This is a genomic window from Dokdonia sp. R86516, assembly GCF_044596715.1.
In the GTDB taxonomy this organism is placed as follows: domain Bacteria; phylum Bacteroidota; class Bacteroidia; order Flavobacteriales; family Flavobacteriaceae; genus Dokdonia.
The window spans coordinates 62,501-120,171 of record NZ_CP138998.1 but is presented as its reverse complement, the minus strand read 5'-3'; the positions used below and the strand labels follow the sequence as shown (position 1 = coordinate 120,171).

Here is a 57,671-nt window from a genome sequence, read left to right as displayed (position 1 = left end):
AGGAAGCAATTAAGGGATTTAAAATATTAAAAAAATGTTTTTTAACTCTCTAGACTTCGCCGTATTTCTTCCTATAGTTTTCATGCTTTATTGGTTTGTAACAAATAAAAACTTACGTCTACAGAACGCGCTAATTGTTGCTGCTAGTTATGTGTTTTATTGCTGGTGGGACTGGAGGTTTCTTGCACTTATCATTTTTAGTTCCCTAGTTGATTATTGTATTGGTAGATTTTTAACTCAGGAAGAGCGTACGCCATGGCGTAAGCTATATCTATGGCTAAGCATTCTAGTGAATCTTGGCTTTCTTGGATTCTTTAAGTATTATAATTTTTTTATTGATAATTTTATAGAAGCTTTTTCCTTCTTTGGAGCATCTATTCAACCTAATACGTTAAATATTATATTACCCGTAGGGATTAGTTTTTACACGTTCCAAACATTAAGTTATACTATAGATGTTTATAAACGGAAATTAGAACCTACTCAGGATATTGTTTCCTTTCTAGCTTTTGTAAGCTTCTTCCCTCAGCTTGTAGCGGGCCCTATAGAAAGAGCAACAGATTTATTGCCGCAGTTCTATAAGAAACGCGAGTTTCATTATTCAAAGGCAGTTGACGGCTGTCGGCAAATTTTATGGGGACTTTTTAAAAAGGTCGTTATTGCAGATCAATGTGCACAGTATGCAAATGACATCTTTAACAACTCTACAGGCTACTCAGGCAGTACGTTAGTCATGGGAGCGCTATTTTTTACTTTCCAGATTTATGGAGACTTCTCAGGGTATTCAGACATAGCTATTGGGACCTCTAGGCTGTTTGGATTTGATTTAAAACAAAACTTTGCCACGCCTTATTTCTCAAGAGATATTGCAGAGTTCTGGAGGCGATGGCACATCTCGCTATCTACCTGGTTTAGAGATTATTTATATATCCCTCTGGGAGGTAGTAGAGGAGGCACTTGGATGAAAGTACGCAATACGTTTATCATCTTTTTGGTTAGCGGTTTTTGGCATGGAGCAAACTGGACTTTCATTATTTGGGGATTACTTAATGCTATTTACTTTTTGCCATTATTACTTACAAAGCGCAACCGGAATCACTTAGGTGTGGTGGCAACTAATAGCTATCTACCTTCTTTAAAAGAAGGGCTGAGTATGTTAGGTACATTTGGAATCACTGTTTTTGCTTGGATTTTTTTTAGAGCGAACTCTTTGGGTCACGCCATGGTATATATAGAAGATATCTTTTCAACAGGCTTGTTTGCATTACCTGAGATAAGACCTTCGGATCTTATTGTAACGATTATTATATTTATGAGCGTTGAGTGGTTAGGCAGAAGAGATAAGTACGCTCTTGAGAATATATTAGTGAGACGTTATCGTGTTATAAAATGGTCTTTTTATCTACTATTATTTGCGTTGATTTTAGTGTACAGTAATGAATCAACTCAGGAGTTTATTTATTTCCAATTTTAATATGAAAAAGTTCATTAAACAAATACTGATTTTTGCATTAATCTTTTTCATAATTGATAAGGCCGCCTACTTCATTTTAGTGAAAACTAGTAAACTGCAATCAGATAAAAAACTAGAGAAGATTCTAGAGGGAGGAATGGATAAGGAACTTATTATTTTAGGTTCTAGTAGGGGAATAGGAAATCTTATTGGAGAACAACTAGAAAATGAAACAGGCCTTACTACATACAACCTATCTTATAGAGGGAGTGATATAAACTTTCAATCTTATATTTTCAAAAGCTACCTACTGCATAATAGTGCTCCTCAAAATTTATTTCTAGTAATCGATAATCCTGCTCTTTTGGATGCAGAGCCAGTCTTGTCTTTTAGATATGATCGTTTGTATCCACTTGCCCATTACAATGAAATAAATGACACGCTGATTAAGTTGAAAAAACACTCGATTGCTTCAAGATATATCTATTGTTTGAGATTACAGAGCTCTCAACTCAAGTTTAATAAAATTAAACCTGTGAATAATTGGCTTATAGATGACTATGGGTCTCAAATTCTTTATGGAAAATCTCTTTATATTACAAATATTTCATCAAAGCCTACTGATGACTATACTGTTGAAGAGGATGTTGAAAAAATTAACTCACTTAATCAAATTCAAGAGTTATGTCAAGAAAAAAATATTAAAATTCACTATATTTTTCCGCCTAACTTAAGCTCGTTTAACAAGGGGTTTTTAAAAAGATTTCTACAGCTTGTTCCTGATGATTTTAGTCTATTTATTTATGACGATAATAAATCAATATATAAAGATGAAAAGTATTTTTATGACGAATCTCATCTAAATTATAAAGGTGCTAAACTATTTACAAAAGATGTAAGTGACTTTATAAACAATAAGAAAGAGCTGTTTTAATGACCGCCAAGAATAAGTTTTATCGATTTGACGGTATATGGATGGCTTTAGTTTTAATTTCTAATAATTATATTGAAAAGAAGGTAGTCTTAATTAAGTAATTGAAAATAATCTTTCGTAAATATTTCACATAATTATGGTAACCTTTTCAACGCAAAAAAAACTAATAAGTGGATATATCTGACTCAGCGATTACAATTACGTCTCAAGTTTAAGAGATCTATAAAAAAATCTATGAGTCAATTGTATGGAGGTAATACATATTGGTCTCTCACTAGAGAAGCTGTCCAATATGTGATAACTCACACTCAAGAAAACCCTAAATTTTTAAAGCGATTTAATTTTACATTTTGTGCAGAAGAGATGTATTTCCAAACAGTGCTTATGAACTCAAGTTTTAAGGAATCTATTAACCATGATGACCTGCGGTACATGGATTGGACTACGGATAGAGGTGGAAACCCAGCTTTTCTAGATGAAACAGACTTTGAGAGTATCATAAATAGTAAGAAATTATTTGCTCGTAAATTGAGTCAAGATAGAAATACACTCTTGGAGATACTTAGTAAGTATAGACAGGAATAAAACCAATTGAGAAGTACAGTTTACTACAAGTGTTTTAACCTAAAAATGCATACTTTTATCGGATAAATAGTTAAGGCGGTGTTAAAGCTTTAAGTACAACCCAACCACAATGAAAAGCATCGGTTTTATACCCCTGCGTAAAGGCTCAAAAGGCATTCCAGGTAAAAATAAAAAGAAACTCCTAGGTCGCCCACTATTCTGCTGGGTCTTAGGTGAAGCTATAGCTTCACGTCTTGATACTATCTATATTTATACGGATGATGAGGATATCATCGCTTTTGTAGAAAAAGAATATCACTGGACAGATAAAGTAAAAGCCGTACAACGTAGCGACGAGAGCGCTACTGATACCGCATCAACAGAAATGGGGATGCAGGAGTTTGTAGCTGGTTTAAGAGAAGATTTTGATATACTGTGTTTACTCCAAGCAACATCACCTTTTACAACTTCTCATGATATAAATGCGTGCCTAGATGCAGTAGCGTCAGATACGAATAATGATTCGGCTCTTACGGTGGTAAATACACACCGATTCACTTGGAATGCAGATGGAACACCTCAAAATTATGATGTGTTCAACCGACCGCGTAGACAAGATTTTCATGGGTTACTTATTGAGAATGGAGCTTGCTATGTGACAACGCGTGACGCTTTTCGCGAAAGCGGAAACAGAATCAGTGGTAAAATAGCTACGGTACACATGCCAGAGGATAGTCTTACAGAGATAGACACGCTGACCGACTGGAAAATCGTGGAGGAATTGCTAGCCGCTCGTTTAAAAACTAAGAAGCAAAGTAACCGAATTACACATCTTATACTTGATGTAGATGGCGTGTTTACAGATGGCTGTATCTATTATGGTGCAGAGGGCGAACTGATGAAAAAGTTTGATATGCGCGATGGAATGGGACTTGAGATTTTGAGACAATATAATGTTGAGGTAATGGTGATGACATCTGAGGATTCTCAAATAGTTGCCAGCCGAATGAAGAAATTAAAAATAAACGATGTGTACCTAGGAGTGAAAGACAAGTATAGCTTGCTTTCTAGAATTGTGTCAGATAGAGGTCTTTCCTTTTCAAACATTGCTTATATAGGTGATGATGTGAATGATATGGCAAATATTTGTGCTGCAGGTTGGTCACTTACCCCTGTAAATGCTACAATGCCTATCAAGAATCACGCAGATATTATACTACAAAACAATAGCGCAGAAGGAGCAATACGCGAAGCCTGTGACTTTATTATAAAATACAATAACCGATATGAGTAATTACAAAGCGCCTTATACTATTGCTGAAATAGGCGGAAACCATAAAGGCGATATGGAAATCGCAAAGGAGATGATTAAAGTAGCGGCTATCTTCTGTAACGTAGATGCTGTAAAATTCCAGAAGCGACATAATATTGAACTTCTTACTAAAGAACAATACGAAGCACCACATCCGAACCCTGTAAACTCTTACGGTGATACGTATGGGGCACATAGAGAATTCTTAGAATTTGATGTAAATCAGCACGCAGAGCTTAAGGCTTTTTGTGAAGAGTTAGGCATTACCTATGCAACTTCGGTTTGGGATACAACGAGTGCAAAGGAAATAGCAGGGCTTCACCCAGAGTTTATAAAAATACCAAGTGCTTGTAATAATCATTACGACATGCTAGGGTGGTTATGTGAGAATTATAAAGGGGAGATACATTGCTCTACTGGGATGACTACTAGAGATGAGATCGAGGAACTAGTACAGTTTTTTGAAAAGCATAACAGAGGTAAAGATCTAGTGCTTTATAACTGTACCTCTGGATATCCAGTACCATTTCCAGATGTTTGTTTGCTGGATATTAAAACGCTCATAGAGAAGTATGGCGATCGTGTAAAGCACATCGGCTTTTCTGGTCACCATCTAGGTATTGCAGTAGACGTTGCTGCTTATACACTTGGTGCAAACATTGTAGAACGACACTATACGCTAGATCGTACTTGGAAAGGTACAGATCACAGTGCATCACTGGAACCAGCGGGAATGAGAAAGCTTTCTAGAGATTTAAAGGCGGTATATCAAGCATTGAACTATAAAGCGACAGACATTTTGCCTATCGAGCAAGTACAGCGAGATAAATTAAAGTATAGGAAGGCTTAGAAGATATTAAAGGAAAGCACTCGTTTATTATTCGATTGCTTACCAAAAGCAGAAGTCGTCATTTCGACAGAGCATAGCGACGAGAAATCTCATCAGAGTAAGCAGAGAAGAGTGAGCATTGTATCTGAGCTTTTTACTTGAGCTAGATAATGTGATTTCTCCTTTCGTCGAAATGACAAAAGGCTAGAGCAAAATGAAATCTCATTGGGTGAGTATAGCAGATCTCGTCATTTCGACAGAGCGCAGCGACGAGAAATCTCATCAGAGTAAACAATGTATTTTGAGCTCTTTACGTGAGCTTGGTAATGTGATTTCCCCTTTGGTTGAAATGACAGAAGAGCACAACCAAAAAAAACCTTATTACAGTAAGTAGCTGTATGTGAAATATGATTAAAAAAAATAAAGTTTTCATTCTTTTCCCAGACGGCGTAGGCCTACGCAACTTTGCTTTTACTAAGTTTAAAGAAGTAGGAGAAGCGCAAGGATTTGATATCACTTATTGGAATAACACGATATTTTCGTTAGAAAAGGAATTGGGTTATAAAGAAGTGAAGATTGAGAACACAAAGATTCACCCTAAAACGCCTACACTTAGTCACGCAAGAAAAAGGGTAGAACTTGCGCTTTCGCGAAAGCGTGAAAAAGATAATGTCTATCCTACCTATCGTTTTCCATTGCAGTGGAATAGTATAAAGAAAGCCTTAAAAAGTGCTTTTGTAAAGTATCACGAAACGTTTAGTGCCACACCAAAGGGATGGCAACGAATAATGAACCAAATGCAAGCTACCGAAAGGTCTACCGTTCGTTACAACGAGCTTAAAGCACAACTAGAAGAACACCGTCCAGATATTGTTTTTTGCACCACACAGCGGGCTACACAGGCCATTGCACCTATACTGGCTGCAAAAGACTTAGGAATAAAAACGGCGTGCTGGATATACAGTTGGGACAACCTGCCTAAGGGAATGACCACGGTAGAAACAGATTACTATTTTGTATGGTCTGAGTTGATGAAGGAGCAGCTCTTACAGTATTACCCAAAAACGAGAGAAGAGCAGATATTTGTAACAGGTACACCACAATTTGAACCACATTACGATAGTAGTATTTTGCTTTCGCGAAAGCAATTTTGTCTAGAGCATAACCTTAGTGAAGAGACACGATACATTTGTTTTTCTGGGGATGATCAAACCACGTCACCACTGGATCAATATTATCTAGAAGACACGGCAATTGCTGTACGTAAATTGAGAGAAGAAGGTGAAGATGTAGCCATTGTATATAGAAAAGTGCCTATTGACTTTTCGGGTAGATATGATGAGGTTTTGGCCAACTATAGTGATGTCATAACACCTATAGATCCTTTGTGGAAACCTATGGGGAGTCAATGGAATCAGGTAATGCCTACCAAAGAAGATTTTGCTTTATTAGTAAATACTTGTCACCACTGTGAGCTTGTGGTAAATATATGCTCGAGTATGGTGTTTGACTTTGTGGCGCACGATAAGCCTACTATTTACCCCAATTATGAGCAGCCACAACTTAAAAAAGGAATACGTGATATAGGACAGAACTATAAATATGTTCACTTCCGCTCGATGCCAGATTATGATACAAGTGTAACCTGGGCAATGAATAAAGAAGAGATTTATGATGGAATTAAAGGCTTACTTAATGGTAGTCTTAATCCTGTGCCTGTTACTAAGAAGTGGTTTGGGATTGTAAACAACCCAGAACAGCCAGAGAAGGCAAGTGAACGTATTTGGGAAGGGATAAATGAAATTCTTGATTAATGCATATAGCCTATTTAACACCAGAGTACCCTCATCCTAAATTAGGCAATTCTGGGGGGATGGGAACAAGTATAAAGAACCTTGCGTCAGCTATAGTTTCCGAAGGACATCAAGTGAGTCTGTTTATCTACGGTCAAAAAATAGATGAGGTTTTTACCGAAGGCGGAGTGATATTTCATGTTATAAAACAGAAGAGTTATGGGTATGGAGGCTTTTTTCTATACCGAAAACATATCAGTCGTTATTTAAACCGATATTCAAATACCATAGATATTATAGAAGCTCCTGATTGGACAGGAATCACTGCGTTTATGAAGCTTAAGAAACCGTTAGTGATACGTTTTCACGGAAGTGACACCTATTTCTGTCATATTGAAGGACGCTTACAAAAGAAGAAGAATGCTTATTTTGAAAAACAAGCAGTCAAAAAGGCAATTGGTTTTATAGCTCCAACTACTTTTGCGGGTGAAAAAAGTATGGAACTCTTCAACTTGCCTAAGGATAAATTGAAAATCATTCATTACGGTCTAGAATTAGAGAAATTTAATAATGCGGATCCAGGTACATATGAAAAGTATCGCATTCTTAATATAGGAACCTTGATAAGGAAAAAGGGCGTTTTCCAGCTTATAGAAGTCTTTAATAAATTGGTAGAGATAGAACCTAAGAGTACTTTGGTTTTTATAGGTGCAGATAGTGGTGATGTCCATACAGGATCGACATCTACTTGGGAATTAATGAAGGATAAAATGACAGTAAAAGCTGCTGCTCGAATTTCTTATTTGGGTAAAATACCTTATGAGGAAGTACAAGGGCAAATCAAGAAAGCACATGTTTGTGTATTTCCATCGCTTGCAGAAACTCTGGGAATGGTAACCATAGAATCTATGGCATTAAATAAAGCAGTAGTTAATACTGATATAGGTTGGGCACAAGATTTAATTGATCATGGTGTTAATGGTTTTATGCATCATCCAGATGATTTTAATGCCTATGTTCACACCATTAAAAATTTATTTGATGATCAAGAATTGGTAGATAAAATAGGAGAAGCAGGTAGAGTAAAAACAGAAGAGCAGTTCGATATTAATAAAACAGTCCATCAAAATATAGGGTATTATAAAAATATTTGTTCCTTATGATTTCCCTTGTACACCATAAAGGTATTGCGATTACTGGCAATTATGACGGACTGTCAATAATTGAGGCTATTTATAAATGCGCTCATGAAAACCCTGATAATTACTTGTTGGTTTATGAGAAAACAGTAGATGTTGATGCATTTAAAGCTGTACTACCTGAAATAAATCATCGGGCATATTTTTTCTCCAATTACAATAATTCACATCCAGACATAGGATATGTAGAGGATAGTCCTTTTTTAAATATTAATAAAAAGGTCACGTATCCCACTTGGTTAAAAGGAACAGCTATAGTTTGTATGCATGCCAACCTTATCAATGAAAGTGTTCTTAGTCATTCTAATCAAAAGAATTATTTATACTGGTTAAATTCGTTAGGTAAATTATCGCAAACTCGAGGTGTCTTGAACTATCAAATACCTACAACCATTCAAAATGAAGAATTAGAAACTTACGAACTTTATAAGTTTGTAAAACAACATTATAGAACTAGATGGGTATTCATTTTACTTCTCTGTCATTTATGGTATGAGCAACGCTTTCCTGTAATTTCATTAATGAGAATAATTTTCATTAAAAAATCTTTGTTGAAAATTGATATACATGAATTGCAAACCTTTAAAAAAGTACAAACTGAGTCAAATTTTGAATATGACGTTGTTATTCCTACTATGGGAAGAGCTGGTTATTTAAAGGATGTTTTACTAGATTTAAATCGTCAAAAAATTCTACCTAATAAAGTTATAGTTATTGAGCAAAATGCAGGCGGTCATGCAACAAGCAATCTAGGTTTTGTCAAGGATGAACAATGGAATTTTGAAATAGTCCATGAGTTCACTCATATCACTGGAGCCTGTAGAGCTCGTAATCGAGCAATAGCTTTGAGTAGTGCAAACTGGATCTTGTTATTTGACGATGACGTGCGTATTAAAAATGATTTTTCTACCAGAATCTTAGATTTTATAAATGATAGCAAAGCAAAATGTGTGACTTTTTCTTGTTTGCAAAAAGGAGAAATAGAAAAGCAAAGTAATTACTTGCAATGGCCAGCATTTGGATCTGGATGTTCTTTCGTACATAGAGAAGTAGCGGAGAGTTGTGAGTTTGATATGGCACTTGAGCATGGTTACGGTGAAGATGTAGATTATGGGATGCAAATACGTAATGCCGGATATGACGTAATATTTGCGCCTCAAATTCAATTATTGCATTTAAAGGCTCCTGTAGGAGGATTTAGAAAACCATATGTTTTTCCATGGCAAGAAGATGCTGTCTTACCTAAGCCATCCCCACAAATCATGTATCATCGTACTAAGAATTATACTCCAAAACAGTTGATAGGATACAAAGTCACTTTGTTTATCAAGTTTTATAAAGACTACTCAATCAAAAATCCTATTGCTTATTATAAATACTTTAAAAAGGCGTGGAGTAAAAGTCTCTACTGGTCACAAAAATTAGCTCAAGATGCAACAGTATAAACTAAGCCTTATCATTTGCACCTACATGCGACCAGATCCCTTATCAAGGTTATTGGAGTCTGTGATGTTGCAAACTAAACTACCAGATGAGGTATTGATCATTGATGGTTCTGTAAATGATGATACAGGATCACGCTTTCGCGAAAGCGGAAATAACATCATACACTATCATAAAGTACCCCAAGAACATCGGGGGCTTACGAAGCAACGTAATTATGGAATAGCAAGAGTCAATGCCGAGATAGATATAGTTGCATTTCTTGATGATGACACGATTCTTAATCCAGATTACTTTGAGCAATTATTAACTACATACACTCATTTTCCTGCGGCAATAGGTGTAGGTGGTTATATTATAAACGAAGTTTCTTGGGAGAAGACAGTACAGGGAAAAATTGAGGATTTAAACCATTATTATTACGGTAGTTATAGGAGAAAGGAGAGCAGTCGCTACAAACTAAGAAGAAAATTAGGGCTGGCACAAACTACACAACCAGCTATTTATCCTGAATTTGGTCATGGTAGATCTATAAGTTTTTTGCCACCTTCTGGTAAGATTTATAAAGTAGAACAGTTAATGGGAGGTGTTTCTAGTTTTCCTCTTGCTGTTTTAAAAGAACATAAGTTTTCTGAATATTTTGAAGGTTATGGTCTCTATGAGGATGCAGATTTTACATTACGATTATCTAATATAGGAGATTTGTATGTGAATACAGCAGCACAATTAGAACACCATCACGATGCAGCAGGAAGACCTAATAAATACACTTACGGTAAGATGGTCGTGCGCAATGGCTGGTATGTATGGCGAGTAAAACATCCCAAACCATCATTTAGGAACAAACTCAAATGGTATCAAATCACCGTATTGCTTACTGGTATTAGATTTCTGAATATCTTTACTACGAGTGAACGTAAAGAAGCATTCACAGAAGCAATGGGAAGAACCGTAGGTATATTTAGTTTGCCTTTTAATAAACCTAATTAATGAAGTTTTCAAAAGACATCAAAAGATATACGGACTATAGCGGGAAGTCGGCCTTATTAATGTTGTTGACTCAGCAAGGGCTATGGGCATTGTTACAGTATCGTTTTTTTAATTGGATTTATACATCTAAGCTGCCTAAAGTATTAAAATGGCCACTATTGGCTATAGGAGTTCTCAAATTAAAAGCTATAGAAATCTTAACAGGTATAACCATTCCATATAGCGCAACCATAGGAGAAGGATTTTACATAGGTCATCATTCTGGTATCATTATCAACGCAAAGGCTATCATAGGTAAGAATTGCAACATCTCTCAAGGAGTAACCATAGGTGTAAGTGGTCGCGGAGATCATCGTGGTATTCCAGTAATAGGTAATCAAGTTTATATAGGAGCAAATGCCACAATAGCAGGTAAGTTAAAGGTAGGAGATAAAGCGGTGATAGGAGCAAATAGTCTTGTGGTTAAAGACGTTGTTGCGGGAACTACGGTAGTAGGTGTGCCGGCTATAAAAGTAAGTGATAACGATTCTGCAGACTATATTTTATGAAATTACTCATCATATCTGATGCACCTATTTTAACTAATTCAGGGGAGAAAGAAGCGTACGCACCTTATGTGAAGGAAATGGATATATGGATGCAACATGCTAGTGATGTTTCTTTTGTATGTCCGACTAAATATAACCGTAATCTTTTAACTCAAGGTTTTCAAATACAAGATTTTGAAGTTCAATCATTACCAAGACTGGAGTTTCATTCAGTATTATCAGCATTAATCTCGTTTCTAACCATTCCATATCAAGCCATAGTGTTATGGAATGCTATGAGCAAGGCAGATCATATTCATCTAAGATGTCCAGGTAATCTTGCTCTACTTGCATGTTTGATTCAAATTACGCTTCCGCGAAAGCGTAAAACGGCTAAGTATGCTGGGAATTGGGATCCTGAATCTAAGCAACCCCTAGCTTATAATATGCAGAAGTGGATACTTTCTAATACCGTATTGACTAAGAATATGCAAGTGCTGGTTTATGGCGAATGGAAGAGCCAAACTAAAAATATTAAACCCTTTTTTACGGCAAGTTATTACAACAATGACAAGGAGCCCATCATAGTTCGAGATTTTAAGCAACCTCTGAAAGCCATGTATGTGGGCACTATGGGAGCAAATAAAAGACCTTTTGAAACTGTACAGCTTATAAAATTTTTACGTAGCTCTGGATTAGATATTATCCTTGAGATGTACGGTGATGGACCAGTGGTAGAAGACATCAAGTGGTATCGAAAAGAAAATGGGATTTTAGACCAAATCTTCATACGAGGAAACCAACCTGGGCATATAGTAAAAGAAGCCTACAAGAATGCAGATCTTCTCATATTATTATCTAAAAGTGAAGGATGGCCTAAGGTTGTCGCAGAGGCAATGTTTTGGGGTGTAGTGCCTATAGTCTCGAGTGTATCATGTGTGCCTTGGATGATTGGAAACGATAAGCGAGGGATACTCATACATGATCCAGAACATATCGATGATGAGTATTTAAGAAAACAGTTAACTAACAAAGAAGCTCTAGTACATATGAGTAAAGAGGCCGTAGAGTGGTCTAGGCAATACACAATGGATACCTTTGCTCAAGAAATCAAAAAGCTATTACAATGAAAGTCCTCCAACTTATAGATTCTTTAGATGCAGGAGGAGCAGAGCGCATGGCTGTAAACATCGCAAACGCAAATGCAATGGCTGGAGTGGAATCATATTTGTGTAGTACCGTAAGAGGTGGGGCTCTAGAGAAGATGATTAATAAAAATGTCCAATATTTTATTTTAAATAAAAAAAGCAGGTTAGATTACAGAGCTTTAAATTTATTTTTCAAATATCTAAAAGACACTAATATAGATATAATACACGCACATTCCACTTCTATTCAGTTAGCAGTTTTATCGAAAATAAAATATCCTAAAATAAAAATTTTGTGGCACAATCATTTTGGATTAAGCACAGAGATCAGAGGTGTTGCACTCTCCAAAATAAAGATTTTTTCAAGATTTATAGACGTTAGTATTGCTGTAAATCAAAAGCTATTAATATGGGCTCAGGATAATTTATATACAAAGAAAAATTTTTTTATAAATAATTTTTCTTTGCTCTCTACCTCTACTAGTGTTAGTCACTTAACTACGCTTAAAGGTGGTAATGGTAAGAGGATACTTTTATTAGCAAACCTTAGACCTGTCAAAAATCATATTAACTTAATGAAAGTTTTCAAAGAAAGCTTGCTGAAATATCCAGGTTGGACATTACATTTTGTAGGAAAAGATTTTAATGATGATTATTCAAAACTTATTGACGATTTTATAAAAACGGAAAAATTAGAAGGTATTGTTTTTTGTTATGGTTCAAGATCAGATATCTCAAACATTCTTAGTCAATCTACAATTGGAGTATTGGTATCAAATTCTGAAGGCTTACCATTATCACTATTAGAATATGGTAATGCCGCGCTTCCAGTCATAACCACTAATGTAGGACAATGCGCTAAGATTGTAGGTTGCAATGGTTTTATTATAGATGATGTAAATGCAGAAATGTTTCAGGCATTAGAGCGAGTATTTTCAATGAAACCTGAGAATTTAAAAATTATTGGTGAGAATTTTAAAAGAAGTCTTGAGGTTAATTATAGTGAGAAGGCTTTTATGAATAAAATCTTACCAATTTATAAAGGATTGATATCTTAGACACGTGAATATATCAAAACAACCTTCATACTTATTCTTTATGGTGATTCATATCATCATAGGAGTATTGGTATATCTAGTTAGGTCACTCGCCCTCGTGTATTTTGTAGGTACTATTCTTTATTTTTTAGTTCAAATATTTAGCACAGGAAATAAAAATAGTGAAGCACTCATGGCAGCGGGATACATGACTGGTGCTGAGGTTTTCTTTAGGATGAGCTATGCTGTTCCTGTATATGAGTTAGGTAAATATTCTGTAATAGCTTTTATGCTTATTGGACTTTTCTTGAGTGGTACTAGTCGGAAATCTGGTGTTTATTGGGTTTATATTTTCTTATTGCTTCCAAGTATATTGATCGCCTCTATAACGCTCAACCTTGGTACAGACGTGAAAAATGCTATCTTTTTTAACTTAAGTGGTCCAATATGTCTAGGACTTACTGCGCTCTATTGTATAGATAGAAAACTTACCTATAATCAACTCTCTAACTTGACTAGATGGATTTTATTGCCTATTGTAGGAATGTCCATTTACATCACCTTAGGGACTCCAGATTTGAGAGAAGCTTTAAGAAGTACTGGAGCGAACTTTGCAGCATCTGGTGGTTTTGGACCTAATCAAGTGGCTACAGTATTAGGTCTAGGGATGTTTTTAGCTATTGTTCAACTTGTAATTCATAGTAAAGACAAACTGGTTTTATTTATTCATTTAGCGCTTACGGGCTTTTTACTTTATAAAGGGATTATTACATTTTCAAGAGGAGGAGTAATTACAGGTATTGGTTGCAGCGTAGCCTTCTTAGTTATTTATTTTGCAGGCTCAAAAGGTGTCGCTCGTAGAAGAATGATGACCTACTTAATTTTATTAGGAGGGGTGCTTGTCGCGGTTAGTGCTTATAGCTCTTTCCAAACCAATGGACTTATTAATAAACGCTATACCAATAGAGATGCCGCCGGCCGGATTAAAAGTGATATTACTACGGGTAGGGCAGAGATTTTTGAGACGGAGTTAAATGCCTTTTACAATAATCCTGTCATTGGAGTTGGGGCTGGTAAAGCAAAAGAATTAAGAGCAGAGGAAACAGGAATAGGAGCTGCTTCTCATAACGAAGTCAGTAGATTATTATCTGAACATGGTATTTTAGGATTAATTATACTAGGAATTCTTATTATTTATCCACTTGTATATCGAGCTAAGAATAGAAGGAACTATCTATTTTTTGCGGCCCTAGGGTTTTGGTTTATGACCATAAATCACTCCTCAATGCGTATTGCTGCGCCAGCTTTTATATATGCTCTTGCCCTTTTAAACGTTGTTCATGAAAAGAAAAAGACTCCTATACGTAGGCAACGCGCTATCCAATAAAGGGAAGACGGTTACCACTATTGAGACCCTTAGTTTATTACTGAGGCAGGAAGGCTATGATGTTGAGGTAACGTCAACAAAACAAAATAAGTCACTACGCATGCTTGACATGATGCATGCATTATTGAGCTCGTATAAGAAAATAGACATTGTTCTCATAGATGTATACAGCACCGCCAACTTTTGGTATGCGGTTGTTATTGCTCGTTTATGTAGAGCATTGAGTATTCCGTATATCCCTATTTTACACGGAGGTAATTTGCCAGAACGCCTCATTAAGAACAAAAAGACATGTGAGCAACTCTTTTGCAAAGCAGCGGTAAACGTGGCTCCTAGTGGGTATTTATATAACGCTTTCGCGAAAGCGGGTTTCTCAAATATCCAACACATCCCTAACACCATTGAATTAGATAACTATCCATTTAAGGAGCGAGCAGTATTTAAACCCAAATTATTATGGGTACGCTCATTTGCCGAAATTTATAATCCGCTCATGGCCATTCAAGTACTTGAGAAAATACTTCAAAAGTATCCTGAAACTACTCTAACTATGGTTGGGCCAGATAAGGATGGAAGTCTAGCGCGGTGTGAAGATTATGTGACAAATCATCATTTACCTGTGAAATTTACAGGAAGTCTTTCTAAAGAAGCTTGGACATCTCTAGCGCAAAATCATGATGTTTTTATAAGTACCACAAGCTTTGATAATACTCCAGTGAGTGTGATAGAGGCAATGGCACTGGGGTTACCTGTAGTTTCTACAAATGTAGGTGGAATGCCATATCTTATTCATGACACCGTAGATGGACTATTATCCACTCCAGAGAATGTTTCTGCTTTTTCAGAAAAGATAAGTAGGTTGCTTGAGAACCCAATGAGCACAAAGGAAATAGTATTGAATGCTCGTCAAAAAGTAGAATCCTTTGATTGGAATGTAGTAAAAGAGCAATGGCATAAAGTGCTCTGCTAAATTTGTGATATATTTACGGTACTCAACCAACCTCGAATGTCCCTCTTACCTAGTATCCATTTTGATGTGTCAGAGCGTAAAGTCTTACTGCGCATATTTGATATCTTATCTGTTCTGGGGGCACTCAATCTCACAGAATTATTTTTAGATTTTGATTACTTAATAATTAGTAAGGAAAACGCAATAGCAATCATTGTTCTAGTGGGGTATCTGTCCATCTTTGGGACGGTATTTGAACTTTATTTCTTACCGAAGACAGTAAAGTTTCAGACCATGCTTAAGAATGTGATTCTTACCGTTGCAGTTACTGTGTTATTCTACTTGCTAACTCCCTTTTATACTCCCATTCTTCCAGAAAATAGACTACAGATAGTGTACTTTTTCTTAGCAATGATTATAGGTATTTCTTTGTGGAGGTGGTTATACGTGTCTATTATTTCGGCACCAAGATTTTATAAGAAAGCAATAGTTGTAGGGGATTCTTTTAATATTCATAAGATTATTAAAAACTTACAGGGAGCCGATCCTAATTATAAGATAGCGGGTTATATCAACACAGAGCCTATGTCTATTGCAGATGTGATTTCAACAGAGGCAAAAAGATTTCCTATCAAAAACCTTAATGATACTATCTCAGAAAATGGAATTTCAGAGATTATTGTTGCGAGTACTTATGAAGACGGTGTTTCCCTTGAGCTCTATAATCAGCTCATTTCGCTTTTGAAAGTTGGTTTCCCCATACGGGAGTATATGCAGGTTTATGAAGACATCACGCAACGTGTTCCTGTTGAGTATGTAGATAAAGATTTTTACCGTTATTTTCCATTTAGTCGTAGCAATCAAAACAAATTTTATAGACTTACTCATCGCATTTTTGATGTGGTTATGTCTGTCTTGGGGATTTTATTTTTTATCCTCTTGCTACCGCTAGTGTTTTTTGGTAACCTAATCGGTAATCGTGGGCCTTTATTTTACTCACAAATACGCATAGGTAAAGGTGGTAATACATTCAAGATTATAAAGCTGCGCACCATGATTGTTAATGCAGAAAAAGATGGTGCGGCATGGTCTACTAAGAATGATTCGCGTATTACATCATTCGGAAAATTTTTAAGAAAGAGTAGAATAGATGAAATCCCGCAGTTTATTAATGTGTTTCTAGGGGAGATGAGTGTGATAGGTCCACGACCGGAACGCCCCGTATTTGTAAAGGAACTTTCTCAGGATATACCTTTTTATGAGACACGCCATATTATAAAGCCAGGACTTACCGGGTGGGCGCAAGTAATGGGTGGTTATGCAAGCTCTGAAGAAGGTTCGCTAGAAAAGCTACAGTATGACTTATATTATATCAAGCACCGTAATCTCTTTATGGATTTAAGTATAGTCCTTAAAACCATTAGTACTATAGTCAATTTTAGAGGACAGTAATACTACTCCTCGTTACCATTTGTTCTTGTAACTTTAATCCTTCTAAGCATAAATACATAGCGTATCATAATTGCTAAAAGGAGCGGCAAAAGAGATAGCGCAAATCGCTGGACTCCTATAATCCAGTGAAAGAAAAGCAGCGACATCATAATCACAGCCAATTTTATATAAGGATAAACCCATTGTGGCGGCTGTACTCTTTTTACAGCAAATGCCGCTAGTATATGAAATGGGAAGGCCCATAGTAGATTATAATTCCACGCCGTGGCATTGTGATCTGTGCCAAACCATAATAAAAAAACGACAACTCCTACAAGACCTGTGATTAGTAAAATACTCGTGTCTAGCCATCCTAGTGGATTTTCATTCTTATGATCTTTGTAGGTTTTGTAAATGATAAACCCTGCTAGAAGTCCAAGTATAAACAATGGACTTAGTAAAAAATTAGCACTATAACTATGTTTTACTTGAGGTGAAAATACCGTTTTGGCTTCTTTTACTAGTGGTAGTGTTCCTGAAGGTGTATTTATCGTAGCTTCTTGAAAAGCATACATAAGCTCATGTGGTAAAAACAAGTACTCTTCTGGAGTGGCAGTTCTATCAATTACAGACCCCAGTGCGATATCAATTCCCATACTTCCCCAAGTGTTCCATGACACGTATTCGTGTATGAGATCACGGTGTGTCATGCCAGCTTCTTGGTGATCATAGCTCATTGTCACATTAGCTTCATTTTTAATGATTTCAAATGGTCTTGTAGAGCAATTATCGTAGAAGAAATCATATTTGTAATATTTGTTTTCTTCTTTGGCATTATTCACCAAAAATTCAAAGACATCTTGTTTTTGACCTTGAGTGAGCTCTAGTTCTTGAGACTCAATCCATCGTTGCTGGAGCTTATAACTATATTCAAAATCTTCATACTTATCTACCCCTACTTCGTACAATAATTTTCCTCTTGTAAACTTCAGATAGAAGTTAGGAGTTTTAAAGTTAAACTTGCCGTAGTTAAATACGATATCTAACCCTTTTTTATAATCACGTACGTGAATTGCATTGTGTCCAAAAGCATCGTTAAGTACAGCGCCAGGGCCTATGGTGATCAGATTGATAGATGCCTCATCAGATAGACTAATGAATGTATTCTGTGTAAATCCCAGCGTAGAGAAGCACAGAAAAGCTAAGAGAATCAGGTTTTTCATACCTTGTAAAGATAGTGGAGGTATAAAAATCTCACAATCAATATTGGGCATAAAAAAAGCCGAGCAACGCTCAGCTTTACAAACTTAGGTGAAGCTCCTTAAGCTCCTGGGACGATGCGTACTGGTAATGTAAATTGCTCTCCTACTGTTTTTGTGCTTAACTTTTCATAATTAAGACGAGCTTTAATAAAATCTGCTACAAACTCATCATTAGTGTCTACACTTAAAACAACAACTTCTTGCTTCTTATTTACCATTAATGTTACTTGAGCAATAAGCTCCTTAGTAACTTCAAATTCTGGCTTGTTAAGAAGAACTGCTACTTGCTCAGTTACTGTCTTTTCTTTGTTGTCAGATGTTGGCTCTGTTCCAGTTGCAAAGGCTGTGTTTACAGTAAGTAAAGCGGCTACAAATAATACATTTAATGTTTTCATAATTTTCTTTTTTGTCTCGATGTTTACGAGGTTTTTAATGAATTATTACAGTGCAAATAGACGACTTATTTGTCGCTTTTCTATGAGAGTTAGTCAAGCTTAACTGTTCTTTAATGCTGGTTGTGAGTTGTTAACGTATTGGATTTGTTCTGGTAACGCTTTCGCGAAAGCGTGATTATCAACTTCATAATGTATTGATAACAACAGTAACCATTACTTGAAATATGGAGTGATATTTTACTATAATAGCTTTAGAATCCTTAAAGAAAGTATGGAGTAGTCAATGTTAAGAAAAAGACCTATTTTGTAGTTGTCTAGCTATAGATTATGTCATCTAATGACATTTATAAAACAAAAAAATCCCACTTTATAGAAAGTGGGATTTGAAGGATGCTACGAGTAACATCTATGTATTAAAAAGTATTAAGCTAGTACAGCCTGTACTTTATCTGCAGCTTCTTTAAACTCAATAGCAGATTGAACGTCAAGTCCAGAATCATCTATTAATTTCTTTGCGATATCTGCGTTAGTTCCTTGTAAACGTACAATGATAGGCACGTTGATAGTTCCCATGTTTTTGTATGCATCAATAATACCTTGTGCCACACGGTCACAACGTACGATACCTCCAAAAATGTTTACTAAGATTGCCTTTACAGCAGGATCCTTAAGTATTAATTGGAAAGCAGCTTCTACACGCTCAGCATCTGCAGTACCTCCTACATCAAGGAAGTTTGCAGGCTCACCACCAGATTGCTTGATAAGGTCCATGGTTGCCATTGCAAGTCCAGCACCGTTTACCATACACCCTACATTACCGTCTAGGTCTACATAGTTAAGTCCTTTCTCACCAGCCTCAACCTCTACTTGGTTTTCTTCACGCTTGTCACGCATTGCTGCATAATCTTTACGACGGTATAATGCGTTATCATCTAGTGATACCTTTGCATCTACTGCCATAATCTTATCGTCACTTGTTTTAAGAACAGGGTTGATCTCAAAGAGCGAACTATCAGAATCTGTGTATGCTTTATAAAGAGCAGCAACAAATTTTGTCATGTCTTTAAAAGCAGCACCACTTAATCCTAAGTTAAATGCAATTTTACGTGCTTGGAAAGGAAGTAATCCTGTTGCAGGATCAATTTCTTCATGAAAGATAAGGTGCGGAGTTTCCTCTGCTACTGTTTCAATATCCATTCCACCTTCTGTAGAATACATAATCATATTGCGACCAGTACCACGGTTAAGTAGTACAGACATATAATATTCTTCTGGCTCGCTGTCACCTGGGTAGTATACATCTTCTGCAACTAGCACTTGGTGAACTCTTTTACCTTCTGCACTTGTTTGTGGAGTAACAAGATCCATCCCGATGATCTGATCTGCAATAGATCTTACTTCATCTAGGCTCTTTGCTAGCTTTACACCACCACCTTTACCACGACCACCTGCGTGAACTTGCGCTTTAATAACGTGCCATCCAGTACCAGTTTCCTCAGTAAGTCTTTCGGCAGCTGCAACAGCCTCATCCGGAGTCTGTGCTACATAACCACGCTGGATACGTACGCCAAAACTATTTAATATCTCTTTTCCTTGATATTCGTGTAGATTCATAATCTTCGTTTAAGATGCTTAATTTGCCTCGCAAAAATAACAAATGCGCCACGAGAGCGCAATAGTTATTGTGATTAATTATAAGTATTGATTTTATACAATTTCTGCACTCAGTCCTGCTTGTAAAAGTTTTGAGCAACGAGGCTCTAGATCTTTATACTCACCAGACTTTACAGAGCATTTTCCTTTGTAATGTACTAGTAACGCACATTGATGTGCTTGATTCTCCTCATGATCACATGCATAAATAAGCGTATTTATAACGTGGTCAAAAGTATTTACTTCATCATTATACAGAATAATCTCGTGTGATGGAGTTTCTTCTGTTAGTACATCTACGTCTTCTTGATATTTTTCTTGATTACTCATAGCGTTGAGATTTATGATGCAAATTTACAAATTTTAGAGATTACGCTTTCGCGAAAGCATAATTCTAACAATTATTTATCATCAATAATTTGAAATTATCCTCTTTTTTCAAACTTGCAAGCAACCCAATTATTACGCTCATAATTACTTACAAAGTAGAGGCCGTGCTCATTGCACTTTTCTGAAATTAACGGAATGTCTTCTGTGTAGAACCCACTTAATAAGAGTATTCCATCCTCAGAAAGACAACTCGCATACACGCCGATATCTTGTAAAAGAATGTTACGGTTTATGTTTGCGATAATGAATTCGTAATTTTTATCAGATAGCAAAGAGGCCTCGCCTTCGTAAGCGGTTATATGCTTACAGTTGTTGCGTTCTACATTTTCAATAGTATTAAGGTAACACCAATTATCAATGTCTATCGCGTCTATAGGTTGTGCACCTCTCATTTCGGCTAGGATAGCGAGTACTCCAGTACCACAGCCCATGTCAAGTGTTTTTTTACCAGCGACATCGAGTTTGAGTAAATGCTTAATCATCATGTGTGTAGTCTCATGGTGACCCGTGCCAAATGACATTTTTGGCTCAATCACAATGTCAAACTCAACATCAGTTTTCTCGTGAAAAGGTGCGCGTACGGCACATTTTCCGTCTACCTCAATAGGTTCAAAGTTTTTCTCCCATTCTTCATTCCAGTTTACTTGCTCAATTTCTTCGGCAGTGTAGGTGATGTTAAACTCATCAGATTTGAGAATCTGGATATCTGTAAGAAGTGCGGCAAAATCAACTTCACCACTAGGAAACGCTTCTTCTTTCTGGATATATGCAATCACACCATTTGTAGTTTCTGTAAAGCTTTCAAAACCAGCGTAGCCTAGCTCTGCGATGATAATTTCTGTAGCAGGGTCACGTGGCTCAATAGTAAAGGTATATCCTAAATAAATGGGTGTCATTCTTTTATAGTTTCTAAGTTATAAGATGCATTGGAATCAATAGTAAGTATTATAGATCCGTTATCTCCAGGCAAAAGTACGGTTTCTGTATTGATGAGAATCTCATCTTTTGCAGTAAAATCTACTGTAGTGTCCTCTATAAATTGCTGATTCTTAATCATGATTTTATGCGCGGCATTAATTTTAAAATCCCACCGAGCAAATCGCTGATTTTCAATCATCATATACGTATCAGACTGTAGCATGTCATGAGTCATCTTTACAGCTCTGCCTGTGTGTAATGATCCTGCACCCCATAATCCTTTGAGTGGAGCGTTTGCTTTTATGTGATCAATATTAGTTGCGCTTAATTTTATAATGCTGTTCACTTCATCTACTGAGAGTGATGGGTTAAGTGAAAACATAAGTCCTATAGTTCCAGTTACAAGTGGTGCGGCAGGAGATGTCGCCTGGAACGGATTATGAAATATTTCTCCATTCTCTTTATAATTATAGTATTGAAAAATATCATTTCCCGGTGCGACAATATCCACAGAGCTATCTAGATTATTTGTAGAACTAAGATATAAGGTATATTCATCATTCGGATCATTATTTTTAAAGCCACCTGTACGCGATAAGTGATATTGCTGCTTCTCTGCATAATACTTCCCGTTTTTCTCTTCAATGAGAAGTCCATCTGAGATTTCATCATTTTTGTGCTGCACACTTCCTACAGATATCACATGCTCATAAGCACCTGGATATCTTAGTTGTTCTCCGTTTGTAACACTATATGCCGCATTATGTGGTACAGAAACAATCACGGTACCAAGGTCGCGCATTTCATTAATGGCTTCCTGCGCAGTCTCATAATAGGTGCGTGATCCCCAGCTGCAATTAATCACTTTTGCGCCTGCTCTTGATAGTTCTAGTAGTTGCCCCAACTCTTTAAAGTTACCATAGGTGGTTGTGTATATGTTGCAGTCATAGCAAATTCCTGCCGCGCCATATCCATTATCTCCACGAGCTGCAGCTATTGCAGAGATTGTATATCCATGACCTTTGGATAGGCTGCTTTTTTTGAACATGGTAGTTTTGCCTGCAAACTCTGGATCTTCAGGGTCTATGTAGCCATCAGATATTCCAATAATTACTTCCGGAGAACCTGTGGTGTAGTACCAAGCTTGTGGTACACCAAGGAAATCATAATAGTCTAAAACCGCTTGCGCACCTAGGTTTTTACCAGTGATACTTGTAACGCCGTAATCATTAGGTTCATAAATTTGTAGCGATTCATTTGAGATACTCTCTGCAAACTCAAATAGATCTGGCGCTAGATTCATTAACTCTTCTTGGAACGTTTTACTCTCTGCAAGAACAAAGTATGTGCGTTTGAGTTTATCTCGTTGCGCGTACTTGAATTCTTTTCTAAATACTTTAACCTTGTGCTCAATAAACATTTTTTTGAGTCTTGTATCATTACCTAAGTAGGTTACAATAGAGTCCTTTGTACTTACAGGAATCTCTACGTTTTCAGATGTACTACGTATGTAAAAGCGGCCTTCTTGCGCTTGAAGCAGGCAAGAATAGAGTAGGAGAGATAAGATAATGAGTTTAGCCATTATTCTTGGTGTCAGATGGAGTAATAGTTTCTTTGAGAGCCTGTACGTCTTTGGTTAGTTGATCAATTTGTTTTTCTTTCTCAATGAGGTGTAAGGTAAGCTCTTCAATTTTTTTTAGAAGTAGTGCATTCATTGCGCCTAGTTCAATACCATTTTGTTCAACTTCTGTAGCAGACGGGATTTCGGGTAAATGCCCATTTTGTTGTATGTAGGTTTCAATTTCGCGTAAGCGTGATAAATCATACCCATCTTCAAATACCGTATCTGCCCAATATTTTATATCCACTTTTACTGACCTTGCATGTACCTGGCCATTTACCTCAAGCTTAACTTTTGGCTCTTTTTTACCTATTCCCATATTGCCATTAGTTGCGATATAAATGGACTTGGCTTCTTGTGCATTTTTGAGAAGTACGAGTGTGCCATCTTCTTGAGTGCTTGTGGTAACTGCTTGTTTTGAGGTGCAACTACAGATGGTGAGGAGCAGGACTAGCGATGTAAAAAAGAATTTCATGTGATAAAAGATTAAGCTCTAATGTACTAATACCAATTGATATAAAATAAAAATGCGCTTCCATCTCTGGAGGCGCATTGTCAATTCTTAAATTATTTGAGACTATGCAAACGCATTTACAATATCAAAAAAGTCATCTGCTTTAAGGGCAGCACCACCTATGAGGCCACCATCTACATCTGGTTTTCCAAAAATTTCTTTTGCATTAGCAGGTTTTACAGATCCTCCATAAAGGATTGATACGTTTTCAGCTACTTCATTGTTATACTTTTCGGCTACAGTTTTTCTTATAAAGGCGTGCATGTCTTGTGCTTGCTCTGGTGATGCCGTTTCTCCAGTACCTATTGCCCACACTGGCTCGTATGCAAGAACAATATTTGACCACGCGCTGGCATCTAAGTGAAATAATGCATTTTTGAGTTGGCTACCCACCACATCTTCTTCTTTTCCTGCTTTACGGTCTTCTAGTTCTTCACCAAAACAGAATATAATTCTCATATCGTTTTTAAGAGCGCTATCTACTTTTTGAGCAAGTAGCTCATCACTTTCGTGAAAATAAGCGCGGCGTTCACTATGTCCTAAAATCACAGTGTCTATACCAATTCCTTTAAGCATACCTGCCGAAATCTCTCCAGTAAAAGCTCCACTTTCTGCTTGATGCATGTTTTGCGCAGCAACAGTGATGTTTGAGTCAGAAAGACTATCAAAAGCACTGTATAGGTTTACAAATGTAGGAGCGATAATAACCTCTGCATTTCCTTCATTTTTCTTTTGTTTAAGTGCTGTGATTAAGGTTGCTGTGGCACCTAGGTCATTATTCATTTTCCAGTTTCCAGCGACGATATTTTTTCTCATTATAGTTCTTTTTGATCTCTTCATACAAAGAGATCTCGTTAGTAGTTAATTTCAGAAGCCTTAGTAATATAAACTAATGTATTATTACATGTGGTTTTAAAAAGGCGTAGGTGTTTTATTTTGTTGTGTTTCGCTTCCGCAAAAGCGAGTTCCTTAAAAACCAAATATACTAAGAGTAAGAGAGGTTTACTCTTGATTTAACCCAGTTTTCACGATTACGTTTTCGTAAGAACTATGTAACCTAGCGCAGCCTAATTTTTGGATCTAGCCAGCCGTAGACGAAATCTACAAGAATATTTATGATTACAAATAGCGTAGCGATAATAAGTACGGCACCCATGATAATAGGTAAATCCAGTGTGTTGAGTGCATCTACTATTTCTTTACCTAAGCCATTCCACCCGAAAATATATTCTACAAATACTGCACCCGCGAGCATGGATGCAAACCATCCAGACACGGCAGTAACTACAGGGTTTAATGCATTTTTAAGTGCGTGATTTTTTATAATCTGATAGGTGGTGAGACCTTTAGCTTTGGCAGTTCTTATGTATTCTTGATTGTAAACCTCAAGAAGCGAGTTGCGCATTAATTGAATTACAACGGCAAGCGGTCGTATACCTAAAACTAGTGCTGGTAAAACCAAGTTCTTCCATTGGATGTGCACATGCTCCCCAAAATCATCCATCTCATACAAGCTACCTGTCATATTGAGATTGGTATATTTATGAAGCGCATAGCCAAAGAGCCAAGCAAATAGAATAGCGCTAAAAAAACTAGGAACACTCATTCCTAGTGTACTTACAACCTGTATGGTTTTGTCAACCCATGTGTCCCGCATTTGCGCAGAAATAATACCTAAAAAAACACCAATACATATGGCAATCACAATAGCGCTTACGGCAAGAACAATAGTGTTAGGTAACGTTTCGGCAATAACCTCTGTGACGGGTTTGCCTGTCTTCTGAAAACTCTCTCTGAGGTATGGATATTTTATTGCTAGCGTCCTATTTCCAATCTCAAATAATGGAGTTGCGCTGTACTTGCCAGAAGCTAGCGACGTATAGTTTTGCTCATCATTAGCATGAAGAGAAAGTAAAGAAAGGTCGTTAATGTAGTATGCGTATTGCGTACTTATAGGCTTATCAAAACCATATTTTGCTCGCACCTTTGCTAGTTGTTCTGGATTTTCATTTTGGTCAAGCATCATACTCGCTGGATCTCCAGGCAGTACGGTAAATAAGAAAAAAATAACGGTTACTACTCCCCACAACGTGAGCAGCGCATAACCTAATTTATATAATAGGTATTTAATCAATTTGATGCCGCCTTTCCTTCGAGCATTTGCTGTTTTGCAGCAAGCGCTTCATCAAGAGTTATTTCTTTGTATTCAAAGTCTTGGCCAAAGAGGTCTTTACCATATTGCTCAATAGTTTGAGGAAATCCAGCTGCAGCACGTCTTTCATTTACATCTTGAGGATCTGCTATAGGCCATATAAAATCGGCCATGTTTGGGTATGTTGCTCCTTGAGTACCATAAATTTGAGGTTCGCCATTACCCATAAGTAAGCGGTCTTCCATCATTGCAACAAGTCTGTATGGTAATTCGCCATCTTGTCCAGCTTTTTTGATGGTCTCTATGTACATTGGTATTTTATCAGGATTATGCTGGATTACATACCAAGCAGCAGTATTTGTCGGTTCTCCCACGATGCTTTTGCCTGGATATCCTTTCGTTTTTAGGGTATATTCAATACGCTCAAGATTAATACTGTCCAGTAATTCTTGTTGCTTCCAGATAAAATTTTGAAATTCCTCTGGAGCTACGCCTAGCTTTTTAGCTTCGGTATTCTTTTCTTCCCCGTCTTGTAAGTACATCATCCGTCTGTACTTTTGATCAAGAATGGCGATACTATCTAGCTCATGTTTGAGGGTGAAATCAAGGTGAGGCTTACTGTTTTCTAGAGTTTGTAAGCGCAAGTCTTGGGCGTCATTATAGTGAAGCTTTTGTAAGATAGTTCCTTTATGAAGACTAACAATTCCAGGATTTGCACGTACAATAGTTTTTAAAACCGTTTCATCTGTAAAGTAAAACTTAAAAGGAAGTTTAAAGTCTTGCACAAACTCATCTGTTACATCTTGTGACGAGGAGCTTAGACCTATGACGTTATATCCTTTTCTAATTGCATCTTCTGTAATGGTTCTAATATTATAATAGCCTTCTCTCTCCGTATTAGTTAAGTTGTAAGCAACAATTACAACGAGATTTTCTTTCTCTAGAAATTCTGTAGTATAATTTTCTTCTCCTCGTTCTATTGTAAAATCGTGTACTGGTGGTTCATAACCTTCGGCTGTTTGTACGACCTCGTATGAGATAAACTCTCCATCTACTTGCGGGTAGCCACCTTCTGTGGTAATTACTTCTTCTTTGCCATCAATATTAAATGTCCATTGGTACTCAAACGTAGCTTCTCGTGCGCCTTCTGGAATTTTCATTCCTTCGGATATGTTTGAGCCTACTTTGTAAGCTCTAAAATCTAACCATGGTAGGTGCTCGAGTACGTGCATACCAAAGAACATACATGCTAAAAATGATACAAAGACAATAGAGGTGTTGATGAGTTTTCCAAAAAGAGGTAGGATATATTTCTGATTAAACATCAAGAAAAGGATAAGAACTAATAAAATCACATCCTTGGCAAAAGACTCCCACGGCACTAGCGGAATAGCATCACCAAAACATCCGCAATCTGTCACCTTATTAAAATAAGCGGAGTAGAAGGTGAGAAATGTAAAAAATGCAATCATTGCAAACAGTAGCCACAAGGTGATTTTTTTACGATACCCTACCAGCAAAGCAATTCCTAATAGCACTTCAACCACCACAAGTATGATGGCAATAAGCAGAGCGTAGGGTGATAAGAATTCAAGCCCTAAAACCTCTGGGCTAAAATATTCTTGAAGCTTATAAGAAAACCCTAGAGGGTCGTTAAGCTTTATAAATCCGCTAAAGATGAAAAGTGCTCCTACAATAAAGCGAGCTATGTGTGTAAGTAGTTTCATATATAATCCAGCAGCGCTGGAGGTGTATTAGTCACGTTTTTGCGAAAGCGTAACTTTTATTCATAAATACTAATTCTTATGCATCACCTAAGTGAATCATTGCAAAAACAGCATAATTAATCATGTCTTGGTAGTTTGCATCAATACCTTCAGAAACGAGCGTTTTTCCTTTATTATCTTCTATTTGCTTCACACGCAACAATTTCTGGAGAATCAAATCTGTAAGACTGCTCACTCGCATATCACGCCATGCTTCACCATAGTCGTGATTTTTATCCATCATTAACTGTTTTGTGAGTTTTATTTTCTCATCATAAGCATGCGTAGCCTCTTCAAGCTCCATGTCTGGTTGCTCTACCACGCCGCGCTCAAGATTTACTAGCGCCATGGCACAGTAATTAATGATACCTATAAATTCAGATTGCTGCCCTTCATCCACTTTTTGCACCTCGTTTTGCTGTAAACCGCGTATGCGTTGAGCTTTTATAAAAATTTGATCCGTGAGAGAAGGAAGTCTCAAAATGCGCCATGCACTCCCATAGTCTTTCATTTTTTTAATAAAAAGGTCTCTACATTGTGTGATTACCGCATCATATTGGGCAGAAGTGTCAGGCATGCTATGTTGTTTGATTTTTGGTAAATTTCGGTTAAAATCTTCAATATAAGAAATGAGTTCTTGCTTAGAAAGTAATGCTAGCTATTATCCTTTTGAAGCACAGCGTTTATGGTGTATTTTTGAAACAGTATCCCGCTTTCTGTTGCAATTCCTCGCGGCGGTTGCACCAGCCAGCTGTGGGATTTTCACTACAATCGGGGCTATGGAGTAGAGGTAGTTTGTGATTAAAAGTAGTTACTAAAGAAGTCAAACTATCACAGAATAAGAGCCAAAGATTTATAAATAATCATCTATGGAAATAAACTGTAAAGGAACGCTAATAGATCTCTCCAAGCCTAAGGTGATGGGAATACTAAACCTCACTCCAGATAGTTTTTATGATGGTGGTAGGTATAAAAATATGGAAGCTGCTATTGACCAAGTAAGAACAATGCTTGATGATGGCGCAACATTTATTGACGTAGGAGCTTACAGTTCGCGTCCAGGAGCTGTAGATATTTCAGTAGAGCAAGAGGAGTTGAGATTGATACCAGTGATAGAACAATTGGTGACTTTGTTTCCAGAGATTATAATCTCTGTAGACACTTTTCGCGCAAGCGTAGCAAGAAAAGCAATAGCAGCAGGAGCAGCTATGATTAATGATATAAGTGCAGGGCAGTTAGATCCAGAAATGATATCTACAGTAGGGGAGTTGGGTGTCCCGTATATAATGATGCATATGCGAGGTACTCCTCAGACTATGAAGGAACTTGCGGTCTATGAGAATATAACAAAAGAGGTGCTGCATTACTTTAGCGAGCGAGTGGCTGTCGCAAGGTCTCATAAAATAAATGATGTGATAGTAGATCCAGGCTTTGGATTTGCAAAAACAGCTAATCATAGTTTTGAGTTACTTAATAAGTTGGCAATTTTTCAACAGTTAGACTTACCTATACTAGCAGGTGTTTCTCGTAAATCTATGATTTATAAGACCCTCGAGACATCACCAGATAAGGCACTTAATGGGACCACGGTATTAAATACAATCGCGATAAATCAAGGCGCACATATATTAAGAGTTCATGACGTAAAGGAAGCTATGGAAGTGGTAACTCTTTACGAGGCGTGCTTGGTATAGTTTAAGCTTCATAGTGAACTTATATTGCTAATACTAGATGGTTTTTTTATTATAAATTCACTCAAGAAAACGGGTCTTCGTTAACAGGATTTTAGCAAAAAAACGGTATTTTTCACTCCTTAAATAATACTATAATGAGAATCCTACGTGTAGCTTTAATTCTAATAGCTTTTTCTTTTATAAATACCTCGCTTTTTGCGCAGAGTGCCGCTGGTGGATCTACGTTTGAAGACGCAGTTCCTTTTTGTACTAACGATCCAGTATTCTCCACTCCTTTTGAAGCTTGTTTTGCAGGAAGTACAGATTCAAGCTGTAGTAATGTCGCGGAAGCTGGACCAGATTATGGTTGTCTAGGAAGTCAGCCATCACCTACGTGGTATTTCTTGCAAATAGAACAAGATGGAGATATAGATTTTCAAATTACTCAAAACACAGCTATTGATGATGATGGTACACCTACAGGGACTGGTCTTGATGTAGACTATATTATCTGGGGACCATTTTCTGATATCGATGTTTTTGATCAATTAACTGCAGAAAATATTGAGAGTTGTAGTTTTTCCTCAGCAGCTGTAGAGTTCCCAACTATTACTGGAGCTCAAGAAGGAGATTTTTATGTGTTTATGGTCACTAATTTCTCAAACGTAGCAGCTGAGATTTTTATAGAACAAATAAGCGACCCTGCAAGTGCTGGAAGTGGAGCTACAGATTGCTCAATCGTTAGTGCTTCTATAGGAAGAGACCAAGATGTTTGTGAGGGAACCACAGTGACCTTAGATGCTACCAGTGCAGATGCAGTAAGCTACTTATGGACTGTAGATACTGGTGCAGGATTTATGCCTGTTCTAGATGGTTCAGGAAATCAAGTGACAACAGCAACGCTTGACGTTACAACTACAGGTGAGTATCAAGTAACAATAACCAATGTTGATGGTGATGATGGAGCCGATGAAGCGGTGATCACGTTTTTAGAATTGCCAAACCCTAACACTACCCCAGATGCTCTAGAAGTGTGTGATACAATAACTGATATTGATGCAGATGGAGACGGCGTTATTGACGCTGGTTCTGGTTCAAATATAGATGGTTTTGAAGTGTTTGATTTAACACCCGCAATTACTCAGATAGCAAACGGAGAACAAGTGGATGTTATTGTCTACACAGATCTTACTATTGCAGAATCAAATCCAGATGACACATCTCAAGCAATTCCAGATGTGACTGCTTTTATTAATACTGTTTTAGGAACTCAAACACTATATGCAAGAGTAGAGCGTAATGTGCCAGGGAATAGTGATATAGATAGCGATGGAAATTTGTGTTATGTGGTTGTGCCATTTGAAGTAATTGTAAATGCATTACCTGTTTTAACGCAGCAAGACCCTTTTCAATATACCATTTGTGAAGCGCGCGATACTACAGATACGATGGCAAGTGTAAATCTTGATAACCTAGCAGATAAGGTTGGGTTGCTTGTTGCACCACAAATAAAAAATGATTTTATAATAACCTATCATGAGCTAGAGCCACAAGCCGCAGCAAATACTGATGCGCTCAGCACGCCTTACGAAGTTACTGACGGTCAAGAATTATTTGTGCGTATAGAAAATGTACAGACGGGATGTTTAAATTTTACAAGCATCGTTTTTACAGTAGGAACACTTCCAGATGCATTTACAGCGCCAAATTTAGTGCAGTGTGTAGATAATTTAGGTGTGAATAGTATTCCAGATCAGAGTGTTTCCACTTTTGATCTCACGCAACAAAATGAAACTATTACAGGTAACATAGCAGCTAATACTGTAAACTACTACACGAGTGAAGATGACGCGGAGAATATGGTAAATGTTATTGCTACGCCTAGTGCCTTTGTAAATACTGAGAATCCACAAACTATTTTTGCCCGTTCTGTGAATGCAGCTCGCACTTGTCAAAGTGATGACATAATTGAGTTTGAGTTGTTTGCGCAACCATTGCCTTACACCAATCTTACAGACGAAGGAGGACCTTTTTGTGTAGATGAGATAACAGGAGAATCGCTTGATTCATTTGTCATTGATGGAACTGTAGAGAGCCCGCAACCGGGTGCTAATTATACATATGCGTGGCGACTTGATGGAAATCCAAATCCAGTGTCGTCCGTTTCTGTCGTAAACGTAGATGCTCCTGGAAGTTATGAGCTAACTATTACTGCAGAATATGGAGGAGGGATTCTCTGTGATTATGTTGCAGAGGCTGTTTACATTGCAGAAAGTGCTCCTGTTTTTGAAGCAACTGTTGTAGAGTCTTCTTTTAACACAGGTGGTTTATATACCGTAGAGATAAGTAATATAACTGGCGCAAATCCTGACTCAGAATATGTATTTGCCGTAGATGATGGTCCTTTTTTCAACAGTACTATATTAACAAACGTACGACCAGGGACACATACTATTTTTGGAAAACTTGCAAGTGGTAATTGTAGTGTGTCAGAGGTAGAAATAGATATTATAGATTACCCAAGATTCTTTACCCCTAATGCAGATGGCTTCCATGATACGTGGAATATTATAGGGCTAGGAGTAGCACCAAACTTAAACGCAAAGATTTTCATCTTTGATAGATACGGTAAACTCTTAAAGCAAATCAGCCCAGTGGGCGCTGGATGGGACGGTACTTTTAATGGACAGCCTATGCCGTCAAGTGATTATTGGTTCCGAGTAGAGTTTACAGAAGTAGATGAGGAAGGGACACAGAGAACGGTTAATGGTCACTTTACATTGAAGCGATAAGAAATACATAAAACCAATTATTAAAAGCTCTCAGTATCTAATACTGAGAGCTTTTTTAGTTATGATATGAGGTGTAAATTATAATCTAGTTGAGGAGTAGTCTGATTGTTGTAACACAGTTTTGGCAATGTGCAATGAAAGTTAGCAGCGATTAATTTCTTGCGTGAGGGATAGTAGTGGTTACCCTGCAGTGTTGTGGAGCGATAGCGTAGCATCACGAAGCGTATGAACGTATAGCCCGGTCTCTATACTTGAAGAATGAAATGATGAAAGAATAGGGGCACGCCCTAGTAGAAAGAAAGAGACTATCTAAAAAGTTCCCAATCTAGTTTTACAGAAAATACGTTAGAATATATAGCAGCGCTCTGATCACCTATGTCTGTGAGTGCATAATCTACGTGAATGCCTTTGTACTTAAAACCTACGCCTATATTAGGCTGGAAGCCCACCGTAGTACTATTATCTAGTGCTGTGAGTTCCTGAAAATTACCTACACCCGCTCGCACATACACCAGCTCTGCATAACCAAATTCAAGGCCTAGGGCAGGAGTAGCACTTACAGACGAGCTAGAGATGATATCATTAGTTTGAGTAAATCTAAAATTCATATCCAGTTCTGCTCTTAAGGAGTAGTCATAATGAAAAATCCACTGTCTTCCCATACCTATTTGAAGTTTTGGGATGGTAATTTCTGTTTTTTCTGGAAGTTCTTGATTTTGCCCTTCTACGGCATCGCTTATGGTAGCAAACTGCTCTTCATCTATGCTCCATGCATTTACGGTAGTGGTAATATCACGCGCCATAAGTCCAAAATCCCAGTCGCCTCTCTTAAATTGTAATCCTACATCAAGGCCAAAACCCCAACTATTTGCAAAGTCGCCTATCACACGACGTACCACCTTTGCATTTACCCCTAGATTTAAACCATCTAGCGGTAGCGCACGTGCATAAGAAACTGTAAAGGCATAGTCTGCTGTAGAGAATAAGCTTATACGATTGTAATCTATATTACCTTGATCATCTATGAGCTGTGTGGTGTTTAAAATATCGTCTACCCCAAACCTTATGATAGAAATACCTACGGCACTTTTATCATCTAGCGGTTTTGCAAAGCCTATGTAGTCGTAGTTTGCAATATTTGCAAAGTAAGAAGCGTGCATTAATGAGATCTGGTTATCTTCTAGATTCACTAGTCCTGCAGGATTCCAGTAGCCCGCATTTACATCGCTTGTACTTGCCACAACCGCATTACTCATACCAAGAGCGGCAGCGTCTACACCAATATTCAAAAACTCATTTGAGTAAGAACGTACCGCTTGAGAAGCAGCAGTCATTGTAATAAGTATAGATAGTATGGTAAGCGATTTTTTCAATAGCAGGATTTGTGAGACAAATATCTCACTTTTAGTACACATTGTAAACAATAAAACCGTCTAGATATTGCCTGTAGCCACATTAGTATAGATATCTTCCCTATTTTTACCGAAAATTATAAAATGTCTATAAAGAGTTACGTACCTAATGCCATCACAATGGGCAACCTTTTAAGCGGTTGTGTCGCAGTCGTATTTGCTGTAAATGACAGGCTTGAACTTGCTGCAATATTTGTAGCTCTTGGGATTTTCTTTGATTTTTTTGACGGATTTTTTGCGCGTATTCTTAATGCCTCTAGTGAGGTAGGATTGCAACTAGACTCACTGGCAGATATGGTGACTAGTGGTGTAGTGCCTGGTGTCGTAATGTATCAACTGCTAGAAGATGCTAGCGGCATCCCTTGGGGAGCGGCACTTGAAGAGCAGCACTTTCACTTAGGGTATATAGGCTTTGCAATAACGATGGCTTCGGCATATAGGCTAGCAAAATTTAATGTAGATGATCGCCAGACTAATTCTTTTATAGGACTTCCTACGCCTGCAAATACCTTATTTATACTAAGCTTGCCGCTCATATTAATGTTTGAAGAGTACGCTTTCGCGAAAGCGTTATTAGAAAACCCATATATCCTTATAGTACTTACTGTATTAAGTTGTTTTATGCTCAATGCAGAACTTCCATTATTTGCGTTGAAGTTTAAAAACTGGTCTTTTGGCCAAAATAAAGTGCGCTACTTATTCTTACTAGCAAGTGTATTATTACTGGTGTTCTTTCAATTTTTAGGAGTTCCTCTTATTATTATCTTATACATTCTTCTTTCCTTAGTTTTTAGGGAGCAATCATAGGTCTAGCTTATTTCAAGCTATTATCTTTGTGAAAAATTTGAACACAATGGATAATCAAGAAATAAGAAATCTCGAGCCAAAAGCACTCTGGAATAAATTTGCCGATCTTAATGCCGTACCACGACCTTCTAAAAAGGAGGAGCGTGTGATTGCGTTTATGAAAGATTTTGGGACTAAGCTTGGTCTAGAAACGATAGAGGATGAAGTAGGGAATGTGATCATAAGAAAACCAGCTACTGCAGGTCACGAGGATAAAAAGATGATTGTGATGCAGTCACACCTTGATATGGTGCATCAAAAAAATAATGATACCGAGTTTGATTTTGATAATCAAGGTATTGAGATGTATGTAGATGGTGACTGGGTACGTGCAAAAGGCACTACATTAGGAGCAGATAATGGTCTTGGCGTGGCGACCATAATGGCTGTGCTTGAAAGTACTACCATAGAGCACCCTGCTATAGAGGCACTTTTTACAATAGATGAAGAGACTGGGATGACAGGAGCAATGGGTCTTAAAGGAGGGATTCTTAAAGGCGATATCTTACTTAACCTTGATACAGAAGAAGACGATGAGATAGGTGTAGGTTGTGCGGGTGGTGTAGATATCACGGCTACACGTGCCTATACAGAAGAGGGACTGGATGACGGCCTTGTAGGTTATGAAGTAAAAGTGGCAGGTCTTAATGGAGGTCACTCTGGGATGGATATTATAAAAGGCCTAGGTAACGCAAATAAGATGATGAACCGTCTCTTATACAATGCTGCAGAAAATTTTGAAATACGTATATCTAGTATAGATGGCGGTAGTTTACGTAACGCGATACCAAGAGAAAGCGTAGCTATCATAGCTGTAGATGAAAATCAGAAAGCTGCTTTTGAAGCAGATTTTACAGATATGGCGGCAGCAATACACGGTGAATATGCTTCACTAGAAAAAGAGCTAGAGCTTTCTATCAAGCAAATAGATCTCGATGATAATGTGATGAGTCTTGAGTCACAAGCACAGTTCCTTAAAGCTATCTACGCGGCACATAATGGTGTGTACAGAATGAGTCCAGATATAGCAGACCTAGTAGAGACATCAAATAACATAGCAAGAGTTATAGTAAAAGATGGAAGTATAAAAATAGGATGTCTTACTCGCTCATCTGTAGATAGCTCTAAAGATGATCTAGCAAACACACTTACAGCTACTTTTGAGCTTGCAGGTTTTGACGTAGCACTTTCTGGAGATTATCCAGGATGGGCGCCTAATATGGATAGTGCCATTTTGAAAGTGCTTGAAGCAAAGTATAAAGAAATAAATAATGAAGCTCCACACGTAGCTGCTTGTCACGCAGGATTAGAGTGTGGTATTTTAGGTCAAAACTATCCTGAGATGGATATGATATCCTTTGGGCCTACTATAAAAGGAGCGCACTCTCCAGATGAGAGAGCAAGTATCTCAAGTGCTCAGAAGTACTGGGATTTTGTTATTGAGATCTTAAAGGATATACCAGTGGCTTAATTCTTAGTCTCTTTTTCAAATTATTAGATAAAAAAAAGCTAGCCATCGTGAGATGGCTAGCTTTTTTTATGTGCTGTATTCTTTGTATTACTTTACAATCTCTACAAGTTCAATTTCAAATACAAGATCTGCCTTAGGAGGTATTGCGCCAGGGTAGCCTTGCGCTCCATATCCTAAGTGGTAAGGGATAAATAGTGTTGCTTTATCACCTACAGACATCAATTGTAGTCCTTCTTTAAATCCAGCAATAAGTCTCGCTTCTGGGCTATATACTGTTTCAAGAAGTTTGTATTGTCCAGCTGCTTTCTTGCGGTCATCTAGTTTATTATTTGCAGCAGCAACTTCTTCGCTGCTAGTGTCAAATAGTTCTCCAGTTGTAAAGAATCCAGCATATTCTACTTTTACTTTTTGACCGGTATTAGGCTTAATTCCTTTGCCTTTTTGATCAAAATAAATTCCTAATCCGCTAGGAAGTTCTTCAATGTTTTCTCTTTTTGCATCAAGTTCTGCTTTTTTACCAGCAAACTGCTTTGCTTTCTCTGCAGCTTCTTTTGCTTTGTTTTCCTCAAAGGCTGCTAGTTCATTAGTAAAAGTCTCACTAGCGTTGTAATTTTTTACATCGCTTCCTTTTCTAATAATGTTAACTTGTTGGATAATTACTGGATTTTTTGGCTTTCCAGCACGTGGATCTTGAAGTTCTACTTCTGTAATAGCATCAACCACTTCTAATCCAGTAACGATTTTACCCCAAACTGTATGACAGCTTACTCTAGGGTTGCTACAGTTTTTGAGATTTCCATTTGAGTCATAACCATCAAGGTGTGGTGTTGCTTTATGAGTAATAAAAAACTGACTTCCATTAGTTGCAAATCCAGAATTTGCCATAGATAATACACCTGCAGAATCATGTCTACGCTCTGGTGTAAGTTCGTCAAAGAACTTGTACCCAGGATCACCAGAACCGGTTCCTGTAGGATCGCCACCTTGAATCATAAAGTCCTTAATAATTCTATGAAAAGTTAATCCGTTATAAAATGGCTTTCCTGCATATGTGCTATCTGCTAGAGGATGTGTTCCTTCTGCTAGCGCAACAAAATTTGCAACCGTTGCTGGAGCGTCATTGTAAAAAAGCTCAGCAACCATAGTTCCTTTATCAGTTATGATTTCTGCATATAGTCCATCGCCTAGATCTGGATATTTATCATTACATGAAAAGAGTGATAAAATTACTGCAACTAATAACATACTTGTTTTCTTCATTGTTTGAGATTTATTTATTCGTTTGATTGGTCTTTTATTTCTAGTAATGTAACGGTACTACGCACAGGGGTATTGCTAGGTATTATATCTTCAAAACCGTAATACCCATAAGCTTTGTAACTAGGGAATAGAAACGTCATTGTTTCTCCTTCCTTCATTAATTTAAGTCCTTCCCTTATCCCTGTGATGATATCTGGATTACTTTGATCTATTTGAGTAACTGTATTTCCTAATTCTTCTTGCGTGACTAGTTCTTTACCTGCTATTGTTGCTAGGTTGTAATTAAACAAAACAAGATCACCTACTTGAGGTGCCTGCTTACCTAAAGTATCTCTGGCAATATAAGAATACCAGAAACCATTAGAAGATGAGTTGTAAGAGTTTAATGTGTCAGTGGCTATATACTTTTCAATAGCAGCTTCATCTTGAGCAATAAGCTCTTTATTACGAGAGATAGTCTCCGTTTTTACGTAAGACCCTGTATTTTGAGAAACTGGTCTGCGTGCAACGGTCTCAGAACATGAGACAAATAATAGTATGGACAACAGAAATATTAAATTTCTCATGATATTAATTGGTCTTTATATGAAGGAAGTAATTGTTTGAAATTTTCAATAGTTTCAGCTAGTGCTACCTCGCTTCTTCCGCCTGCAGCATTGGTATGTCCTCCGCCATTATAATGTGCTCTAGCAAATTCATTTACAGAAAAGTCACCTTTGGATCTCAGTGACATTTTTATGATGCTATCTGCTTTATGTTCTATAAATATCACAGCAAATATAATGCCCTCTAGTGAAAGACAGTAATTTACAAAACCTTCGGTATCTCCTTTTTGAAAATTGTGGTCATCTAGCTCTTGTTGTGTCATTGTGATAAAAGCAGTTCTATATTCCCGTAAGACAACAAGATTGCTAAGTGCAACACCTAAAAGCTGTAATCTAGATTCGCTATTGGTGTCATAAATATTTTGATGTATCTGGTCATTATTTGCTCCTTTTTTAATGAGAGAAGCAATAACCTCGTGAGTAATCGCAGTAGTAGATGAGAATCTAAAAGATCCCGTATCTGTCATAATACCTGTATACAGACAGCTGGCCATATCTGCAGTAATCACATCCTCATCGCCTAGTGATTTTATAAAGTGATATACCATTTCACACGTACTACTCATGCTTGTGTCACTATAAGTTACTGCCGCATAAGTGTCTGGCTGCTGGTGGTGATCTATCATTATAAATGGTGCTTCCACACTTTCAAGCACCTCTTCTAAGTCTCCTACTCTAGAAAAGTGATTAAAGTCTAATGTAAATACAAGATCTGCTGTTTTTATAGCATCACGCGCATTGGTTGTATTTGATGTATAGAAAAGCACATCATTATGACCTGGCAACCACTTTAAAAAATGTGGATACTCATTAGGAGCAACGACTACAGCCTCGTGTCCCCTTTTATTAAGGTATGCTGCAAGGGCTAGAGTACTTCCCATAGCATCGCCATCAGGATTTTTATGAGGAATTACGGCAATTTTTTTTGAGCCTTTGAGGAGCTCTTTTGTTGTTGTGATTTGAGTGGTATTCATAGTTTGCGAAGATACAATTTCTCTTGTGCTCTATTTCTGCTTGGGATTAAATATTTAGGTTTTCAAGTAGATGAGAAACTTAATATGGTGTTAACATTAAAAAGCAGTATTTTTGCACGCGATTTCAAGAAAGAGTTTTTACGCTTTCGCGAAAATTTTAAAAGCTCAACACGTGGGCATCTAAAAACTAAGTGAAGGTAGGGAAATAATACCGCCATTGCAGAAATTAAAGAATTATGACAAACAGAACTTTTACAATGATTAAGCCTGATGGCGTTGAGAATGGACACATCGGAGCAATTTTAGAAAAAATCACTGCTAGTGGTTTCCGTATCGTAGCGATGAAGCTTACTCAAATGACAAAGGCAGATGCTGAGACATTTTATGCTGTACACAATGAGCGTCCATTCTTTGGAGAGCTTGTAGAGTTTATGACACGCGGACCTATCGTTGCAGCGGTACTTGAAAAAGAAAATGCAGTAGCAGATTTCCGTACTTTAATAGGAGCTACTAACCCTGCAGATGCTGCCGAAGGTACGATACGTGCACTTTATGCAACTTCTATGGGAGAAAATGCAGTACACGGTTCTGATAGTGATGAGAATGCAGCTATAGAAAGCGCTTTTCACTTTGCTGGACGCGAAATGTTTTAATTGCTAGCGCAGTTACAAGCTACCATATAAGGTGTTTTACACCATACTTTAAAAGCCTCTCTATAAAACGAGAGGCTTTTTTTGTGTCTTGATTTTTTTTTGCGTTAAGGATAGCAGCGGTTACCCCACAGGAGTGCAGCAAGTGGAGGTACGACACTTGTGTAGCGACGAGGAGTATGAGCGTATAGCCTGCCTCGTAGAGGAACGCCCAAAAGTGTCAAAACAACTTTCTAATTATGGGTTATAGAACGATAAAAATGAGATTTACAACGTTTGAAATTGCGTTAATGTATATCTATTAATGTAATAGCAAATAAATTAATTAATTATAGCTATTTTTGCACCGCCAAAAACACGGCATTAATACAACCTATTATGGACATAAGGAATATCGCGATTATCGCCCACGTAGACCACGGTAAAACAACCCTGGTAGACAAAATTATGTATCACTGTGAGCTTTTTAGAGAAAATGAGTCTAAAGGTGAGCTTATATTAGATAACAATGACCTGGAGCGTGAGCGCGGGATTACTATTACTTCAAAAAACGTTTCTGTAACCTACAAGGGTACTAAGATTAATATCATTGATACTCCTGGTCACGCCGATTTTGGTGGAGAGGTAGAGCGTGTTTTGAATATGGCAGATGGTGTGTGTCTACTTGTAGATGCCTTTGAAGGACCTATGCCACAAACACGTTTTGTATTACAGAAGGCAATAGACCTTGGTCTTAAGCCTTGTGTGGTTGTAAATAAAGTAGATAAAGAAAACTGTACCCCAGAGGAGGTACACGAGAAGGTTTTTGACCTTATGTTTGAACTAGGTGCCGAAGAGTGGCAACTAGACTTCCCTACAGTATACGGAAGTGCAAAAAATAACTGGATGTCTGACGACTGGCAGAAGGAAACAGACTCTATCGAGCCATTATTAGAAATGGTGATGGAGCACATACCAGTACCAGAAACTAAAGAAGGAAACACGCAGATGCTTATCACATCTCTAGACTTCTCTTCTTTTACAGGTCGTATCGCAATAGGACGTCTTAACCGTGGTGAGCTTAAAGAAGGTATGCAAGTATCTCTTGTAAAGCGCGATGGTACTATCAAGAAAACTCGTATTAAAGAACTTCATACTTTTGACGGTTTAGGTCGTATTAAAGTAGAGACAGTACAAGCAGGTGATATCTGTGCGATTGTAGGTCTTGAAGGATTTGAGATAGGTGATACTGTAGCAGATTTTGAAAACCCAGAAGGTCTTGCAACGATTGATATTGATGAGCCTACAATGAGTATGTTATTCTCTATTAACGATTCTCCTTTCTTTGGAAAAGACGGAAAGTTTGTGACATCACGTCACATTAAAGATCGTCTTACTAAAGAACTAGAAAAGAACCTTGCCCTACGTGTAAACGATACAGATAGTGCAGATAAGTTCTTAGTATATGGTCGTGGGGTAATGCACCTTTCTGTACTTATCGAGACAATGCGTCGCGAGGGGTATGAATTACAGATAGGACAGCCTCAAGTAATTATAAAAGAAATAGACGGTGTAAAATGTGAGCCGGTAGAAGAGCTTACTATTGACCTTCCAGAAAATGTTTCTGGTCGTGCAGTAGAGTTTGTAACAATGCGTAAAGGTGAGATGCTTTCTATGGAAGCAAAAGGTGAGCGTATGATTATAGAATTCTTAATCCCATCACGTGGTATTATAGGATTACGTAACCAACTTCTTACTGCAACTGCTGGAGAAGCAATTATGGCACACCGCTTTAAAGAATACCAGCCTTTTAAAGGTGATATCCCTGGACGTATTTCTGGATCACTTGTATCTATGGAAAACGGTACAGCCATCCCTTACTCTATAGATAAACTTCAAGATCGTGGTAAGTTTTTTGTATCACCAGGTGAAGATATCTATGAAGGTCAAGTAATAGGTGAAAACTCTCGTCAGGATGATATGAATATCAATATCACAAAAGCAAAGAAGCAGTCTAACGTACGTTCTTCTGGAGCAGATGATAAGGCTAAGATTGTACCTGCAATTAAGTTTTCACTAGAGGAAGCACTAGAATATATTCAGAAAGATGAGTATGTAGAGGTAACTCCTAATCACTTAAGACTACGTAAGATTTACTTAAAAGAAGTAGACCGTAAGCGTAACAAGATTGCTTAAGGATTTAGTATTCTTATAAATAATAAACCCCGCTCTATGAGAGTGGGGTTTTTTTATGCGCTTTCGCGAAAGCGTAATTTAATCTCTTACCATATCCTATAGAATTAAAAATAGTTTTACTTTTATTGAAATATCCTAAAACTCGCAACCAAACCATCTATACTGTAAAAAAATATCAATCCGCAGATGCCCAGCGCTGGAACAAATTTGTAGCACAGGCAAAAAATGCAACCTTTCTACACGACCGTTCCTTTATGGAGTATCACAGCGATAGGTTTACAGATTACTCGCTGCTGGTTTACAAGGGTAAAAAACTTGTAGCACTCATTCCGGCAAATGCAGACGGGAATGATCTATACAGTCATCAGGGATTAACGTATGGTGGTATTTTGCTTTCGCGAAAGCAAAAACTACAAGATGTCATAGCAATTACTCAAGAAATATTAAAGTATGCGCAGCAGCAAGGCTTCATATCTTTATATCTAAAACAACTTCCCACGTTTTATACGGTGATGCCTAGTGATGAGTTTGAGTATATCGCACAACTACTCAGTGCAAGCTGTTACCGGGTAGATACTGCGTCTGTGATAAATTACAGGAATAAATTATCCATACAATCTAATCGTATGGAAGGAGTAAAAAAAGCAGACAGAGCAGGTCTGGTTATAAAAGAGGAAGTAGGTTTTGATAACTTTTGGAGCGAGATACTCGTACCTAACCTAAAGGAAAAACATCAATCACAACCCACCCATACCCTAGAGGAAATAAAAAAGCTACAAGCTTCTTTTCCAGAAAACATAAGGCAGTTTAATGTCTACCATAATAATACGATAGTAGGAGGAGCGACTATATTTGAGACTAAAACCACGGCACACGTTCAATATATTTCGGCGGGAGAGAATAAGCAGGAGTTAGGAACGCTTGACTTCTTGTTTTATGAACTCATAGAGCACACCTTTGCACATAAAGACTATTTTGATTTTGGTATTTCAAACGAAGAGGGCGGCACAAAACTTAATAGGGGCTTATCTTACTGGAAAGAATGTTTTGGAGCACGTACCCACGTTCATAAATTCTACAAAGTTGCCGTGCAGAATCATTCACTACTTAAAGATGTCTTGATATGATTCCATTTTTAAACTTAAAAAAGATAAACGCACCTTATGAAAAGGAGCTCAAAAGTAAGTTCGATTCTTTTTTAGAAAAAGGATGGTACATTCTGGGCAACGAGGTGACTGCTTTTCAAAAAGAGTACGCGGCTTACTGTGGCACTCAATTTTGTATAGGTACAGCAAATGGTCTTGACGCCTTGAGGCTCATTCTGGAAGGCTATAAAATACTAGGTAAACTACAAGAGGGCGATGAGGTGCTTGTTGCGAGTAACACTTACATTGCAACCATCATAGGTGTAAAACAAGCGGGCTTAAAACCTGTACTAGTTGAGGTAAATCTTGACACATTCAACTTTGATTATAGCGATTTAGAACAGAAGATCACTTCAAAAACAAGAGTGATTATGCCTACACATTTGTATGGCAGACTTACAGATATGGATAGGGTTAACGCTTTCGCGAAAGCGTACAACCTACTCACCGTTACAGATTGTGCACAATCACACGGGGCAATTACAGCATCTGGTAAGCGCAGTGGCTCTCTGGCAGATGCGAGTGGTCATAGCTTTTACCCCACAAAAAATCTAGGTGCTCTAGGTGATGCAGGAGCAATCACCACAAATGACAAAGCGCTAGCCGAAGTTGTAGAAAAATATAGAAACTACGGTTTTAAAGAGCGTTATGTCGCACAATATACTGGAGTAAATAGCCGCCTCGACGAACTGCAGGCTGCCTTTTTGAGAATAAAACTTAGAGATCTTGACACGCAGAACAGTAAGCGCATTGCTATTGCAAAGCAATATCTTGAAGAGATAAATAATGAACATATTATTTTACCACAATGGTCTGAGGGTAAGGATCACGTCTGGCATCTATTTGTAGTGCGCTGTGTGCAGAGGGATGCGTTACAAGAATATCTTAAGGTAAATGGTATCGCAACCATTATACATTATCCCGTACCGCCACACAAACAAGAGGCTTTACAAGAGCTTGCATCTATGTCCTTACCGGTTTGCGAGCAGTTGCATAGTGAGGTACTGAGTTTGCCTATTAGTCCATCACTTACTAAAACAGAGATTACCCAGATTATAAAAGCCATAAACGACTTTAAATGCTAGGCAAACTACGTAGCGGCATTGCAAATAATCTTTTACTTAAGATTACTTCTTTTAATGCAATAAGTGTGGGCTTACAAATACTGGGAGGTCTTATCACGTCAAAGCTTATTGCTATTTATCTAGGAGAACGAGGTATGGCATTGCTGGGTTATTTGCGCAATTTTATGACCACTACGCAAGCGGCCGGTAATCTAGGTTTGTCTAACGGTATAGTAAAATATGTTGCCACAGGTGATGAGGAAAGTCATCCATTATCAAAGTTATTGTCTACTGCTGTCATCGTGAGTTTGATCGCTACTATAATTGTTTCGACGATTTTATATGTAGGGGCTGCTTATTTTAATACACAGATTTTTGGCGGTGGGGCACAGTACACATACGTTTTTAGATGGCTAGCAATAGCGCTACCTTTTATAACACTTAACGGAATTTTGCTAGCTGTTATTAATGGACAGTCGGCTTATAAGAAGGTGGTGAAGATTCAAATCTTTTCTAACCTGATAGGTCTTGCCATAACCATCTTAAGCATCATATACTATGGTGTACAAGGAGCACTAGTTGCGCTTGTTGTCAGTCCGGCGGTGATTCTTGTGATTACCCTAGTTGCTTTAGGAAAAGAAGGTAGCGTATTGAAAAATGTCTCATTCTCAAAATTCGACACAGGCGCTTTGCGCAAATTAGGGTCTTACACGCTTATGGCCTTATTCTCTATGATTGTGTTACCGCTTGTATATATCGCGATACGCCGAGAGATAGGGGAGGGAGCTGGTTACTGGGATGCTATGACGCGCGTGTCAGACTACTATTTTAAGTTTGTAGCGACATTAATGACCTTATATATTTTGCCTCAATTATCAAAAGCCACCACAAGCAGTGCTTTTAGAAAAGAGATTTTCGGGTTTTATAAAACCATCTTACCCCTGTTTGGGCTCGGGTTGTTGCTTATTTATTTTTTGCGTTCATTTATTGTTCAGTTATTATTTACTGAAGATTTTATGCCTATGACCTCATTGTTTAAATGGCAGTTGCTAGGAGATTTTTTTAAGGTTGCCTCGCTAGTAATAGGCTACCAAATTATTGCCAAAAACAATCTCAAATTATTCCTCATTACCGAGGTGATCTCCCTAGTTATAATCTATACTTCTGGAATATACTTTGTACAAAATTTTGGTGCAGAGGGTGCTACAATGGGACATTGTTTAAGTTATTTTATGCATTTATTGGTATTACTGTTTATCTTTCGGGAACCGCTTTTTACAAAAACGAATGAGTAGCCTAGGTAACATATTGCAATCATTTAGAATTTGGAAGTACAAGTTGCTCTCACAGACTACCTATGTAGACGGCAAACCTATGCTTTATCAACCCGCACAACTTAATGGGAAGGGTGTGATACGCTTTCGCGAAAGCGTACAAATAGGTGTCATTAATTCTCCATCATTTTATAATACCTATGCTTATATAGAGGCAAGAAAGGAGGGAAGTGAGATTGTTTTTGGGAACAACGTTGCGATAAATAATAATTTTTGCGCCATAGCAAATGAGGGAACGATAGTGATAGGAGATGATACAACAATAGGGCTTAATTGCTCCATTTATAATTGTAATTTTCACAGTCTTGACCCCACCAGACGCCGAAGCGATACGGGACCAAGTGCCGCAGTAACGATAGGTGAAAACGTTTTTATAGGTAATGATGTGAGCATCTGGAAAGGCGTGTCAATAGGTGATAATGCCGTGATTGCTGCTGGAAGTGTTGTGACATCCTCGGTAGCTGGGGGAGTTACATTCTCTTAGTTATGTAGCTTGCCAGGTCTTAAGATATTGCTGGGCGACTTTTGTGTAGTGGTGATGGGTTTTTATAAAGTGATTTGCGTTCTCACTTATCTCTTCAAGAAGCGCAGGTGACGCTATGAGCTTTTCTAGATTTGCCACAATTTCATTTACATCTGGTGTCGCATCTATTGCCACCGTTTTATCTAATTGATATTGTGCTTTAAAATGCGGGCCAGCACCAGTAAAGACCACCTTACCTTTTGCCATAGACTCCAGCGCATTGTAACCTTGATCGTGGACATAAACTTGATCTAGCACAATATGTGCTTTATTATAAGCGGTAATATATTCATCATACGGTAGATTTTCTGTGGTGATGATGTCTACCTTCTCGCTGTATTTCTTGGTTATAATAGCAAGCGCTTGCTCAAAAAGGTCATTTCCTTTTTTATAATAATTATTTCTATTAATCCCGTGAAAGATGGTAATAGGATACGTAAATGCAATCTCCTGCTTAGGTATCTTATTTACGTTGATAGGGTTTGGTATGAGCCCTTTGTATAAACGATGACTTTTAAGAGGAAAATGATAATCAAGATCTGTAGCAATCACACCATCTACAAGCTTATATAGTTCCGTGTGTAATTTTTTATAAGCGGGTGCTAGGTACTTAAGCGCTGGGGCAAACGATGTTTTTGTGAGTTTACCTTCCTTATAGGGTGTGGCAATTGTGTATGGTAGCTCGTCTGTAAAAGCGTGGGTAACACTTATGTGATCTGTACCGCAAGAGAGGAGAAAGAGTTTTTTATTATGCGCTTTGAGATACTGAGCTATCTCAAGTTCTAATAACGGTGTGGAGTTAAAACTAGATTCATTAATAAGTTGCACCACGTCATAACCAGAAAGTTGAGGTTGTAATTTTGTAAAGTGGTTACGCAGTGATTTTTCTGAAATATCAATGCCGGTTAATTTAAGAATGCTCAGTTTTAGCTTCTTTTTCCAGCCAGAGGTATAACCTCTTTCTAGTGTGATGTCTACGGGAAATTTTTTAAAACCATCGCCAGAACCCACAAGGGTAACCTCGTGACCTAATGCGGTGAGACCTTCTTTGAGAGAATTATGAAGTCGGCTGTATTCGCCTACGAGTAAGATGCGCATTGATTATATTTGGTAAACAAAAACTCCTTCTGTTGCCGAAAGATACTCATAAAAAAATTGCACTTGTTACCATCTCCCTATCTGGGGGTGGTGCAGAGCGGTCTACGGCATTTTTATCACAGATACTCACAGGTCTTGGGCATACGGTACATATCATCTGTATAAGAGATGGAGTTTCTTATCCCTATGAAGGGACATTATTTAATCTAGGAGCAGATAAGCGTAAGGACGACGGCCTAGCTACAAAGTATAAGCACCTTAAAAGATTAAAGAATTACTTACATAATGAGCAGTTTGATCTTATTATAGATAGTAGATCTCGCTCTTCTGCCTTAAAAGAGTGGGTATACACAAAGTATATTTATAAAGCCCAAAGAGTACTTTATATGGTGCGAAGTGCTCGATTAGAAACATATTTTCCAGCACCAGATATGCTTACTAAATGGTTTTATGGTAAGAGTCACTTTGTAGGAGTTTCAAAAAGTATTGCTGAAAGAATTAAAGCGAGATACGGCTTTAAACATATTCACCAGGTGTATAACCCTATCCCAAAAATGACTTTTGGCGAGAACAATCTAAGCCTTCCAGAGACGTATCTTTTAGGGTATGGACGACTGGTTGATGATGTGAAGAACTTTAGTTTGATGATTTCCGCTTTCGCAAAAGCGAACTTAAAACTACCTCTCGTGATTATGGGAGATGGTCCAGATGCCAAAAAGCTAGCAACACTCTCAAAATCTCTAGGAATAAATGATAAAGTTATTTTTATAGGGCATCAATCTAATCCCGCACCTATAGTAGAGCGAGCATTGTGCACCTTACTCACCAGTCACTATGAAGGCTTCCCGATGGTACTTGTAGAGTCACTAGCACTAGGTACTCCGGTTATAAGTGTAGATTGTGACTCAGGACCAAGAGAGATTGTGCAAAACGGCATAAACGGTATGCTAGCGGCAAATTATGATGAGGTGGCTTTAAGTACTGCCATTCGTACATTTGTGCTAGATGGCGAGCTTGCCAGTAAATGTAAAAAAAATGCGCAAGAAAGTGTAAAACATCTGGCAGCAGAACACATTGCCCTAGACTGGAAAAAATTACTAGATAGCTTATGAAAAACCTTATTGAAATACCAAGAATTACAGACCCTAGAGGCAATCTAGCCGTGATAGAAAAAGAGGTGTTACCTTATGCTATAAATCGCGTTTATTATCTACACGATGTGCCTAGTGGAGCATATAGAGGAGGTCACGCTCATAAGGAGTGTAAGGAGTTGCTCATTGCTGTAAGTGGGAGTTTTGAAGTAGTGCTTGATAATGGAAAAGAAAAGGAGCGTGTAATGCTTAATAAGCCTAATCAAGGCTTGCTTATAGATGTAAATATCTGGCGAGAGTTAGAAAACTTTTCTTCTGGAGCAGTATGTCTCGTGCTGGCATCTCACGAGTATGATGAAGATGATTATATACGTAACTATGAGACTTACAAGTCTCTAAAAAGCTGAGAGTTTGAGTCCAGCCTTTTCAAGCAAGCTTTGACTCTTAAAAGCAACACGTAAGGCGTAGGTGGGTAGACTTAATAAAAACCGTTGTTTACTATTAAGGTTATTTATATCAAGATGCTTTAGATAAGTGTTTACTTCTTTCTCTTGACCCCAAAGTCGCGCTCTTATGATGAGCGAGTACCTATTGAGATCTATGAATCTTTTGAGGCCTTTGTTTGTTTTTTCTTCTTCTAAATATGCTAAATAGTCTGGTCTATCTTTTACAGAGCGAGTTCCTTTATAAAGGCTTTGTGGTGCATAGCGGTAGGTTGAACACCCTTTTGTGCTAAAGGCTATTCTGTATTGTAAACCTATGCGTATCCACAAGTCGGTATCTTGACCGCTTTTTATCTTTTCATTAAAATAGCCTACATCCTCACATACAGATCGGTGAAAAACTGTTGAGCTGCTTGTAAGAAGTGTGTTTTTATAACTGCTTGTAAAGTAATCAAGGTCTAGAAAAGGTTTGTTGTCTGGATTTTCAAAGCTATAACTGTTAGGTCTTGTTGAGTTTTTATATTCCTTAAGCACGGCTGTTGCAAATACATAGTGCTCGGGATATACATTAATAAGAGCTGTGATTTCTGCTAGGTAGGAGGGAGCCCATAAATCATCACCATCTAGCAGTGCGATAAACGATCCTCTGGCAGATTTTATGCCTATGTTGCGTGCAGCGCCTGCTCCTACATTTTCTGCAAGCGGGAGATATGTAATTTTTTCTGAGGCTATGGATTTTATGACAGCATCACTACCATCTGTAGAGCCATCGTTTACTACTATAATCTCAAATTCTTGAATGCTTTGCTTTAGTACACTCTCTATGGTCTCCTTTACAAAAGAGGCTTTGTTATATACCGTAATGACCACAGAGAATTTAGGCATTTTTTCGACTTTTTATATAGTAGTTGAGCCTGAATAAGTCAAATAGAAATAACGAAGGTCTATTACTCACGATGTTGTTTTGTATGCCTAATTTAAAGAGACTAAAAATTGTAGGATATACAAAGTCTAGACGGAGTTTTTTTAATTTTTGATACGCTTGTTGTAATGATGTGAAGTCTCGGCTTATATTCCCGCTATGTTCATAATGTATGAGTGTGTCAATAGCCTGTAGTGACTTGTCTAGAAATATCAAATTATCTTCAAGACCCGTATGTACAATAGGATTATCTATGTGTAAAACAGTAATTTTTTGATGATAAATCTGGTAAGAGAATATATTGTCAAGTCCGTAGCGCCTGCTCTCTATAATGTTTAGATTGAAGAATACTTCTTTTTTTACAAGTATATTTTGAGATATAATATACGACGGGTTTTCCATTCGTATTTTGGCAATTTTTGCCTCTCGTTTTATACCGTATTTCCAGCGTAGCTCTTTATTTTTTGGTGGTACGTCTACATATGAAGTACCCCCTACTATGATAGAGTTGTCACTTTGTAATGCTGCTAGGTAGTTTTTGATAAATTGATCGTTATCTATAAGCACATCTGCATCAAGAAAGAGAAGCCAGTCATACTCTGCGTTTTTGGCAAGCTTTGACCGTGTGGCTGTTCTTCCTAGGTTGGTTTTATTTATAAGTGCGCGAACGTAGGGTTGTGCGGTGAGTGCACTATTTTGCTCTTGGTATAAGGTTGAGGCATCCTCACAAAAAATAAGTTCATAGATTACTCCTGCCTCTCGTGTCTGATCAAGAAGTGATGTGACAAGTGCAGTAATATCTGTATTATATGTCGGGATAAGAATGGAAAGCATACCTGCAAACGAAAATACAATATTAAGATGATGTATGCCTACGCTTATAAAAACGGTAGCCAGCAGCTTGTTTTGATAAAAAGATTATACTGTCTTCTGTACAACCTCAAAAACCTTGTTACCGTCACACTTTAATGTCTTAGAAGGGTATTTAAGTAAAAGCGCATAGTCGTGTGTTGCCATAAGAATGGTATTGCCGTTTTTATTAATCTCCTGCAATACTTCCATCACCTCTACACTCGTTTGTGGATCTAGATTACCTGTAGGCTCATCTGCCAGAATAAGTTCTGGGTCATTGAGCAAAGCACGAGCAATGGCGATACGTTGTTGCTCACCGCCAGATAGCTGGTAAGGATATTTAAAGCCTTTGCTTTTCATCCCTACTTTATCAAGAACGGCATCTATTTTTGCCTCCATAGCTGTTTTATCTTTCCAGCCGGTAGCCTTGAGTACAAATTTTAAATTATCAATTACCGTACGGTCATTAAGCAATTTAAAATCTTGAAAAACAACACCTAGTTTACGACGTAAGAAAGGAATATTCTTTTCTTTAAGTCCGTTAAGGTCTACGCCTACTATGTTTCCTTTACCCTCTGTGAGTGGGAGGTCACCGTAAAGCGTTTTCATAAAACTACTTTTTCCAGATCCCGTTTTACCTATGAGGTACACAAAGTCACCTGGCTCTATGGTAACATTTACTTCAGAGAGAATGAGGTTTTCTCGTTGGTAAATTGCGGCGTGTGAAAGTTCAAGAACTGGTGCAGACATAGGGTTTTGTTATTACACTCAAAGAAACGGAATTTAGATGAAAGTGTTTTATGGCTAAGTATAAAAATTTTTATAAAATCTGTTTATATTTTGTCAACCCCGCTTGCGCGAAAATGGAATTACTCACTAACATTAGTAAATTTTAAAAGTGGTTTAAAACAAAAAGTCCTGCTCGATGAGCAGGACTTTTTAATAAGTGAGATGTATTATTAAATGAGGCTCGCGCCTTATTTTACTTTATTGATTACTGCTTCAAACGCTTCTGGGTGATTCATAGCAAGGTCTGCAAGCACCTTACGGTTAAGCTCGATTCCATTTGCTTTTACTTTCCCCATAAACTGAGAATAAGACATACCGTGCATACGAGCACCCGCGTTAATACGAGTAATCCATAATGAACGGAAATTTCTTTTATTCTGACGACGGTCTCTATATGCATAAGACATTGCTTTGTCTACTGCATTTTTAGCTACTGTCCAAACGTTTTTACGTCTTCCAAAGTAACCTTTGGCTTGCTTCATTACCTTTTTTCTACGGGCTCTTTTAGCAACTGAATTTACTGATCTAGGCATAATTTAATGTGTTTTTGTAGCAGGCGGTACACGCTGTATACTCTTTTGTTCTCTCTCTTAAGCGGAGAGAAGGCCATACTCCAGGGTTTAAAAATATTTGTTTTAACCGGTTAAACGGATTACTTAAGATTAAGCATCAATTTAACATTACTCGTATCTGCATCGTGCACAAGGCCGTCATGCGTCAACGCAAGCTTACGCTTTTTAGATTTTTTAGTCAAAATGTGACTCTTAAAAGCGTGCTTTCTTTTGATTTTACCAGTTCCGGTAAGCTTGAAACGCTTCTTAGCACTGGATTTTGTTTTCATTTTAGGCATCTGTTCCTATTTTTTAAATTATCTCACTTATTTTCTTACTAAACCCTCCTGACTCAAAAGAGTAGGAGGGTTTTATGTCTAGCTGCTATACACTAGCAACTTATGCTTGCTAGCAAGCTTATTTTTTCTTAGGAGCGATGAACATTGTCATACGCTTTCCTTCTAGTCTCGGGAGTTGTTCTACTTTTCCTAATTCTTCTAGCTCTTGAGCTAGTCTTAGAAGTAGTATCTCTCCTTGATCCTTATAGATGATAGAACGACCTTTAAAGAAAACATATGCTTTAAGTTTTGCTCCTTCTTTAAGGAACTTCTCTGCATGCTTCTTTTTAAATTCGTAATCGTGATCGTCTGTTTGTGGACCAAAACGTATTTCCTTGATAATCACTTTTGAGGCTTTTGCCTTCATTATCTTCTCGCGCTTCTTTTGCTCATATACAAACTTTTTATAGTCTATAATTTTACAAACTGGCGGTGCAGCATTAGGTGATATCTCTACAAGATCTAGCTCTAATTCTGCTGCTAGTGCTTGTGCTTTTTGGATAGGGTAAATCCCTACTTCCACGTTATCTCCCACAAGGCGTACTTCTTTGGCACGTATCTTTTGGTTGATTTTGTGTTGGTCTTCCTTAATGATCCTTGCAGGACCTCTCGATCTTTTTCTACGTATTGCTATGGCGTTTCTATTTTAAATTAAACTTCAAATGTTTTTATTGTGGATGCTATCTCGGCATTTACCATTTTCGCGAAAGCGTCTATAGTCATACTGCCTAAATCCTCACCACCATGTCTTCTTACAGATATTGTGCCATCATTTTCTTCTTGCTCTCCTATGATAATCATAAACGGAAGTTTTTGCATCTCTGCTTCCCGAATTTTTTTACCCATAGTCTCCCCACGGTTATCTATAATTGCGCGAATTTCGTGATTTTCAAGCAAAGTTAAAACATTCTGAGCATATTTCTCGTATTTCTCACTCAATGTCAAAATATTAACTTGTTGTGGCATTAACCAAAGTGGGAAATTACCTCCAGTGTGTTCTAGTAAAATTGCGATAAAACGCTCCATACTTCCAAAGGGTGCGCGGTGTATCATCACTGGGCGGTGCATCTCATTATCACTGCCTTTATACTGTAGTTCAAAACGTTCTGGTAAGTTGTAATCTACTTGAATCGTACCCAGTTGCCAGCTACGACCTAGCGCATCCTTAACCATGAAATCAAGTTTAGGCCCGTAAAAAGCTGCTTCGCCAGTCTCAACAACATAATTGAGTCCCTTAGCTTTGGCAGCATTAAGGATTGCATTTTCTGCCTTTATCCAGTTTTCATCTGCTCCTATATATTTTTCCGGCTTTTCTGGGTCACGTAAAGAAACTTGTGCTGTAAAGTTTTCAAAACCTAAAGATCCAAAAACATATAGTACTAAGTCTATTACTTTCATAAACTCTTCATCCAATTGATCTGGAGTACAGAATATATGGGCGTCATCTTGAGTGAAGCCGCGTACACGTGTTAATCCGTGAAGTTCTCCTGATTGCTCGTAACGATACACGGTACCAAATTCGGCAAAACGTTTAGGTAGCTCTTTATAACTCCATGGGCGGCTATTGTATATCTCACAGTGATGAGGGCAGTTCATAGGTTTAAGTAAGAACTCTTCTCCCTCGTTAGGTGTTTCTATAGGCTGAAAGCTATCTGCTCCGTATTTGGCATAATGGCCTGATGTTTCATAAAGTTCTTTTTGACCTATATGAGGAGATACGACCATCTCATAACCTTGCTTTTTCTGAGCATCCTTAAGGAAGTTTTCAAGACGCTCGCGTAGGGCAGCTCCTTTAGGTAGCCATAACGGAAGGCCTTGGCCTACGCGCTGTGAGAAGGTAAATAATTCTAGTTCTTTACCTAGCTTCCTGTGGTCGCGCTTCTTTGCTTCTTCTATAAGTTCAAGATATTGTTTAAGGTCTTTTTGTTTTGGGAAAGATGTTCCATAAACGCGAGTAAGTTGCGGCTTATTTTCGTCGCCACGCCAGTATGCGCCAGCAACGCTCATAATCTTTACAGCTTTTATAATTCCTGTGTTAGGAATGTGGCCGCCGCGACATAGATCTGTAAAGTCATCATGATCACAGAAGGTGATTGTACCATCTTCTAGATTTTCAATGAGTTCTACCTTAAACTCGTTTCCTTCGCTTTTGTACTTATCAAGAGCCTCTTGCTTTGTTACAGATCGCATTTTAAAATCATGCTTTCCACGAGCAATCTCGAGCATCTTATCTTCTATCTTCTTAAAATCTTTGTCAGATATAGTCTGGTCACCTAAGTCAACATCATAATAGAATCCATTTTCAATAGCTGGTCCTATAGTAAGCTTTGCTCCAGGGTATAATTTTAAAATTGCCTGTGCGAGTACGTGAGAAGAAGAGTGGCGAAAAGCTGTCTTTCCTTCATCATCATTCCAGGTAAAAAGCGTGATCGAACCATCTTCGGTAAGTGGGGTAGAGGTTTCAACCGTTTGCCCATTAAATTTTGCCGAAATTACATTGCGCGCCAGTCCTTCACTGATGCTTTTTGCGACGTCCATAGGAGTAGCTCCATTGTCCATCTGTTTTACATTGCCATCTGGCAAAGTGATATTGATCATAGTTCGATTGTTTAAAGGAGCAAAGATAGTATCTTCAGTGATTGTTTACAATACATATTGCGTTCTGTTTGACTATATATTAAGGAGTGTTGTATGTACGCTTTCGCGAAAATGTTAAGAATAATAACTTCTTTGTTTTCACGGAATTAGAGGCTTTTTGGTGATTTGTAATGTTTGATTCTGAGATAAATTAAAATTTTCTCAAGAATATTCTTGTCAGATTAGAACTTCGGTGTATCTTTGCCACCCGCTTCACGGTAAGCGCTTGTTCTTTTAAATGGCTTCAAAAAGTTTGTTTTTATTTCTTCAAATTATTTTTAAAAAGATAGTTTGTAATTAGGAAAAAGGTTGTAGTTTTGCAGCCGCTAACAAATGGAGGTTATTTGTGAGTTATGTTCATTGCAATTGTTACTTAGTTTTAGAGGTTGAAAATTAAATTTCAATTATTTTTAAGATTAAGTTGTGAGTTTAAAAAACAGTTGTATATTTGCACCCGCTTAGAGAAACAGTAACATATCTAGCGAAGTTCAAGAGTTTTTATTGAGATGTTTTGGAAGATTAGTTAGTCTAATTTGAGGTTCGATTCCTTGGCATTTACAAGAGTTTTCTACTATTAATAGTAGTAGAGAAAGTTCATTGATTTATTGAATTGACAGCGCGTATTAATACCTTCGGGTATTATTACAAAGAATTTGAAAACTAGAAGTTTATTATTGACCGGATATTTCGAGTTGTGAGGAGTTAAAATTATTAACAACACACGATGAAGAGTTTGATCCTGGCTCAGGATGAACGCTAGCGGCAGGCTTAACACATGCAAGTCGAGGGGTAACAGGAGTAGCTTGCTATTTGCTGACGACCGGCGCACGGGTGCGTAACGCGTATAGAATCTACCTTATACTGGGGGATAGCCTTTGGAAACGAAGATTAATACCCCATAGTATTATTTTTTGGCATCATTAAATAATTAAAGTTTCGGCGGTATAAGATGACTATGCGTTCTATTAGTTAGTTGGTAAGGTAACGGCTTACCAAGACTACGATAGATAGGGGTCCTGAGAGGGAGATCCCCCACACTGGTACTGAGACACGGACCAGACTCCTACGGGAGGCAGCAGTGAGGAATATTGGACAATGGAGGCAACTCTGATCCAGCCATGCCGCGTGTAGGAAGACTGCCCTATGGGTTGTAAACTACTTTTATATGGGAAGAATAAGGTCTACGTGTAGACTGATGACGGTACCATAAGAATAAGCACCGGCTAACTCCGTGCCAGCAGCCGCGGTAATACGGAGGGTGCAAGCGTTATCCGGAATCATTGGGTTTAAAGGGTCCGTAGGCGGGCATATAAGTCAGTGGTGAAAGTCTGTGGCTTAACCATAGAATTGCCATTGATACTGTATGTCTTGAATTATTGTGAAGTGGTTAGAATATGTAGTGTAGCGGTGAAATGCTTAGAGATTACATAGAATACCGATTGCGAAGGCAGATCACTAACAATATATTGACGCTGATGGACGAAAGCGTAGGTAGCGAACAGGATTAGATACCCTGGTAGTCTACGCCGTAAACGATGGATACTAGTTGTTTGGCCTTCGGGCTGAGTGACTAAGCGAAAGTGATAAGTATCCCACCTGGGGAGTACGTTCGCAAGAATGAAACTCAAAGGAATTGACGGGGGCCCGCACAAGCGGTGGAGCATGTGGTTTAATTCGATGATACGCGAGGAACCTTACCAGGGCTTAAATGTAGTCTGACAGCTTTAGAGATAGAGTTTTCTTCGGACAGATTACAAGGTGCTGCATGGTTGTCGTCAGCTCGTGCCGTGAGGTGTCAGGTTAAGTCCTATAACGAGCGCAACCCCTGTGGTTAGTTGCCAGCGAGTAATGTCGGGAACTCTAGCCAGACTGCCGGTGCAAACCGTGAGGAAGGTGGGGATGACGTCAAATCATCACGGCCCTTACGTCCTGGGCCACACACGTGCTACAATGGTAGGGACAGAGAGCAGCCACTTAGCGATAAGGAGCGAATCTATAAACCCTATCTCAGTTCGGATTGGAGTCTGCAACTCGACTCCATGAAGCTGGAATCGCTAGTAATCGGATATCAGCCATGATCCGGTGAATACGTTCCCGGGCCTTGTACACACCGCCCGTCAAGCCATGGAAGCTGGGGGTACCTGAAGTCCGTCACCGTAAGGAGCGGCCTAGGGTAAAACTGGTAACTAGGGCTAAGTCGTAACAAGGTAGCCGTACCGGAAGGTGCGGCTGGAACACCTCCTTTCTAGAGCTTGTCCCTGTTATGGTGCGTTATGTATTTATATGTAACAATATCTTTAACAAACAGCAAACGACTTACAACCGAAAGGTTAGTAGTAGGTTTTAGTTTTCAATAGCTGTCGATTTAATTTTAATAAACAAGTAAATAGTAGTTAGACTTTAGTATTGAGTTTTTTACTTAAGACTATTACTTAACAACTATAGATTGTTTAATTACAGTCTCATAGCTCAGCTGGTTAGAGCGCTACACTGATAATGTAGAGGTCGGCAGTTCGAGTCTGCCTGAGACTACTGGTTACGCTTTCGCGAAAGCTTAATAAATCGCGATGTTCATTTTATTACATTTTGAAGGAAATTTTAGAAGTTGAGAATCATTACTTCGTCATTCGAAATCTGATGTCATCATCTTGATTTCATAAAAATGGGGGATTAGCTCAGCTGGCTAGAGCGCCTGCCTTGCACGCAGGAGGTCATCGGTTCGACTCCGATATTCTCCACCAAGATAGTTACTTTATAGTAGTTATCATCCTTAGGTATAAAGGATATAGTTTTTAAAAACACAGGATTCACGAGAGTGCAATACGTTTTTATTTACATAGATCTTATACTGATTATGGGAAAACGTTCATTGACATATTGGGAAATAATTAAAGAATACGAGAAGTCGTATGTAACCTAGCCGGTTATATACGCAAGAATATGAATATAATATGATTAACTCATTATAATATAAAGGTTTATGTATTTTATACATAAGCCCTTAAAAGAGCAATAAGTACAATAAGCTAATTAAGGGCGTATGGGGAATGCCTAGGCTCTCAGAGGCGATGAAGGACGTGATAAGCTGCGAAAAGTTGCGGGGATCTGCACACAAGAATTGATCCGCAAATATCCGAATGGGGCAACCCGGTATATTGAAGATATATCACCAGCAATGGGGCAAACCCGGAGAACTGAAACATCTAAGTACCCGGAGGAGAAGAAAACAATAGTGATTCCGCTAGTAGTGGCGAGCGAACGCGGATTAGCCCAAACCTATTATGTTACGGCATAATGGGGGTTGTAGGACCACGATATTTTGTGCTTTATGAATTAGAATACTTTGGAAAGAGTAGCCA

The 57,671-nt window shown here is 37.9% G+C and carries 50 protein-coding genes, 2 tRNA genes, 2 rRNA genes and 1 pseudogene (2 of these 55 running past the window's edge); 32 read left to right on the top strand and 23 right to left on the bottom strand.

What is annotated here, in order from left to right; genetic code table 11:
• From SJY23_RS00560 to SJY23_RS00485, 16 genes are all read left to right on the top strand, one after another.
• Nucleotides 1-30: the 3' portion of a glycosyltransferase family 2 protein gene (locus SJY23_RS00560; protein WP_396597058.1), read on the top strand. 849 nt of this gene lie to the left of the window's left edge; only the last 30 of its 879 coding nucleotides appear in the window; the start codon falls outside the window, past its left edge; it ends in the stop codon at nt 28-30.
• 4 nt (nt 31-34) lie between these two features.
• Nucleotides 35-1,474: an MBOAT family O-acyltransferase gene (locus tag SJY23_RS00555; protein WP_396597057.1), complete on the top strand. Its 1,440-nt coding sequence runs from the start codon at nt 35-37 to the stop codon at nt 1,472-1,474.
• 1 nt (nt 1,475) lies between these two features.
• Nucleotides 1,476-2,387 carry a hypothetical protein gene (locus tag SJY23_RS00550; RefSeq protein ID WP_396597056.1) on the top strand — a complete coding sequence of 304 codons (912 nt, stop codon included), beginning with the start codon at nt 1,476-1,478 and terminating at the stop codon, nt 2,385-2,387.
• A 123-nt stretch (nt 2,388-2,510) separates the two neighbouring features.
• Nucleotides 2,511-2,972: a beta-1,6-N-acetylglucosaminyltransferase gene (locus SJY23_RS00545; RefSeq protein WP_396598088.1), complete on the top strand. Its 462-nt coding sequence runs from the start codon at nt 2,511-2,513 to the stop codon at nt 2,970-2,972.
• 109 nt (nt 2,973-3,081) lie between these two features.
• On the top strand, nt 3,082-4,245 hold the full coding sequence (locus SJY23_RS00540) for a cytidylyltransferase domain-containing protein (protein WP_396597055.1): 1,164 nt from the start codon (nt 3,082-3,084) through the stop codon (nt 4,243-4,245).
• A complete protein-coding gene (locus tag SJY23_RS00535) occupies nt 4,238-5,113 on the top strand; it encodes an N-acetylneuraminate synthase family protein (protein ID WP_396597054.1) in 876 nt (291 codons plus the stop codon). The genes SJY23_RS00540 and SJY23_RS00535 overlap by 8 nt, the downstream gene beginning before the upstream one ends.
• Nucleotides 5,114-5,499: 386 nt before the next feature.
• Nucleotides 5,500-6,906, top strand: a complete 1,407-nt coding sequence (locus SJY23_RS00530) for a UDP-glycosyltransferase (RefSeq protein ID WP_396597053.1) — start codon at nt 5,500-5,502, stop codon at nt 6,904-6,906.
• On the top strand, nt 6,906-8,048 hold the full coding sequence (locus tag SJY23_RS00525; protein WP_396597052.1) for a glycosyltransferase family 4 protein: 1,143 nt from the start codon (nt 6,906-6,908) through the stop codon (nt 8,046-8,048). The genes SJY23_RS00530 and SJY23_RS00525 overlap by 1 nt, the downstream gene beginning before the upstream one ends.
• Nucleotides 8,045-9,529 carry a glycosyltransferase family 2 protein gene (locus tag SJY23_RS00520; RefSeq protein ID WP_396597051.1) on the top strand — a complete coding sequence of 495 codons (1,485 nt, stop codon included), beginning with the start codon at nt 8,045-8,047 and terminating at the stop codon, nt 9,527-9,529. Before SJY23_RS00525 ends, SJY23_RS00520 begins: the two co-directional genes overlap by 4 nt.
• A complete protein-coding gene (locus tag SJY23_RS00515) occupies nt 9,516-10,517 on the top strand; it encodes a glycosyltransferase family 2 protein (RefSeq protein WP_396597050.1) in 1,002 nt (333 codons plus the stop codon). The genes SJY23_RS00520 and SJY23_RS00515 overlap by 14 nt, the downstream gene beginning before the upstream one ends.
• Nucleotides 10,517-11,065, top strand: a complete 549-nt coding sequence (locus tag SJY23_RS00510; protein ID WP_396597049.1) for a serine O-acetyltransferase — start codon at nt 10,517-10,519, stop codon at nt 11,063-11,065. Before SJY23_RS00515 ends, SJY23_RS00510 begins: the two co-directional genes overlap by 1 nt.
• Nucleotides 11,062-12,174 (top strand): glycosyltransferase, encoded by a 1,113-nt coding sequence (locus SJY23_RS00505; RefSeq protein ID WP_396597048.1) that lies wholly within the window; start codon nt 11,062-11,064, stop codon nt 12,172-12,174. The genes SJY23_RS00510 and SJY23_RS00505 overlap by 4 nt, the downstream gene beginning before the upstream one ends.
• Nucleotides 12,171-13,250, top strand: a complete 1,080-nt coding sequence (locus tag SJY23_RS00500; protein WP_396597047.1) for a glycosyltransferase — start codon at nt 12,171-12,173, stop codon at nt 13,248-13,250. The genes SJY23_RS00505 and SJY23_RS00500 overlap by 4 nt, the downstream gene beginning before the upstream one ends.
• A 4-nt stretch (nt 13,251-13,254) precedes the next feature.
• The gene (locus tag SJY23_RS00495) at nt 13,255-14,616 is read left to right on the top strand and encodes an O-antigen ligase family protein (RefSeq protein WP_396597046.1); all 1,362 of its coding nucleotides are present in this window, start codon (nt 13,255-13,257) and stop codon (nt 14,614-14,616) included.
• Nucleotides 14,570-15,586 (top strand): glycosyltransferase family 4 protein, encoded by a 1,017-nt coding sequence (locus tag SJY23_RS00490; protein WP_396597045.1) that lies wholly within the window; start codon nt 14,570-14,572, stop codon nt 15,584-15,586. Before SJY23_RS00495 ends, SJY23_RS00490 begins: the two co-directional genes overlap by 47 nt.
• Before the next feature lie 36 nt (nt 15,587-15,622).
• Nucleotides 15,623-17,017, top strand: coding sequence for an exopolysaccharide biosynthesis polyprenyl glycosylphosphotransferase (locus SJY23_RS00485; RefSeq protein ID WP_396597044.1), 1,395 nt, complete (start codon nt 15,623-15,625; stop codon nt 17,015-17,017).
• Between the two features lie 2 nt (nt 17,018-17,019).
• Here the strand turns inward: SJY23_RS00485 and SJY23_RS00480 are convergent, their stop codons facing one another.
• The 11 genes from SJY23_RS00480 to SJY23_RS00430 all read right to left on the bottom strand — a co-directional run bounded on the left by SJY23_RS00480 (nt 17,020) and on the right by SJY23_RS00430 (nt 28,244).
• A complete protein-coding gene (locus tag SJY23_RS00480; protein WP_396597043.1) occupies nt 17,020-18,219 on the bottom strand; it encodes a DUF4105 domain-containing protein in 1,200 nt (399 codons plus the stop codon).
• A gap of 98 nt (nt 18,220-18,317) precedes the next feature.
• Nucleotides 18,318-18,653, bottom strand: coding sequence for a hypothetical protein (locus tag SJY23_RS00475; protein WP_035336254.1), 336 nt, complete (start codon nt 18,651-18,653; stop codon nt 18,318-18,320).
• A gap of 423 nt (nt 18,654-19,076) precedes the next feature.
• Complete coding sequence (sucC, locus tag SJY23_RS00470) at nt 19,077-20,267, bottom strand: ADP-forming succinate--CoA ligase subunit beta (protein ID WP_035336256.1); 1,191 nt, start codon at nt 20,265-20,267, stop codon at nt 19,077-19,079.
• 93 nt (nt 20,268-20,360) lie between these two features.
• Nucleotides 20,361-20,636, bottom strand: coding sequence for an ATP-dependent Clp protease adaptor ClpS (locus SJY23_RS00465; protein WP_013751571.1), 276 nt, complete (start codon nt 20,634-20,636; stop codon nt 20,361-20,363).
• 95 nt (nt 20,637-20,731) lie between these two features.
• A complete protein-coding gene (gene prmA / locus SJY23_RS00460; RefSeq protein WP_396597042.1) occupies nt 20,732-21,592 on the bottom strand; it encodes a 50S ribosomal protein L11 methyltransferase in 861 nt (286 codons plus the stop codon).
• Nucleotides 21,589-23,196 (bottom strand): S8 family peptidase, encoded by a 1,608-nt coding sequence (locus SJY23_RS00455; RefSeq protein ID WP_396597041.1) that lies wholly within the window; start codon nt 23,194-23,196, stop codon nt 21,589-21,591. Before SJY23_RS00455 ends, prmA begins: the two co-directional genes overlap by 4 nt.
• Nucleotides 23,189-23,710, bottom strand: coding sequence for a hypothetical protein (locus tag SJY23_RS00450; RefSeq protein ID WP_396597040.1), 522 nt, complete (start codon nt 23,708-23,710; stop codon nt 23,189-23,191). Before SJY23_RS00450 ends, SJY23_RS00455 begins: the two co-directional genes overlap by 8 nt.
• A 102-nt stretch (nt 23,711-23,812) precedes the next feature.
• Nucleotides 23,813-24,565: a triose-phosphate isomerase gene (gene tpiA / locus SJY23_RS00445; RefSeq protein WP_396597039.1), complete on the bottom strand. Its 753-nt coding sequence runs from the start codon at nt 24,563-24,565 to the stop codon at nt 23,813-23,815.
• A 241-nt stretch (nt 24,566-24,806) separates the two neighbouring features.
• Nucleotides 24,807-25,883 (bottom strand): ABC transporter permease, encoded by a 1,077-nt coding sequence (locus tag SJY23_RS00440; RefSeq protein WP_035336262.1) that lies wholly within the window; start codon nt 25,881-25,883, stop codon nt 24,807-24,809.
• Entirely contained in the window at nt 25,880-27,628 is a 1,749-nt protein-coding gene (locus SJY23_RS00435) for a BT_3928 family protein (RefSeq protein ID WP_396597038.1), read from the bottom strand. The genes SJY23_RS00440 and SJY23_RS00435 overlap by 4 nt, the downstream gene beginning before the upstream one ends.
• Nucleotides 27,629-27,704: 76 nt before the next feature.
• Nucleotides 27,705-28,244 carry a DUF1599 domain-containing protein gene (locus SJY23_RS00430; protein ID WP_298328103.1) on the bottom strand — a complete coding sequence of 180 codons (540 nt, stop codon included), beginning with the start codon at nt 28,242-28,244 and terminating at the stop codon, nt 27,705-27,707.
• Between the two features lie 292 nt (nt 28,245-28,536).
• On the opposite strand from SJY23_RS00430, the gene folP reads away from it, so the two are divergent.
• Nucleotides 28,537-29,361, top strand: a complete 825-nt coding sequence (gene folP / locus SJY23_RS00425) for a dihydropteroate synthase (protein WP_396597037.1) — start codon at nt 28,537-28,539, stop codon at nt 29,359-29,361.
• 134 nt (nt 29,362-29,495) lie between these two features.
• Nucleotides 29,496-32,132 (top strand): T9SS type B sorting domain-containing protein, encoded by a 2,637-nt coding sequence (locus SJY23_RS00420; RefSeq protein WP_396597036.1) that lies wholly within the window; start codon nt 29,496-29,498, stop codon nt 32,130-32,132.
• Between the two features lie 305 nt (nt 32,133-32,437).
• Here the strand turns inward: SJY23_RS00420 and SJY23_RS00415 are convergent, their stop codons facing one another.
• Nucleotides 32,438-33,505 (bottom strand): PorV/PorQ family protein, encoded by a 1,068-nt coding sequence (locus SJY23_RS00415; RefSeq protein ID WP_380034419.1) that lies wholly within the window; start codon nt 33,503-33,505, stop codon nt 32,438-32,440.
• A gap of 123 nt (nt 33,506-33,628) precedes the next feature.
• Here SJY23_RS00415 and SJY23_RS00410 point away from each other — a divergent pair, with 123 nt between their 5' ends.
• Together SJY23_RS00410 and SJY23_RS00405 are read left to right on the top strand one after the other, a co-directional pair.
• Nucleotides 33,629-34,351, top strand: coding sequence for a CDP-alcohol phosphatidyltransferase family protein (locus SJY23_RS00410; protein WP_396597035.1), 723 nt, complete (start codon nt 33,629-33,631; stop codon nt 34,349-34,351).
• Nucleotides 34,352-34,397: 46 nt separating this feature from the next.
• Nucleotides 34,398-35,861, top strand: a complete 1,464-nt coding sequence (locus SJY23_RS00405; RefSeq protein WP_396597034.1) for an aminoacyl-histidine dipeptidase — start codon at nt 34,398-34,400, stop codon at nt 35,859-35,861.
• 87 nt (nt 35,862-35,948) lie between these two features.
• Here the strand turns inward: SJY23_RS00405 and SJY23_RS00400 are convergent, their stop codons facing one another.
• Genes SJY23_RS00400 through SJY23_RS00390 form a run of 3 tightly spaced genes read right to left on the bottom strand, consistent with a single transcriptional unit; the run spans nt 35,949 to nt 38,700 of the window.
• Nucleotides 35,949-37,121: a peptidylprolyl isomerase gene (locus SJY23_RS00400; RefSeq protein ID WP_396597033.1), complete on the bottom strand. Its 1,173-nt coding sequence runs from the start codon at nt 37,119-37,121 to the stop codon at nt 35,949-35,951.
• Between the two features lie 14 nt (nt 37,122-37,135).
• Nucleotides 37,136-37,687, bottom strand: a complete 552-nt coding sequence (gene gldI / locus SJY23_RS00395; protein WP_396597032.1) for a gliding motility-associated peptidyl-prolyl isomerase GldI — start codon at nt 37,685-37,687, stop codon at nt 37,136-37,138.
• Complete coding sequence (locus tag SJY23_RS00390) at nt 37,684-38,700, bottom strand: bifunctional oligoribonuclease/PAP phosphatase NrnA (RefSeq protein ID WP_396597031.1); 1,017 nt, start codon at nt 38,698-38,700, stop codon at nt 37,684-37,686. The genes gldI and SJY23_RS00390 overlap by 4 nt, the downstream gene beginning before the upstream one ends.
• Nucleotides 38,701-38,933: 233 nt before the next feature.
• Between SJY23_RS00390 and SJY23_RS00385 the strand changes: the two genes are divergently transcribed.
• The 6 genes and pseudogenes from SJY23_RS00385 to SJY23_RS00360 form a co-directional block, all read left to right on the top strand.
• Nucleotides 38,934-39,353: a nucleoside-diphosphate kinase gene (locus tag SJY23_RS00385; RefSeq protein ID WP_035336277.1), complete on the top strand. Its 420-nt coding sequence runs from the start codon at nt 38,934-38,936 to the stop codon at nt 39,351-39,353.
• A 375-nt stretch (nt 39,354-39,728) separates the two neighbouring features.
• The gene (gene typA, locus SJY23_RS00380) at nt 39,729-41,525 is read left to right on the top strand and encodes a translational GTPase TypA (protein ID WP_035336278.1); all 1,797 of its coding nucleotides are present in this window, start codon (nt 39,729-39,731) and stop codon (nt 41,523-41,525) included.
• Nucleotides 41,526-41,650: 125 nt separating this feature from the next.
• Nucleotides 41,651-42,652: a GNAT family N-acetyltransferase gene (locus SJY23_RS00375; protein WP_396597030.1), complete on the top strand. Its 1,002-nt coding sequence runs from the start codon at nt 41,651-41,653 to the stop codon at nt 42,650-42,652.
• Complete coding sequence (locus SJY23_RS00370) at nt 42,649-43,755, top strand: DegT/DnrJ/EryC1/StrS family aminotransferase (protein WP_396597029.1); 1,107 nt, start codon at nt 42,649-42,651, stop codon at nt 43,753-43,755. Before SJY23_RS00375 ends, SJY23_RS00370 begins: the two co-directional genes overlap by 4 nt.
• The gene (locus SJY23_RS00365) at nt 43,749-45,029 is read left to right on the top strand and encodes an O-antigen translocase (RefSeq protein ID WP_396597028.1); all 1,281 of its coding nucleotides are present in this window, start codon (nt 43,749-43,751) and stop codon (nt 45,027-45,029) included. Before SJY23_RS00370 ends, SJY23_RS00365 begins: the two co-directional genes overlap by 7 nt.
• 394 nt (nt 45,030-45,423) lie before the next feature.
• Nucleotides 45,424-45,528 (top strand): annotated as a pseudogene (locus SJY23_RS00360) (DapH/DapD/GlmU-related protein); the annotation flags it as partial.
• Between the two features lie 24 nt (nt 45,529-45,552).
• On the opposite strand, the gene SJY23_RS00355 reads toward SJY23_RS00360, so the two are convergent.
• Nucleotides 45,553-46,689 carry a glycosyltransferase gene (locus tag SJY23_RS00355; protein WP_396597027.1) on the bottom strand — a complete coding sequence of 379 codons (1,137 nt, stop codon included), beginning with the start codon at nt 46,687-46,689 and terminating at the stop codon, nt 45,553-45,555.
• A gap of 32 nt (nt 46,690-46,721) precedes the next feature.
• Between SJY23_RS00355 and SJY23_RS00350 the strand changes: the two genes are divergently transcribed.
• Both SJY23_RS00350 and SJY23_RS00345 read left to right on the top strand, forming a co-directional pair.
• Nucleotides 46,722-47,801, top strand: coding sequence for a glycosyltransferase (locus SJY23_RS00350; RefSeq protein WP_396597026.1), 1,080 nt, complete (start codon nt 46,722-46,724; stop codon nt 47,799-47,801).
• Nucleotides 47,798-48,187 (top strand): sugar 3,4-ketoisomerase, encoded by a 390-nt coding sequence (locus SJY23_RS00345; RefSeq protein ID WP_396597025.1) that lies wholly within the window; start codon nt 47,798-47,800, stop codon nt 48,185-48,187. The genes SJY23_RS00350 and SJY23_RS00345 overlap by 4 nt, the downstream gene beginning before the upstream one ends.
• On the opposite strand, the gene SJY23_RS00340 is transcribed toward SJY23_RS00345, so the two are convergent.
• From SJY23_RS00340 to thrS, 7 genes are all read right to left on the bottom strand, one after another.
• The gene (locus SJY23_RS00340) at nt 48,176-49,108 is read right to left on the bottom strand and encodes a glycosyltransferase family 2 protein (protein ID WP_396597024.1); all 933 of its coding nucleotides are present in this window, start codon (nt 49,106-49,108) and stop codon (nt 48,176-48,178) included. The genes SJY23_RS00345 and SJY23_RS00340 overlap by 12 nt on opposite strands.
• The gene (locus SJY23_RS00335; protein ID WP_396597023.1) at nt 49,101-49,979 is read right to left on the bottom strand and encodes a glycosyltransferase family 2 protein; all 879 of its coding nucleotides are present in this window, start codon (nt 49,977-49,979) and stop codon (nt 49,101-49,103) included. The genes SJY23_RS00340 and SJY23_RS00335 overlap by 8 nt, the downstream gene beginning before the upstream one ends.
• Nucleotides 49,980-50,063: 84 nt before the next feature.
• Entirely contained in the window at nt 50,064-50,747 is a 684-nt protein-coding gene (locus SJY23_RS00330; RefSeq protein ID WP_035336288.1) for a cell division ATP-binding protein FtsE, read from the bottom strand.
• 227 nt (nt 50,748-50,974) lie between these two features.
• Nucleotides 50,975-51,319 carry a 50S ribosomal protein L20 gene (gene rplT / locus SJY23_RS00325; RefSeq protein ID WP_013751599.1) on the bottom strand — a complete coding sequence of 115 codons (345 nt, stop codon included), beginning with the start codon at nt 51,317-51,319 and terminating at the stop codon, nt 50,975-50,977.
• 119 nt (nt 51,320-51,438) lie between these two features.
• On the bottom strand, nt 51,439-51,636 hold the full coding sequence (gene rpmI / locus SJY23_RS00320; RefSeq protein WP_013751600.1) for a 50S ribosomal protein L35: 198 nt from the start codon (nt 51,634-51,636) through the stop codon (nt 51,439-51,441).
• A gap of 118 nt (nt 51,637-51,754) precedes the next feature.
• Nucleotides 51,755-52,267, bottom strand: coding sequence for a translation initiation factor IF-3 (gene infC / locus SJY23_RS00315; RefSeq protein ID WP_262485449.1), 513 nt, complete (start codon nt 52,265-52,267; stop codon nt 51,755-51,757).
• A gap of 59 nt (nt 52,268-52,326) precedes the next feature.
• Nucleotides 52,327-54,273: a threonine--tRNA ligase gene (thrS, locus tag SJY23_RS00310; RefSeq protein WP_396597022.1), complete on the bottom strand. Its 1,947-nt coding sequence runs from the start codon at nt 54,271-54,273 to the stop codon at nt 52,327-52,329.
• 760 nt (nt 54,274-55,033) lie between these two features.
• Here thrS and SJY23_RS00305 point away from each other — a divergent pair.
• The 4 genes from SJY23_RS00305 to SJY23_RS00290 form a co-directional block, all read left to right on the top strand.
• Nucleotides 55,034-56,557: ribosomal RNA gene (locus tag SJY23_RS00305) — 16S ribosomal RNA — on the top strand.
• Nucleotides 56,558-56,770: 213 nt separating this feature from the next.
• Nucleotides 56,771-56,844, top strand: a tRNA-Ile gene (locus tag SJY23_RS00300).
• Nucleotides 56,845-56,976: 132 nt separating this feature from the next.
• Nucleotides 56,977-57,053: transfer RNA gene (locus SJY23_RS00295), tRNA-Ala, on the top strand.
• Nucleotides 57,054-57,332: 279 nt separating this feature from the next.
• Nucleotides 57,333-57,671 (top strand): 23S ribosomal RNA (locus SJY23_RS00290) (it continues 2,488 nt past the right edge of the window).
• The 16S and 23S rRNA genes sit together here with 2 tRNA genes alongside, the layout of an rRNA operon.

Bases quoted from the DNA above. Each gene is read 5' to 3' on its own strand.
- SJY23_RS00330 (WP_035336288.1), bottom strand. From the start codon at position 50,747: ATGTCTGCACCAGTTCTTGAACTTTCACACGCCGCAATTTACCAACGA.
- SJY23_RS00405 (WP_396597034.1), top strand. From the start codon at position 34,398: ATGGATAATCAAGAAATAAGAAATCTCGAGCCAAAAGCACTCTGGAAT.
- SJY23_RS00465 (WP_013751571.1), bottom strand. From the start codon at position 20,636: ATGAGTAATCAAGAAAAATATCAAGAAGACGTAGATGTACTAACAGAA.
- sucC (WP_035336256.1), bottom strand. From the start codon at position 20,267: ATGAATCTACACGAATATCAAGGAAAAGAGATATTAAATAGTTTTGGC.
- SJY23_RS00510 (WP_396597049.1), top strand. From the start codon at position 10,517: ATGAAGTTTTCAAAAGACATCAAAAGATATACGGACTATAGCGGGAAG.
- SJY23_RS00345 (WP_396597025.1), top strand. From the start codon at position 47,798: ATGAAAAACCTTATTGAAATACCAAGAATTACAGACCCTAGAGGCAAT.
- SJY23_RS00355 (WP_396597027.1), bottom strand. From the start codon at position 46,689: ATGCGCATCTTACTCGTAGGCGAATACAGCCGACTTCATAATTCTCTC.
- SJY23_RS00505 (WP_396597048.1), top strand. From the start codon at position 11,062: ATGAAATTACTCATCATATCTGATGCACCTATTTTAACTAATTCAGGG.
- rpmI (WP_013751600.1), bottom strand. From the start codon at position 51,636: ATGCCTAAAATGAAAACAAAATCCAGTGCTAAGAAGCGTTTCAAGCTT.
- SJY23_RS00340 (WP_396597024.1), bottom strand. From the start codon at position 49,108: ATGCCTAAATTCTCTGTGGTCATTACGGTATATAACAAAGCCTCTTTT.
- SJY23_RS00475 (WP_035336254.1), bottom strand. From the start codon at position 18,653: ATGAAAACATTAAATGTATTATTTGTAGCCGCTTTACTTACTGTAAAC.
- SJY23_RS00450 (WP_396597040.1), bottom strand. From the start codon at position 23,710: ATGAAATTCTTTTTTACATCGCTAGTCCTGCTCCTCACCATCTGTAGT.
- SJY23_RS00455 (WP_396597041.1), bottom strand. From the start codon at position 23,196: ATGGCTAAACTCATTATCTTATCTCTCCTACTCTATTCTTGCCTGCTT.
- SJY23_RS00550 (WP_396597056.1), top strand. From the start codon at position 1,476: ATGAAAAAGTTCATTAAACAAATACTGATTTTTGCATTAATCTTTTTC.
- SJY23_RS00500 (WP_396597047.1), top strand. From the start codon at position 12,171: ATGAAAGTCCTCCAACTTATAGATTCTTTAGATGCAGGAGGAGCAGAG.
- rplT (WP_013751599.1), bottom strand. From the start codon at position 51,319: ATGCCTAGATCAGTAAATTCAGTTGCTAAAAGAGCCCGTAGAAAAAAG.
- SJY23_RS00430 (WP_298328103.1), bottom strand. From the start codon at position 28,244: ATGCCTGACACTTCTGCCCAATATGATGCGGTAATCACACAATGTAGA.
- SJY23_RS00485 (WP_396597044.1), top strand. From the start codon at position 15,623: ATGTCCCTCTTACCTAGTATCCATTTTGATGTGTCAGAGCGTAAAGTC.
- SJY23_RS00525 (WP_396597052.1), top strand. From the start codon at position 6,906: ATGCATATAGCCTATTTAACACCAGAGTACCCTCATCCTAAATTAGGC.
- SJY23_RS00520 (WP_396597051.1), top strand. From the start codon at position 8,045: ATGATTTCCCTTGTACACCATAAAGGTATTGCGATTACTGGCAATTAT.
- thrS (WP_396597022.1), bottom strand. From the start codon at position 54,273: ATGATCAATATCACTTTGCCAGATGGCAATGTAAAACAGATGGACAAT.
- SJY23_RS00540 (WP_396597055.1), top strand. From the start codon at position 3,082: ATGAAAAGCATCGGTTTTATACCCCTGCGTAAAGGCTCAAAAGGCATT.
- SJY23_RS00370 (WP_396597029.1), top strand. From the start codon at position 42,649: ATGATTCCATTTTTAAACTTAAAAAAGATAAACGCACCTTATGAAAAG.
- typA (WP_035336278.1), top strand. From the start codon at position 39,729: ATGGACATAAGGAATATCGCGATTATCGCCCACGTAGACCACGGTAAA.
- tpiA (WP_396597039.1), bottom strand. From the start codon at position 24,565: ATGAGAAAAAATATCGTCGCTGGAAACTGGAAAATGAATAATGACCTA.
- SJY23_RS00535 (WP_396597054.1), top strand. From the start codon at position 4,238: ATGAGTAATTACAAAGCGCCTTATACTATTGCTGAAATAGGCGGAAAC.
- SJY23_RS00480 (WP_396597043.1), bottom strand. From the start codon at position 18,219: ATGAAAAACCTGATTCTCTTAGCTTTTCTGTGCTTCTCTACGCTGGGA.
- SJY23_RS00490 (WP_396597045.1), top strand. From the start codon at position 14,570: ATGAAAAGAAAAAGACTCCTATACGTAGGCAACGCGCTATCCAATAAA.
- SJY23_RS00390 (WP_396597031.1), bottom strand. From the start codon at position 38,700: ATGAATACCACTCAAATCACAACAACAAAAGAGCTCCTCAAAGGCTCA.
- SJY23_RS00420 (WP_396597036.1), top strand. From the start codon at position 29,496: ATGAGAATCCTACGTGTAGCTTTAATTCTAATAGCTTTTTCTTTTATA.
- SJY23_RS00515 (WP_396597050.1), top strand. From the start codon at position 9,516: ATGCAACAGTATAAACTAAGCCTTATCATTTGCACCTACATGCGACCA.
- SJY23_RS00335 (WP_396597023.1), bottom strand. From the start codon at position 49,979: ATGCTTTCCATTCTTATCCCGACATATAATACAGATATTACTGCACTT.
- folP (WP_396597037.1), top strand. From the start codon at position 28,537: ATGGAAATAAACTGTAAAGGAACGCTAATAGATCTCTCCAAGCCTAAG.
- SJY23_RS00400 (WP_396597033.1), bottom strand. From the start codon at position 37,121: ATGAAGAAAACAAGTATGTTATTAGTTGCAGTAATTTTATCACTCTTT.
- SJY23_RS00435 (WP_396597038.1), bottom strand. From the start codon at position 27,628: ATGAAACTACTTACACACATAGCTCGCTTTATTGTAGGAGCACTTTTC.
- SJY23_RS00530 (WP_396597053.1), top strand. From the start codon at position 5,500: ATGATTAAAAAAAATAAAGTTTTCATTCTTTTCCCAGACGGCGTAGGC.
- SJY23_RS00365 (WP_396597028.1), top strand. From the start codon at position 43,749: ATGCTAGGCAAACTACGTAGCGGCATTGCAAATAATCTTTTACTTAAG.
- SJY23_RS00410 (WP_396597035.1), top strand. From the start codon at position 33,629: ATGTCTATAAAGAGTTACGTACCTAATGCCATCACAATGGGCAACCTT.
- gldI (WP_396597032.1), bottom strand. From the start codon at position 37,687: ATGAGAAATTTAATATTTCTGTTGTCCATACTATTATTTGTCTCATGT.
- prmA (WP_396597042.1), bottom strand. From the start codon at position 21,592: ATGACACCCATTTATTTAGGATATACCTTTACTATTGAGCCACGTGAC.
- SJY23_RS00555 (WP_396597057.1), top strand. From the start codon at position 35: ATGTTTTTTAACTCTCTAGACTTCGCCGTATTTCTTCCTATAGTTTTC.